Here is a 57,671-nt window from a genome sequence, read left to right as displayed (position 1 = left end):
ATCAGATAATTCGCGTTCAGTAAAAGGAGAATGATGTGTTGTGGCCTTCGTTTTGTCGCCTCTTCTGAAAAGCCCTATAAGAGTGCTTAGTATTTTCATGGCCATAAAGATAAACGTGTTCTACAATAAAGCTTAAAGTATAAGTTCTCTAAAATAATAAAGAATTCTGAAGAATAGCACTTCCGTTTTTGTTTGTTTATCAGGCTCTTTAATATTACGGATTAACGCAATTTAAAATTTTAAGAATTATATGTTTCTTAAATATTTTAATGAATCATATCGATAGAGGAATACATTCCCATATTTTATTAACCCATTTTTAAAGAAATGGGTTTCTCAAATCCTTTTTGTTACCTAAAGAAATGTTTACAGGTTTCAGAAAAGAATAGTTCATTCTCTGATTACATTGTTCCTCTAACTTTCACCAACCTGTTATAATACTTCTGTTTCTATTATTTAAAAGAAGCAAAAAAGCCAAATGATTAAATAGTAAGTTGTTTTCTAGCATTGGGGTAAATAAATTATGAAGAAATCCATATTGTTGATTGGGTATAATTATTACCCGGAACCTACTGGGATAGGGAAGTACAGTGGAGAGCAGATTAATTGGTTGGCAAAGAAGGGGTATGATTGTACTGTTATAACTTCTTACCCATATTATCCCTATTGGAAAGTACAGGAGCCTTACTTGCGAGATAGGTACAGGTATAAAAAAGAAATGCAGTATTATAATTCCGGAGGGAAAGTTACCATACACAGGTGCCCAATGTTTGTTCCCGCAAAACCTTCTGGCTTAAAGAGGATGCTGTTAGACCTGTCTTTTATTATTGCTGCTTTTATTCAAATTCTTCCTCTATTGTTTAAGAAAAAGTTCGATTTTATAATTGCTGTAAGTCCATCTTTTCTGATTGGTTTATTAGGACTACTCTGTAAACAGTTTACTAAAGCGAAGATTTTATATCATGTTCATGATCTGCAGATTGAAGCTGCCAGAGATTTGGGTATGTTAAAAGCTCCAGGTTTAATCAATAAGTTGTTTAAGATAGAAAGATATATTATTAATAGTTGTGACTTCATTACTTGTGTTGGTGAAGGTATGGCTCAAAAGACAAGGGAAAAGACCCATAAGGAAGTATCACTTTTCTTAAATGCAACAGATCTCACTCAATTCTATCCAATTAAAGATCGGGCACGACTTAAAGAAAGTTTCGGATTTAATCCTACAGATAAAATCATACTTTATTCAGGAGCCATAGGGGAGAAGCAAGGAATAGAAAACATTCTGCATGCTGCAAATAAATTTGTTCAAACCAGCAACATGAAATTTGTTATTTGTGGTTCAGGGCCTTATAAAGAGAAGCTGCAGCTTTTAGCTGAAGATTTAAAGCTCAACAACGTTATATTCTTTCCTTTACAGCCTATCGAGAAGTTTAACCAATTTCTTAACATGGCTGACTTGCACTTAGTGGTTCAAAAAGCAAATGCAGGAGATTTGGTAATGCCTTCTAAATTAACAACTGTATTAGCTATTGGAGGCTTAGCTTTGGTCACAGCCAATAAAGGTTCTAGTATGTACTCTTTAATAAAGCAATATAATATGGGTGTACTAGTAGAGGCTGAAAATAGGCAACAGCTATTTGATGGTATAGAAGTGGCCATAAACAAAGATCTAAGCTATATGTCAAGGAATGCCCGCCTCTATTCCGAAAAATACCTTTCAATTGATAAAATTATGTCAAATTTCGAAGAATCCTATATGTTACCAGGGCCTTATGAAGCAAGACCTGTGTTTGAGAATGAAAACACAACGATTCCACTACCTGCTTAAAGCAGTAAATTATCTACTGAAAACATAAAGATATAATAGCGCTTTTATTCTAGCGCTACACAACAATAAAAGTAAACTTTAAGATGAAGAGGAATGCTAAAATTTATGTAGCAGGCCACTAAGGTATGGTTGGATCGGCTATCGTATGATATTTATCTAAAGCAGGGTTCGAAAATATAGTCTTAAAAACAAAGCAAAAACTGGATTTAAGAAACCAGCAGAGGGTTCGTTCTTTTTTAGAGATGTAAAGCCTGAGTACATTTTTCTGGCAGCTGCTAAAGTAGGAGGTATTATTTTAAACAACACCTGCAGAGCCGATTTTATTTACGATGATTTACTGATGGCCAGCAATTTGGTTTATGCCAGCTATACTAATAGCGTTCAGAAGCTAATGGTATATACCCAAAGCTGGGCAAGCAATCGATATAAGAACTCTCCATAATCTAAATTCTCCAAATACACATAACCTACTTTAGAGAATAGCTTATCTATAATACTCCCTATGTTTAGGTCCACTATTTTAATTGACGTATAACATTTAACTTAGTGAAACAATGAAAGGGAAAAGAAGGAAATTCAGCGCGGCCTTCAAGGCCAAGGTAGCCCTGGAGGCTTTGAAAGAGCGGGAGAGCCTGGCGGAGCTGTCCAAACGCTTCGAGGTGCACCCGAACATGATCAGCAAATGGAAGCAGGAGTTTGTGGAGAACTCTTCTCTTGTCTTTGAAAAGGAGAAGGGTCCTGCACAGGAGCCTGACACCGAGACGCTCTATGCCCGCATCGGCAGTCTGGAGTTGGAGAAAGAGTTCTTAAAAAAAGCTTAGGGAAGCTCGGACTCTAACAGAGCTGAGAAAGCTGGTGGAGCCGACAGGCGGGCTCAGCGTCCGCTGCCAGTGTGATTTGCTGGGCATCCACCGCAGCGGCGTCTACTACTCTCCGGCAAAGGAGAGCGAGGAGAACCTGGCTATCATGCGCCTGCTGGACGAGCGTTACCTGGACAAGCCCACGCACGGGGTCTTGCAGATGCAGGACTACCTGCGGGATGAAGGGTATCGGGTGAATCACAAGCGGGTCAGAAGGCTCCTGAGGCTCATGGGCCTGGAGGCCATCTACCCTAAGCGGAACCTGAGCCAGCTGGGCCAGGCAGAGTATATCCACCCTTACCTGCTGAGGAACCTAAAGGTAGCGGATCCAAACCAGGTCTGGGAGGTGGACATCACCTACATCCCGCTGGAGAAGGGGTTTATGTACCTGACGGCCGTCATCGATGTGTATAGCCGCTATGTGGTCGGCTGGGGGCTGTCCAACAGCCTGGAGGCCGAGGCAAGCCTATCGGTGCTGCGGGAGGCGATTGCCCGCCACGGCAAACCGCAGATAGTGAACTCCGACCAGGGCAGTCAGTTCACCTGCAAAGAGTGGGTGGGACACCTGAAGGAGGAAGGCATCCGCATCAGCATGGATGGCAAGGGCAGGGCGCTGGACAATATTTACATCGAGCGGCTGTGGCGGACGCTGAAGCGGGACTATGTTTACTTAAACCCGGCAAAGGATGGATGGGAGCTGTATCAGGGAGTGAAGGGCTTCTTCAGTTTCTACAACCATGAGAAGCATCACCAGGGAATCGGCAGGTGTATTCCGGTAGAGGTCTATAAACAACAGGCTGCGTGAGTTGGGGAGAGTATAAGTAGGGAATCAACTTAGAAACAGTAACTCGTGGTCCTACAAAGAGGGAGCACTATAATCTATACAAGAGCTAGCCTTTAATGTAGGTTTTTGTTTCAAAAATTTTCTTTAGAAAAACTTTCCTTGTTCGGCGATATAACGGGTCGGCTCTGTTATCAGTTACGCCTAAATTCTAATACTTGTATTCATCAAGGAAAAGCTGGAATACTAGTTACATTAACTTGAGTATTACTTGCCCTTACCTTACAACAGCTGAAATGATAACTGAAGGACTGTTCATGCTATTTTTTAACATATCTCACCAACAGCTGTAACCTTTTCGGATATTGAAGTTTCCTATAGGGAGTAGCAACTATAAGCTGGCAATAGATTGGATTCATTTACGGACAATGCTTTGATGCTCAAGGTGAAATCCGGGGACCTTGACAAGCTAGGCCACCTCTTTAAGAGGTATGGCAGAAGCCTGTATGGCTTTTACTTCAGGTTTACCCGGGATCCGGAGCTGAGCGAAGACCTGGTGCAGGATGTGTTTGAGCGGGTGCTGAAGTATCGGCATACCTATCGGGGCGACGGGAAATTTATTACCTGGCTCTACCACCTTGCCCGAAATGTGCTTGTCGATTACCACAAGAGGGCAGCTCGGCTGGGCATCCGGGAAGATATTGGCAAAAAGGAAGAAGCACTGCCCGATACTGCTGCGTTAGGGGAGGCTACTGAGAAGGAAGCAGACCTGAAGCTGATGGAGCTGGCGCTGGACCATCTAAGTGAAGAGAAGAAGGAGCTCCTGTTGCTCACCAAGTTTCAGGGGCTCAAATACAAGGATATAGCTACCATATATAACTGCTCGGAAGCCAATGTAAAAGTTAAGGTTTTTAGAGCAGTGCAGGACTTACGGGAAGCATTTAGAAAGATACAGGCAAAGGGAATAAGCATATGAGCGAAGAGAAATATCAGGTAATGATACTGGAGTACCTGGAGGGAAACCTGACAGCGGAGCAGGTAACAACGTTTGAAGCTTTATTGGCCGATGGTAAAATACAAGCCAGCGAGGTAGAGGCAATGCGGGAAACATTATACCGTTTTTCATCACTACCTGAACCCGAACCCGGTGCTGGGCTTGAGCACAAGTTCTATCGTATGCTCTCGACTGAAATAGAGCGAACGGAGCTTGCTAAACCTCAGCTCACCTGGAGCATGCTCTGGAATAGCCTGGCAGAGATGCTTAGCCCGGTTAAGCTGGCTTATACGCTGCTTATGTTTGGGTTCGGTTTTTTTGCTGCCTGGCTGACTTTTTCTCCTGCACAGCAACCAGCACAACACCCGGACACCCAGATGCTGGCTATGGAGCTAAAGCAGGTAAAGGAAATGCTTTTCACTACTTTAATTGAACAACCAGCCGCAGTAGACAGACTGAAAGCTGTTAATATTTCCTACGAAATAGCTGACGCTGATGAGAAGGTAATTCAGGCCCTCTTCAACTCCCTGAACCACGACTCAAATGTGAATGTGCGGCTGGCTGCCGTCGAAGCTTTAAAATTACATGCTGCGAACCCTACCGTACGAGCACAACTGATCCAGTCGATTAACAAGCAGGACTCCCCGATGGTACAGATCGCATTGGCCGACCTGATGCAGGCGCTACAGGAGAAGAATGCGGTGCCCCAACTACGGCAGTTGCTGGATGATGAGAACACAAATGAATTTGTGAAAGATAAAATCAAAGAGAGTATAAACGTCTTAATCTGAAAGAAATGAGCATTGTAAAACAAATTATCTGGCTGATTATATTTCTTCTGAACGGAATAGGATTAATGGCTCAGCAACACACTGAGAAAATTGTAAGAGAATTTACTTTTAACCGAAAATCACCAGAAAATGTGCTTCGCATCGAAAATATAGATGGCTTTGTGCACGTGGTAACGCATAACAGCAACAAGGTAGTACTGGAAGTAGAGCGGGTAATTAAACCCATAAATCCGAACGGACTTCGGAAAGCACAGGAAGAACTGAAGCTGGAATTCGAGGTAAGCGGTGACAGTATCATCAGTTACCTGAAAGCTCCCTTTATCCATGCTAAAAGAAATAACCCAGGTAAGGGCAGAAATTTAAACATTGATCGGGAGCCGGATTATAGGTTTACACATAACTTTACAGTTAAAGTGCCTCAGAATACCAATGTTTCTGTGGAAACCATTAACAACGGCGACATTAGCATACAGAATTTAAATGCTAACTCCATCGTTGCCCGAATTATAAACGGACCTATTACCTTGGAAAATGTTTCCGGTGATCTGGATGCCAAAACGATCAATGGAAAACTCACGGTCACTTACCAGGAAAACCCAAAGTGGGAGGCAAACCTGGAAACCCTGAACGGAGATATTGAACTGTTCTATCAGAAGGCGCTGTCCGCCACGATCAACTTCAGTTCTTTTAATGGAGATTTATATACTGATCTGGCCGACCTGCAAAAGCTCTCCCCGAAGATAGAGAAAACAAACTCTTCCGACGGCGCCAAAACAACCTTTAAGGTCGATAAAGCAACTTCATTTAGAACAGGAGGAGGCACGGCTCAGTTGAATTTAAAAACCTTTAATGGGAAAGTGATTGTAAAATCTGGAAGCTAGACTTTTGCTAAGTCCGGATTTACAATTGAAAAATGTGCTTGCTCAAATTCTCTTTTCCGAATCGTAATCTGAATATAACACCTGGATCTGCTTTTAAAGATCACTAATTAAAATCAACTATTAACAAATGGCGACAATGCCTGCTGATTTTGAATATCTATATGAAACGTAACATCCTTATATTACTAATACTACTATGGTGTGCCAAGGCTTTTGCACAGGACAATGCAGTAGAAGAGATCGTAGTGCCTCTTACCAAACCTAACGAAAGCGGGACTTTAGATGCAGGCCTTATCTTTGGTTCTATTAAAGTTACTGGCACAAAAGGCAAAGAAGTTGTGGTCAGGGCAAGCCAGGGAGCTGCCAGAACCCGATCCAGGGCAAATAGCGGACAGGCAAATACACAGGCTGGTTTAAGAAAAATAACAGACTCAAGTTTAAATCTGACTGTAACGGAGCAAAACAATGCAGTTAAAGTCTCTACCGATGCAGTTACTAAACCTATCGACCTGGAGATACTGGTACCACAGAATTTTAACCTTAAAATATCAACAGTAAACAATGGCGACTTAACAGTAAGTAATGTAAACGGCAACCTGGAACTGGACAATGTAAATGGCAACATAATACTTGAAAATGTATCGGGTAATGCCGTTGCAAATACAACCAATGGGAAAGTACAGGCAAACTTCCTGCGTTGGGACAGTCAGAAGCCCATGGCGTTCTCTACTTTAAATGGGAATGTAGATATTACGGTGCCTGCCAACGCCAAATTTGATGTTAAGCTTAGCTCCGACAGAGGCGAAATTTTTACAGACTTTGATATTGCTGCACAAAAAGCATCGGCTAAAGCAGGTGGAAGGACCGATAGCGGAATTTATAAAGTTACTTTGGCTGAATTTATTACCGGCAAGGTAAATGGCGGTGGTTCCGAAATCATGATCAAGAACATGAACGGTAATATCTATCTTAGAAAGGGAAAGTAAGTATAATGTAAAAGAGAAGAGCCGCCCCTACAGGGGCGGCTCTTCTCTTTTACATTATACTATATTACTTCTCATTTCCCAGGTTCTCGTTGCTTTTCTGGCCTTTCAGTGTGCTGGCGTTTGGCTGATTGTTTCTGAACTCCTTATCAGTTGAGTCTGCCCCGCGGGTCGTTGTAGCTGAAACTTCCTGTGTATCTTTATCAGGGCTGGCTTTACCTGCTTTGGCGCCACCGCTGGTTCCCTCACTGCTTGGTTTATTTACGCCGCGTGTGTTGTCAGCCCCACCCGGTACTGGTCCTTCGTGTGAGCCGGATAGTTGCCCGCTTACACCCGAGTTAGCACTAGGGTTGCCTTGAGTTTTTAATTCATTGTCTATGTTTCTTTTATTATCTGACATTTTATCCTCCTTCACTTTTGTAAAACTTGAATTCATTTGCGCCGGAATTCGCCGCATAAAGAGTGTACGAGGGAAAGTGGAAATGAGGTTTATAGCAGAACTTTTTCTTATCCAAAGCGGAGCGTAAACGCTGTGCCTTCTCCCTCTGCAGATTGTACCTGTATAGTGCCACGATGCAGCATGATGATTTGTTTACACAGGCTGAGCCCTATGCCGCTTCCTTGTTTTTTGGTGCTGAAAAAAGGGATAAAGATTTTTTCCTGCACTTCTTTAGACATGCCGGTACCATTATCTCTAACACGGATAACTACTTTACCATCAGTAGCTAAAGAAGCAGATAAAGTAATGAGAGGATTTGTTTTAGCTTTAACCGCTTCTATGGCGTTTACCAGCAGGTTAATCAGTACCTGGTCCAGCAGGTTTGGGTCGGCCTGTAGCGAAATGTCAGGGTCGCTTACTATAATTTCAAGTGAAATATGCCTTTGCTCAAGTGTTGGCTGCATCAACCCTTTCAGGTTCGAGAAAAGCTCTTTCACCGCTATATGTTCCAGGTTAAGGGTCGTAATTTTGTTCAGGTTGCGATAAGTTTCTGCGAAGCGTAGCAATCCTTCGCTTCTTCGTTTAATCGTGCTGATACCGACTTCCAGGTCTTCTATGTCATCAGCTGTAATTTGTGTATAGTCTGTTTGGTGCAGGCGGTTTTTCAAAGTGTCAGCTAAAGATGAAATCGGTGCCACTGAGTTCATGATCTCGTGTGTCATAACGTTCAACAGCTTTTGCCACGCAAGCGATTCCGTTTCGTCCAATGCCTCATTTATATTTTGAAATGCCACAAGTTTGTAGGTATGATCATTATTTTGAAAAGAAGTGGCAGATAAAAGCACTTTAGAATATCGCTTCTCAATATAATCTGTCTGTGCAGTAGCTATAATGGTATGCCCGGGTAGCAGGCGTTGCACTGCCGCATATAAGGCTTCATCTCTTTTCTTTAAGGCATGGATACTTTTCAGGAAAGGCACATGCAGCAATTTTTTTAAAGATTCATTCATCAGTACCACCTCGCCGTTTTCCAGATTATAAGTTAAAATACCTGTGTTTACCAGCTCCATTATCTTTTGCAGGTTCTGGTATTGTGTTTCTCTTTCGCGGCTGATGGTTTTAAAGGTATAATTGATCTGGTTGAAGCTCTGGCGGAGTACCTGTAAATCTGTAGATGTATTTTTTGTATTGTAGTTCCTGGAGAAGTCCCGGTATTGAACGGCCTCGATAAACTGAGCGAGCTCATCCTGTGCCTGATGCAGAAATCGGATCAGTTCTATTACCTGGAACAAGAGCAGGGGTAAAATAAAAACCAGGAGTTCAGCACCATTATTTACAATAGCAATGCTGGGGGTGCTTAAGGTAATGCACAGCAGCAGAACCCGCAGAATAAGTTTTATTTTAAAACCTTTAAAGTTCATACTTGTTCAGGCGTCGGTAAAGCGCTGTTCTTGTTATGCCAAGTTCTTTGGCGGCTTTGCTCAGGTTACCGCCGTGTTTTTCAAGTACCCGCAGTATCGTTGCCTTTTCCAATTCTTCCAGATTCGTCTCTTCCTGCAGGAGTTTTGCTGCCGGAGCTGATTCGATGGGTGAAAAAAGAATATCGCCGGCTTCCAGCACTTCGGTATCAGCCATAATAACGGCTCGCTCTATCGCATACTGCAACTCCCGCACATTACCCGGAAAATGATAATGCAACAGCTTTTCCCGGGTCGATTTGCCCAACTCTGGCACAGGCTTCATATACTTTGAGGCGTATACCTTTATAAAATGATTAGCCAGAAGTATAATATCATGCCCGCGTTCCCGAAGAGGAGGAATTATAATTTCTACGGTATTGATGCGGTAAATCAAGTCTTTACGGAAACGCGCCTCGTTTGCCAGGTCAGCAAGAGGGAGATTGGTGGCACAGAGCAGACGCACGTTAATGTCTGTAGGTTCGTTAGAGCCTAACCTGATAACCTGCCTGTTCTGCAAAACGCTCAACAGCTTCGACTGCTGGTGCAGCGAAATATTCCCAATCTCGTCCAGGAAAATAGTGCCTTCTTTTGCAGCCTCAAAACGGCCAGCTCTATCTTCACGTGCATCTGTAAAGGCCCCTTTTTTATGGCCGAACAGTTCGCTTTCGAAAAGCGATTCTGTGAGCGCGCCCACATCAACTTTTACAAAAGGTTTATCAGCTCGTCGGGAGTATTGGTGAATGGCTTTGGCCACTAATTCTTTCCCTGTTCCATTTTCACCCAAGATAAGAATATTGGCATCTGTGGGCGCTACTTTCCTTATTTTGAGAAGGATATCCTGCATAGCCCCTGATTCGCCTAACAACTCCGTTTCTACTGTTGCCGTTGACTGCTTGGACAAGGTTATTTTAGGTCCGGCCTCTTTGCTGTGAAGGGCATCAGTTATGGTAGCTAGAAGCTTTTCGTTATGCCAGGGCTTTACCACAAAGTCAAACGCCCCATGTTTTAAAGATCGTATAGCAAGATCTATATCGGCATAGGCTGTAATCATAATGACTGCTGCCCTCGATTTCATCTGCCGGATCTGCTGCAGCCAGAACAATCCTTCATTTCCAGTATTTAGGGCGCTTTTAAAGTTCATGTCCAGCAGGATCACATCAAACGCTTGCTGCTGTAACAGCGAAGGCAGGCTTTCAGGGTTTTTCTCCGTGACTATTTCCTTTACCTGTGGCCTTAACAGCAGGCGCACTGCTGTCAGTACATCAGTATCATCGTCAACAACCAGTATGGAGGCCTTTTTTAACAGCATAAACAATACATATATAGCTGCGAAAGAAACTATAATTATGCCATTATTACAACAAGCTGACTATGAAGTAGAAGTGCTTTTTTGATGTGGCGTTAAGTGTGCGATTTTGCACACTTAACGCGCGCTTTTGCACAGAAATTTATCTGTGCAATTATATAGTTTACTGATAATTAATAAGATATGGTTGTGGCACTTGTTCTGATAGATGTCAGAAGAGCAGCTATGCTTTCCGATTTCAGACAGAACTATTGAAAAGAACCCTGTAAATTTACTATTATGTTTAGAAACTATTTCAAAACAGCCTACCGAAGCCTCTATCGCCACAAGGGATTTACCTTCATTAATATAGCAGGTCTTGCTTTGGGCTTAACAGCATGCCTGCTAATTGGCTTATTTGTGTATGACGAATTACAGTACGACAAATTTTTGCCGGAAGGAGACAGGGTATACCGGGTTTACAACGACATGTCAGCAAAAGATGCGGGAGAGGTGATGGTTTCGGTACCACCCATGTTTGGTACCACTTTAGAACAAAGTATACCGGAGGTGGAAACTGTTGTGCGTATATTAATGCTTCAGTTTGATGCGAATAACCTGGTAGAAGTGGGGGAGAAGAATATCTACGAAAAAGGCCGCTTTTTTTCTGACCCGGGATTTTTTGAAATCTTTCAGCTTCCGTTTATTTATGGCACACCAGATAAAGCTCTTGCTGACCCTTCATCTATAGTGATATCAGATAAGTTTGCCCTGAGAGCCTTCGGCGAGATCAATCCTGTTGGAAAGGAGGTAACCGTTAATAAACTTCCATACATCGTAAGAGGTGTTTTTAGTACTACGGAGCGCTTTCATTTGCCTGTGAATTTTGTGTTTTCGCTAAAAGCTGCAGAGTTGCCTGCCGAGCGTATGAAAAATTGGGGATGGCAGCAGTTTTACACCTATGTTAAACTTAAGAAGGGTGCAGATCCAGCACTGGCACAGGCAAAGTTCAGAGAGATTGTTAAACAACAGATCGATCCGGATCGGCATGAACCCTACAAGTACCTGCCATTCCTGCAGCCCCTGAACGAGGTATACCTGTACTCTGCTAATTTTAAGTTCGACCAGTCTATAAAAGGCAATATAACGTATGTGAGGGCACTTGGTATCATTGCCTTTTTCATTTTACTCATAGCCTGCTTCAATTTCGTGAATCTTGCCACTGCCAAGTCGATGCAGCGTGCAAAAGAGGTGGGCGTAAGAAAGGCGATAGGTGCTAGCCGAGGCCAGTTAATATTCCAGTTTATCGGAGAAACGGTTTTGCTTACCCTTATCAGTGTTATTTTCTCTGCGGCACTGACCTCTCTTATTCTCCCTTCACTCAATGCTTTTACCGGTAAAGAAATGCAGTTTAATGTGTTCACTACTCCTGCTATTCTTTTGCTGTTGCTTCTGCTTACACTGGTGGTGGGCATACTGGCCGGTTTTTATCCGGCTTTGGTTTTATCCGGTTTCAAGCCTGTAAAAGTTCTTAAAAGTTCGGTAGTTGTAGATGCTAAAGCAGGTAAGATACAGTGGCTTCGGCATGGGCTAATTGTGGTGCAGTTTGCTTTGTCAATTTTTCTGATCATTTGTGCCTCCATTGTACATAGACAGGTGTCTTACCTGCACAACAAAGACTTAGGCTTTAATAAGGAACAGATTATGTTCTTCACGATGAGGGGAGAGAATATGTTCGAAAACTATGAAACCTTTAAAGGTGAAATACTGAAAGGCACAGGAATTAAGGATGTATCCATCGGCTATGGTTTTCCCGGTGATGCTACGGCAGGTGATGGGGTTATTGTTCCGAAAGAAGGGGAGAAAGAGCATCAACCGGTCTCCATGCTCATGGTGGATTTTGATTATATCAACACACTTGATATTAAAGTAGTGGCAGGGAGGCCTTTTTCCAGAGAATTTAAAACGGATGCAGATCATGGGTTCATGCTGAACGAGACCGCTGTGAGAAAACTTGGTTACGGCACTCCGGAAAAGGCGCTTGGGCAGACCTTGTACTGGCCTACGTGGGATAACCCTGATTCGCTGAAAGAAGGAAAAGTAATTGGTGTAGTTAAAGACTTCCACTTTAAAAGCCTCTACGACGAAATGGATCCGACAGTACTACAGATTTACAGTGGCGCTAATATTAAAGTGGCAGTAAAAATGGAGCCTGTAAATATTAGTGGTGCTATAGACCATGTGAAAACGGTTTGGAGCAAATTCTCACCTGACTATCCGATAGAATACATCTTTATGGATGAGAACTTTGAAAAGATGTATAAGGCCGAAGATAAATTAAAGTCGCTGCTAACTATTTTTACAGCCATTGCCATTTTTGTAGCCTGCCTTGGCCTTTTCGGACTGGCAGCCTATTCAGCAGAACGCAGAAAAAAAGAAATCGGCATCCGCAAAGTATTAGGAGCCGAAACCTCTTCTATTGTTACGCTGCTCTCCAAAGACTTTCTGAAGCTGGTTTTGGTGGCAGCCCTTATAGCTTTTCCATTGGCCTGGTATGCGATGCAACAGTGGCTGCAGGATTTTGCTTATCGCATCGATATTCCTGTATGGATATTTGCTTTTGCAGCACTGGTGGCGGCTGTACTGGCTTTCATTACAATCAGCTACCAGGCTGTTAAAGCCGCAACAACTAATCCTGTTCTGAACCTGAGAATGGAGTAGCAGTTAAATATGCTATAGGCACATGATCTGCTTTGTCACGCTGGCAGTTCATGTGCCTATAGCATATCTTTACCTTAAAATAGTGGCATCTAAATACCTGAGGAATACTTTAAGATAACCGCTTTTCCTTTTTTGCTACCCTCGCTCGAAATAAACATTTCCCCTTTGCTGTTAAACGTTAAGCCTTCGGCTTGTCGTAACTGGGCTTTATCCAACACAACTTTCTTTTTAATGCTTCCATCATTGTCCAAGGTTATCAGGTAATAATTCTTAGCATCCAGAAGGTATAATTCTCCTGTTATAGGATGCACTTCCAGTGACGACGGCTGTAGCACATCATAAAGGTTCTTATGTTTTTTGGGGTTATGAGCGAGTTCTGGCTGCTCCAATGAAATTTTTAGCAGCGGAGAAGCTTGCATCTTTTTGCCTGATAAAGAAAAAGCATAGACCCCTTTATAGTGGCCCAGTTTCTCGTCGTACCCTTTGCAGGCTATCAGTAATCTATTGGCTTTTTTATCGTAGGCAAGGCCTTCTGTATCTTGTGTAGGAGCCAGAACAGAAGTATAGGATTTTGTTTTCGGGTTACCGTTTCTGAAATCTGACACTTCAAGAATAACTCCGTCGCTTCTCAATACATAAGCCGTCTGGCCTACAATTACAATCTCTTCATAGTCTCCGGGTTGTGCAAAGGGAATCTTTTGCGTTATGTTTTTCTTTTCAAGATCGTAAAGAAAAATAATCCCTTCTTCATCCTGGATGCAGGCCATTACATTATCCTGCACCAGCGCAATACCAGATACTTCCCGCAATTCAGGTGGCAGTTCCCAGTGTGCTACAGGTTGTGCTAGACTTCCTTTGGAGGTTTGCTGCAGCAAAGTCAAACCTTTAGCCGCCGGATAAATGCTCAGGTAAGTAACAGCAACGTTAGCCGACGTTTCAGGCTGTTGCATGCCTTTGCTGTTCGGTAAAAAACAGATGCAGGAGAAAAGAAGGAAAGCCAGTGATAACATCTTTAGTTTCATCAATTGAACACGTAAGGTTAAACAAAATATGAAGGACACTAAAGTAGAGGCTGAATCTGGAAAGAATTGGGAATGAAAACTTCTTGTGAAAAAGAACCTAACATCACTTCACCTTTAAATCCAGCCGCATGATATGTTTATCCTGGTAAGTATAGCTGATTTTAAAACCATACAAAGCTGTTATCGCCTTCACAATTGGTAAGCCCAAACCGGTTGAAGTAGGATTTTGCCCGTCTCGCTGGAAACGCTCAAACATCTTATTCGTGTCTAAAGAGCTTCCTTTACCGCTATTTTCTATCAGCAGTTGTAAAGGGCTAACCTTTACCAGCACATAGCCTCCTGTATGGTTATGAATAATAGCGTTTTTTAAGAGGTTGCTAAGCAGAATAGTAGCAAGATCCGGGTTCATGGCAACCTGGCAGACACCATTTTCTTCTACGGAGAGCGTAATGTTTTTAAAAGCAGCCTGATCCGAAAAGTCCTCTGCAAGAGATTGAAGTAGCTGGTTCAGGTTTATTTCTTCCTCCACGTGGAACTGCTTGTTTTCAATTTTAGAAATTAGCAGTAAAGATTTGTTTAACCTTGCCATGCGTTCCAGGTTGTGTATACTGCTGGCTAACAGCTGCACCTGATCTTCAGTAAGGTTGTTTTGCTCCAGCAGTAACTCCAACTTGTTTAGGCTAATGGCAAGAGGTGTTTGCAGTTCGTGTGAGGCATTCTCGATAAATTGTTTTTGGCTGAGGTAGGTGTTGGTTGTATTCTGAAGCAGCTTTGCTACCGCATGGTTCAGCTCCTTAAACTCAGCCACATTGGTTTCCTCAAACACAACGGTGTCCTGTTTTTCTAGGCGATAGTGCCTGAGCTGTTGTAGCAGGGAGTAGAAAGGCATCCAGATCCTTTTCAGAAGAAAATTGTTTAGTAAAAGAATGGTGGCAATCAAGCCTAGGTAGAGCCACAGAATAGAGTATAGCAGGTCTTCTATCAGATCGTCGGTCTCAATCATGGTGTTTACCACGCGCAGCTCATAAAACCGGTTGTGCTGTCGAAATACAGTGGTCAGCATGCGAACAGGTTCATAGTCCTGCTCGTTTTCCATAAACATGGTGGTATCGCTGTAAATGTCTCTGAAGCTGAGTGCGTGAGGGGCAGCTACCGGCTTAATAGAGTAGTTATCTTCATCAAAACCAGTTTTGTGCAGAATAGTGCTGTCTACTTCTGCTCTTTTTATGATGAGGATCTTATAGTTTTCCAGCCCATCGTCCAGGCTGTCGTAAATTTCGTCGAGCAGGTTATAGTAAAATAAACCGGCCCAGCCCGTGATAATAACAAACAGAGCTGCAGCAAAATAACGAAGGGTATGGTTGAGTAACTTCATAAGAGCAGCAGTTTATAACCAATGCCGTAAACTGCCTGTATTTCTAATTGGGCATCATGCTCCTTCAGTTTTTTCCGGAGGTTTTTTATCTGGGAATAAATAAAATCGAAGCTGTCTGCCTCATCTATCTGGTCGCCCCACACATGCTCGCCCAAAGCAGTTTTACTTACCAGGCGGTTTTTATTAGAAACAAAGTAGAGCAGAATATCATACTCTTTCCGGTTCAGCACCAGTTGCTCCTGGTTTACATATACTGTTCTTTCATCCGGGTCTATGCGTAAATTGCCCAGTTCAATAATCCGGTTTCCTTCAAACTTCCTTCTGCGTAGCACCGATTTTACCCTTGCGTGCAGCTCTGCCATGTGGAATGGCTTTGGCAGGTAATCATCGGCCCCTAAATCCAAACCGGCTACCTTATCGTCTACGGAGTTTTTTGCTGATACAATGATCACTCCCTGTGTAGCATCCAGCTTTTTGAGTTCTTCCAGAATCACTAAACCGTTTCCGTCAGGCAACGAAATATCCAGCAGGATGCAGTCGTATTGGTAGAGGTTTATTTTTTCAAGAGCAGCGTCAAAAGTGGTGGCCGTTTCTACTACATACTTTTCTTCCTCCAGCGACCAGACAATGTTGCCCAGCATGTCGGGTTCATCTTCTATAACAAGTATTTTCATAAGCCGCTAAAATGATCAGCAATTCTGAAAAGAATCTGGAACAGTAAAAATAGTTTATTACACTTTGCAGCCTTTGCTTTTCCCGCTTAGAGGAGAGCTTGCCAGTACCTGGTTGAATTACCTTTCCTCAGAAGACAGCCAGCTAAAAGCGGCATCCATCTCGAAATGTACTTTCGTTATACCCTTCAGATGTTCTGCGCTTGCCTGTGCCGGCTTTTCATACACTTTATCAGGGCTGGTCATAACAAAACATTCAGGCGCCATTACAATAGCAAACCTGCGGAGTTGAGACTGTAGTAATGGCTGCATTTCCTGCACCAGCCAACCCTGATTTTCGGGAAGCATTTCTTTTATTTGTCGCGCATCAGATAGCCAGTAGTGTGCTCCCTTTCTTAAGGCCACATCAATAGCTAGCTTATAAGCATTTCTGAACTGCTGCTTTTCAGGAGTTTTCAGAAAGGTAAGGTGCAGAAGCGAAGCACTTTTTGAGTATTGAATTTGTAAAACCGCATCCGCGTATAAACTCTCCAAATTTAATTCAACCATTCTTTATGCTGCTGCAGTTTCTTGATAAGGTAATAAACAACTAAGGTGTAAATCTAATTTGTTTTCATATAGCATGCAAAATGTTCCTGCCCCTGAAGCTTTGCCGGTAAGAGGCGCCCCTTTTTTATACCCAACTATTTTAATATGTGGAGTAGCTTGTCGGGAGCAGGAAATTTCAGCAGCTTTTCCAGCTTTTATATTAATTTTGCATCCCTCTATAAAAGCTAATGTTTTTGTGCTCTGTTAAAAGCTGAAAGGGAAGAAGGAGGTAATTGGCTTTTAAAAGAATAAATTCTTTATGGCGACTGTCGATACAAACGATTTCTTTAAAATTCAGCGGAGTTCTGCCGAAATAAAATCAGAATTGTTAAACGAGTTCTTCAAGTCCTGGTGCAGTACCATGCTACAGGGGCAGCGCTACAGGTCTTTGCCAACGCTTGCCTTTATCGACCTCTATGCCGGTGAGGGGAAGCCAGAGCACGGAAAGCCGGCTACACCTGTTAAAATTCTGAATAGTATTTTTGGCTCCATCGAGAAGTATAACCTTAACAAAACTGTCAGGACTTTTTTTAACGACGAAAAGCAGGCCGTTGTAGCAAAACTTAAAACCAATCTCGAACAATTGCCATACTACGATGAGTTGGTGCATAAGCCGGTTATGCTGCAGGAGGAAGCTAACTTTAGTTTGCTGGTTAAACTGCTTGGCACCGATACGCCCAGCCTGCTTTATCTAGACCCGTTCGGCTATAAATTTTCGCAGCAGCTCCTGTTGCAGAGTATCCGAAGATGGGGGCTTGATTTGTTTATGCTGTTTAATCCGGCCAAGGTGCGCACGGCTATTCTGCAGACAGAGCAAGGAGACCTGTTGCTGGATATCTTCGGTCCTGAGCGGGTTGAAAAGATCAGGGAGTTTTGTGAGCGTTACCAGGATGCTGCCCAGCGGGAGGATTTCATAATGGATAGCTTTGAAGATATTTTCCGGGAAAAAAGCTACAAGACATTCCGTTTTAAAATAAGCCTGCCTAAGAAACACCAAACGGGGCACTACATCTTTTTTGTATCGAAAACAGAAGATGCTTACATGAAAATGAAGGAGTTGCTGCTCATGTACAGCGATTACCAGGAGGACGGCGTGCCTTTATTTGGAGCCAATATCAAACATCAGCTTTCCCTGTTCCAGGAGCAGTACAGGTATTCTATAAAAAATCTTGTTACTGAGCTGGCTGCTAAGGCCGGTTATTATCACAACCTTCCCATCGAGAGTATCTACAGGCACCATAACATCGGCACCAATTATATCAGGGGGAATTACAAAGAAGCTTTTGAGCAGCTCAAAAAAGAAGGGGTAGTGGAAGCCATCAATCCTGTTTCAAGGCAGCCAATGAAGAAAGTTAGTTTTTCATCCATCATAGCATATAAGTAAGTACCTCATAAATTGTTTGTGAACTTGACTTGTTAAAGCAGTCTGGAACAGCAGGATTAAACTTGTTAAAGTATTATTTTTAATAAATCTAAATAATGATAAAGCCTGCAGTTTATTCCCTTGTTTTATGTTTGAAAATAGCTCTGTATTTAATTAAAGCCTGTTCTTTACTTCTTTATCTGGTTTGTTTACCCTGTTTTGCTAGCTGTGCATCCTGCTGTTTCGGTTAATAAAGTACAATATCTGAAACCTGAATGGCTTGGTTAGGAGTATAAGGTTCTATAACTGATGTAGAACTAAAATATTCGATATATGGAAGCTATTTGCAATAACTGTAATCACTGGGAACAGAAACCGGAACAGGTGAAAATAGAAAGCGACGCTTTTGGTGTATGTGATGAACTAAGTGGCAAGACTGGTATGAATCCGGAGTATGTACTGCCGCTGGTGCACGATGCTGTGATGGAAAACAACACACCGCAGCAATTCGAAATGATTACCGGTGCCCAATTCGGCTGTAATCACTTTAGCGAGCGTAGAAGCTGGATCTAAATACCTATTTTATACATGCCGGAGGCCCTGCTTTAGTATTGCAATACTAAAGCAGGGCCTCCGGCATGATGTGCATATGCTAGTTTCTGCGGCCTTTGCCTTTCTTCTTTTTCTCTTTGTTCCGTTCCGCCTTCATCTGCTTATATGCATCATTCGAAACAGTTACTGTATAATCAACAGATGTCAGAATGGTCAGATCGGCATCGAAATCATATGCGGTGGTTAAATAGAGCACTTTGAAAGAGTTCAGCTCATAGTCATCGCCGTTTTTGTCGTATACTTTAAAATCATATTCTCCTTCTGCAGCGTTTTTGTCAACTATCAGCGCCAGGCAGTCGCCTGTCAAAATAAGGGGAGTATCCAGTTCATCTATATAATTGAATTCCTGAAAATACTTCCCGTCTTTTTTTGAGGTAATGTATTCTACCTTATCAATGTGTACTTCAATATCCTGGTTTTGTGAATCTCTGGTGGCTTTGATCCGGCCTATATCTCCAATCAGTTTCATGTCTGCTCTTTTGTGCGAAGATAAGAAAGATACACGTAAGATAGGAAGTACACTTTTTCCTAAGCTAGCAGTTTCGCTTTACAGGCAAATATTGCCTTTGTTGAGGATGCGGATAACATCTACAATCTTGCTGGCCTGACCGGCTTCCAGATCAAGGGCAGAGTAAAGGTATTCTATCAGTTCTTTTTCCTGGTCAGCCACCACACAATCGGCTAAGACAAGCTGAATGGTTTGTGCAAAAAGTGTTGCTTTGTTTTCAGGAGATATCCTATCAACTGAAATATCGATCATCTGTTTACTGCCGATCTGGGCATGTGCATAAAATACCTTTTTGCTGTAAGCCAGCACATCGTGCCCTTCAAACAAGGACTTGCTTGCCAGTGTTTGTGCCAACGCTTCCAGTTCTTCGTCCGCTACGTTTTCATCCACGGCTATACAGGCGTGCATAATGGCAATCCAGGCTTCCTGTTCGTTCTGGGGTGTGTAGTGATACGTAGCAGGTGCTAAGTTTCCTGTTGTGTTAAAAATACCTTCCATTTTCAGATGCTAAGCTAGACCTCTTAAACGATACTTAATTCTGCTATATTTTGTTTTATACTTACATAAGTAGGTAGTAACAAGCAAGAGGTCAGGCTGCAGAAGGTGCAGGCCATTTAAATCAGGCTTTTATAAATGGTATAAGCAGAGATAAGTATAATAAGGTTACCCACCAGCAGCATGAGCGTTTTAGGCTTCACGCGTTTAGCCATAACCGCACCAATAGGAGCGGCCAGCACGCCTCCGATAATCAGCCCCAGTATGATAGGCCAGCTGTCTATCCCCACAAAAAACAAAAACACCCCGGTGCTGAAGAAAGCCACAAAGAACTCTGCTGTATTTACTGTTCCTATCGTTTCTTTTGGAGTTTTACCCTGAAAAATAAGATTAGTAGTTACAATCGGTCCCCAGCCGCCACCGCCGATGGCATCGCAGAATCCACCTACAAAGCCCAGAAGCGAAACCCTTTTTGCAGCTTCTTTTGGCTGAACAGGTTTAAAACTTTTCACAACCAATCGGATCCCCATAATTAACAGGTAAGCTGAGATATAAGGCTTGATAACGCCGCCATCAAAAAAATCAGAGATAAGCCAGGCTCCTATTACAGCACCAATCACACCTGGCACCACAATCTTGAGAAACAGCTTCATGTTTACATTTTTAAGGAACAGGTGCGAAAGGCCTGATACACCTGTAGTGAATACCTCTGCGGTATGCACACTCGCCGAGGCTACAGCTGGCGATATGCCGAAATTCAACAGCAGCGTAGAGCAGCTTACGCCATAAGCCATTCCCAGCGTACCATCCACCAGTTGGGCCAGAAAGCCGGCTACCACAAACATGAAGAAGCTGCTGTTAACCGGCAAACTGAAACTGCTGGCATCCCCATCAGTTAGTATCTTTATAACCAGAAAGGCCACCAATGCCAGCTTCAGCAAAATAATAAGCTTGCCTATGTGTCTAAGTGATAATTTATTTGTCATGGTTCTGGAGGTTTATCTTGTGAAAAATGCTGAGTCTGGTAATATCTCTGTTAAAGAAGTCTTTGCCGCTTGCCCGTTGCTGGTACCAGTTCATATAGCCCAACTCAACAGCCAGGGCGGGTGTTATGCCGTATTGCAGCCCTGCATATATCCGGTTCTGATCGAAAACATTTTGTGTAACAGATTTGCCTGCATTCAGCATTACCTCATCGTGAACAACCAACCGCAACTCGTGGCTTTCCGATTTCAGGACCGGTATTTCGCCCTGTAACCTGTAGCGCAGCCTGTAGTTGAAGTTGTAGCCATCTGCCAGTTTATTATCTTCTACTTTGCGTATGAATCTTTGCTCCACCATGTACCTGTGGTTCATTATTAATTTGCCAAAGGTTTGCTTCAAAGTAATATCCTGCTGCCCTCTTAGCTCTGGTATAACCAAATCAATTTCTGCCTGCGGGTCCTGTGGATGTTGCAAGGCATATGTTATTCCACCTCCTGCAGTTAAAAGAGGGCTTATGGTATACCTGATCTGTGAGCGCATCACCAGGTGATGTTCCTTAACCGGAAAGACAAACATGCGGTTATCAATCTCAGACTGCAGCAGCCATTTCGGGTTTAAGCTAAGCTGGTTTTGATAGCGCACCCAGAACAGGTCCTGGCGCACCACGTTTTTTTGTGCTTGTACTAAAGAGGAAAACACAAACATCACAACCACACAAATTATTAGTCCTCTGTACATCCTTTTTTTGCGCAATATATATTAAATCTACCAATTTAGTATAGATTAAAAATCTATTTTTTAAAAATATGTTTTTTAGCTTTATAAGCTATTGATGTTAAATTAGATAATGCTTTGTCTGAAGAAAAATTTTAAATATGCAGTACCTGGTTTATACGTTAAAAGTAAAAAAGTAGAGGTCGTGGGTTTATGCACATGAAAGAAATTATAAGGCCTTCTTTCCGGCTGATAATGCACTGAGGCTGCCGGGAAAAAGGCCCTATAATACTGGAATATTTCATGAATCAAATCGCACAGGCTAGGTGGCTGTTTGCCGAATAGGAGGTAAGCCTGTTACTGTAAGCTATAGTAAGCCGATCTATAGTTTATATCTGAAGGTAAGCCCGTATGTTCTGGGGTCGCCCAGTACTCCGGCATAATGCCCGACATTACCTGCCGCAGGTAACAGTTGCTCAAAGTAGTCTTTATCGAGGAGGTTTCTACTCCAGACAAAAACCGATAAACCGTCCATAGCTCTGAAACCCAGCCTTACGTTAACAAGATAATAAGCCGGGATGTTCAGGTATCTGGATGGGGAGGAGCTGGAAGAGAAGGATGAGCGGTAATACGTGTCGAAGGCAATGAAAAACCTGCCATTCTGCCCAAGTATTGTTCCGGTGTTTGACAATGCTTCTCCTGAAACGGAGCCTGCCCATTTGGAAATGCCAGGCAGTATACCTCCTGAGATGTCTTTAAAAGCTGTTGGACCGCCTGTTTCTTCAAGCGGAACCGGGGCATTGGTAAAAGTGAGGTACTTCCCATCTGTATAGGCCAGAGCGCCGTTCAATGTCAGGTTAGTGTTAACTTTGAGGCTGCCATCCAGCTCCACTCCCAATACCCGCACTCGCTCTGCATTTGCCAGGTAGCCCCGGTTAACACCTACTTCGGCCGTTTGTACCTGTGCCTGGTAATCTCTGATGTTGGTGTTATGGAATACTACATTTAAGGTTGAATAAGGAGTTGGTGTTGTCTTTATACCTGCTTCGATATGCTTTACATATTCTGGCTTAATGCGCGCCAGTTCCGTCATAATTCTACCGTTATCGGTGGGTAAGCCGCCTAAGTTAAGGCCAACAGGTTTGTAACTGGTGGAGTACGTAGCAAATGTATTAATAGCTGTTGAAGCTTTATAGGCCAAGGTCAGCTGTCCTGAAAAGTTCTTGTCATTTGCATCGGCGGCAAAGGCCTGGTCCGTATAAACAGCCCTTTTAAGGGCTATCAGGGCGGGATCGTCTGTTTGCAGCCCGCCATAGGTTTGTCTGTTAAAATCTACCTCTTTCTGGTCGTAATTGTAACGGAGGCCGGGCAACAGACGCAGTTTATCTGTAATGGCCCAGTCGAGCTGTCCGAAAATGGCGGCTCCGAAAGTCTTTAATCTGGAGGTTGTTCGGATGCCGTATCCGTCAAAGAGGCCCGGCGTTTGCCAAAGGGTGCTGGTAGAGCTTTGGGAGAAGCGCCATTGGGCGGCACCTGATTCTTCTGTATGTACTGGGTCTGTTTTTAGGTCCTGGGCAATGGCAAATACGCCTATTACGCCACTCAGGCTAGAAGAAATATTGCCTGCATAACGGACTTCCTGTGTCCACTGCTGGTGTTTGGAGGTGGCCGCCGATTTAGAAAGCACAGGCAAACCTGTAAAGTCTCTGTCGTTCGATGGGTCCCAGTTCCAGTAGCGCCAGGCCGTAGTAGAGGTAAGCGTGCCTGCGCCAAAATTGGCATCAATGTTCAGGGAGATACCGCCCAGGTCGTTGCCCGACCGCCAGGGAGAGTCGTGGTCTACAAGGCGGTCGAAAGGGTTCCGGCTCGGAAGATTGTAATCAAGGTCTTTAATAATTTGCTCAAACTGCCTGTATTCCGAGCGTAGAGTAGGGGCAACACCTGCAAATACCTGGGCATATCCGTCGGGGTTTTGGCTGGAGGCATCGCCTGCCAGCGTAACTTTAAAGTTATCGTTGGCTTTGAACAGCAACTGCCCCCTGAAACCAAGATTATTTAAATTATTAAGCGGTTTTTCTGTGGCTACATTGTAAAGCACGCCATCTCGCTGTGTGCCGGAAAAAGACAATCTGCCGGCTAGTTTGGAGCTGATGGGGCCCGTAACTGAGGTTTTCGACTGAATAAAGCCGTAGTTACCATAACTCACCTCAAAGTTGGCGCCAGGGGTAAAGCTAGGAGCACGTGTGGTGATGTTGAAAGCGCCAGCCGTAGTGTTTTTGCCGAAAAGGGTGCCCTGTGGCCCCCGTAGTACCTCTATCTGCTCAATATCTATAAAATCGAGGGTGGTTGCGGCAGGGCGTGCATAGTAAACACCGTCTACATAAAAGCCAACACCCGGATCTATACCATCGTTTGTCAGGCCGAATGTAGAGCCTAAACCCCTGATGTTTAGTGTTGTGTTGCGGGGGTTAGAAGAATACAGCTGCACGGTAGGCACAAGCTCTTTTACACGGTTTACGTTAAAAGCACCTGCATCCTCTACTGCCGCCCCACTAATAACTGAAATCGGTATCGAGACTTCCTGGGCTGTTTCACTTCTCCGCCGTGCTGTAACTACCACTTCACTCAGATTATTATCGAGTTCAAGTAATATGGTCAGGGGAGAAGCGGGAAGTTGTGTAATCTGTATTTCCCGGGCTTTGAATCCTACAGAACTGATACGGAGCACAAATGGAGGGTCTTTGCGGGCAGACAGGCCGAAATGACCGTTTTGATCAGCGTTGGTGTGAATGGTAGTGCCTTTAATAACTATAGTGGCTGCTACAACGGGGTTCCCGTCAGCATCCTTCACAGAGCCTTCAATAACTTGTTGGGCAAGCGCTAGGTTCGTCCATAGCCATAAAGGCAGGAAGAGTTGTAATACTTTTTTCATGGTTAACATTTACAGGTTTAAATAGATGTATCGGTTTAATGTGATACTACTGCCTGGGAAGATATTATGCAGGCCACTGAAGAGATTAATTATATTTTGTCTATAGAATAAGTAGACAAATGTAATTAACTTTTTAAATCCGTAAATAATTTTTTAATATTTTCTTTAGGAAATTTGTTTTGCGCTGGTTAAAAGCACTTTATGAGGGGTGCAATTACTCCTCTTGGTGCTCGACTATAACAAGTTGCGTATGCCATACTATAGCTGACGGCCTCACAAGTATATATACAGCTGTACCGTTACCGCAGTAAAAAACGACAAAACATCAGAGAAAACCTTTTTAACCTGTTATAATGAAGTGGATAACAAGCGAGCGACTAAAAATGACAGGTTAGCCTGCCCTTGGGTAATAAAAAATTTTATAGACCGGGAAGCTGAATTTTTCTTTGTTCCTGCAAATGATGTACTACAGAGAGGTTTGTAAATGGATGCTATTTCACTGGGGGCCTTCTGCAGTCATTTAATCTCTTTCTGTTCTACTGAAGGCTGGGTGGGTAACTATAAAAAGCGGTATTTCATTTTTCTGCCAGCTAAATGTAGCAACTCAGGCATTCTGAAGAATATGGTTTCGGTAGCTTCCAACTAAATCTGAAAGTCTAATTCTTCGTTTGAGCTGTCGTCAATTAATTCTGAAATTGCTTCGAGGTTAGTTAAAAAAGTATTATCCAGTATATCGGCAGTAGCATCTCTTACTTTTTTCATGACAATACGAATTTCGCACCTGGCTTCGTCTATACATTCATCGCATTTGCGATAGTAAAGCTGACTTACACAAGGGATCGGAGCCAATGGGCCGTCGATTGCTCTGATAATATTTCCCATGGAGATTTCTGAAGGTTGTTTAGCCAGGTAATAGCCTCCATTCTTGCCTCTTACACTATGTAAAATTCCATTGGTCTTAAGATCAACTAAAATTGCTTCAAGAAATTTACGAGGTATGCGCTCTTTCTCAGATATATCAGAAATAATTACTAATCCTTTTTCGTACTGTTTGGTGAGATATAAAAGTGCTTTAAGGGCGTATTTTGCTTTTTTAGAAAGCATAGAATATTTATCTGTTTTTTTCCAAAGTTACTCTTTTAAAAGATAAAGTTAAAGCATAAAGTTCCGTTGTGCTGGAGCTGCAAATTCAATGGCTACTAATAAACGGAAACTGTGATCATAAACCAGAGTCTTATCTATGCACGTACTTTCGCTTTTATGCAAGAAGTATATTAATTTTATAATTGAAGTGAGAAACAATTGGTATGAGAGATTAGCCCTGAACTCCTCATTCATATTTTCTGCTTAAAATGATGAATATTATCTTCACACATGGAAAATCTGTTACTTGTATTGCTGGTGCTTCTGGCGGCTTCTCTTACAGCTGCAATGGTGCTATGGCGCAAAAACAGGAAACTGGCAAAGGCCGCCAGTGAAACAGAGCTAAGATTTAAGCAGTTAGAGGAAAGTGTTAACCGGCTCCAGATGGAGAGCCTGCAGTTTAAGCTGAGTCCGCACCTGTTCAAAAACATCCTGAATTCTGTGCAGTCGCATGCGTATCAGACCTATTATGCGCTGGATAAGCTGGCCAATGTGCTCGATTATATCTTGTATGAAAGCGATAAGCAGTATGTTACTCTGAAAGAGGAACTGGAGTTTGCGGCAAGTTTAATCGAGATAAACCGGTTAAAAGTGAGCCCGCTAATGGACCTGAAGATAAAGAACCGCATAGATGAAAGCAGCAGATTGTATTTACAGCCTGTGCTGCCCCCGCTTATCACAGTCGACCTGATTGAAAATGCTTTCAAACATGCTGACTTAACCAGTTCTGATGCGTTTATAGCGGTCGTATTTGAATTGAAGGATACCACCTTCTCTCTTACAGTTTCAAATAAGATCAAAGCAAGGCCGGCACTCAGAAAAAACAAAAGCGGCTTTGGCAACGAGAGTTTGAGAACGCGCCTCGAAGCCTTCTATAAAGGCAACTATACTTTGGAGCAAGTATCTGAAAACAATGTTTTTATCGCTCACCTAAAAATTAACCTCCTTGGAAACAAAGTTAAAGTGCCTCTTGCTGGATGATGAATTGCCAGGGCTCACGTACCTGCGCATGCTTTGTGAGAAACTACCCCAGGTTGAGGTGGTGAAAGCATTCAACTCCCCCGAACGATTTCTGGAAGAATATCAGCAGCTGGATTTCGATTTTTCTATAGTAGATATCGAGATGCCCGGCTTCAGTGGTTTGGAGGTGGCCCAGCTCCTGAAAGAGAAGCCGGTCATTATTTGTACCGCTTACAAAGAATATGCAGCCGAAGCTTTTGAACTGGAAGCAATAGACTATATTGTTAAGCCTATCAGACAGGAGCGCTTGCTTCGGGCAATAGAGAAAGTTAGTCGCTACCTAAAGCCACTACAAACAAGCAAAGACTTTGTACAGCTGAACACCAACAAAGGGAAAGCATTGATTTTCTTTGAGAGGCTGCAGCGCATTACCTCCAGTGAGCAGGATAAGAGAGACAAAATTGCTTTTTTAAATAACGGGGAGGTGGTGGTGCTTAAAAATGTTTCGTTTGACTACCTGTTGTCTGTGCTTCCGTCAAAAGACTTTTGCCGCATCAGCAAGAAAGATATTATTGCCTTAAAAGCAGTACAGTTCTTTAACTTCGACGAGGTGACTCTAACCCTGAAGGACCATAACCAGGTATCTGTTGTGCTGAACATAGGGGACAGCTACCGCCATCATTTCATAGCACTGCTGCAAGCCTGACAAGCTGTTACAGAATAACAGCTGCTTGTTACATTTTTAGCATAATTGGGTACATCTCTTTCGCGCTAATAAGTTAATTCTGTAGCTTTAGTATTCACTAGATGAAGCGGAGGCTATGATACCAACCATAACAGGCAATTTACGGGAACATTCCATCACATTCCGGAACTAATAAAGACCTTATTATACCACCTACCACGGCAGAGCTCGTGAAGAACATCATGCAGACATATCCGAGGGAAAGTTAACTATTAAATTATGCAAGCGGTAGCAGTTAAACCACCAAAGAAGCGGGGCATTCGAAACACCTTGTTTTATGTGCTCGTGATAGGCTTTTTTTCAGTGCTGATGTACTGGATTGTACTACAGGGCAGCGCTTTAGAGGCTGCTAAAGGCGCAGCCGCTGCGGGTGCTGCCGAAGCCAGTACCTGGGAGCAGTTTCAGGATACCCTCAGCCATAACCTGAAGCACCCACTTGCTATCTTGTTGGTGCAGATTATTGTTATAATCTTAACAGCCAGGTTTTTCGGGTTTCTTTTTAGCAAAATCGGGCAGCCTACAGTCATAGGGGAGATAGTAGCAGGTATTTTCCTGGGACCATCGTTGCTGGGCTGGCTGTTTCCGGTATTTTCTCAAGCTCTCTTCCCGGAGCAGTCGCTGGGCAATCTGCAGTTCTTAAGCCAGATCGGCCTTATCCTGTTTATGTTTGTAGTCGGTATGGAGCTCGATTTAAAGGTGCTCAGAACCAAAGCTCACGATGCACTTGTGATCAGCCACGCCAGTATTATCATTCCGTTCGCCCTGGGCACTGGCTTAGCCTATTTCATCTATGTTTCCTATGCCCCAGCCCATATAGACTTTCTTTCTTTTACGCTGTTTATCGGAATAGCCATGAGTATAACGGCCTTTCCTGTACTTGCCCGCATTGTGCAGGAGCGTGGTATTTCCAAAACAAGGCTTGGAACGGTGGTAATTACCTGTGCAGCAGCCGACGACATCACCGCCTGGTGTATTCTGGCAGCAGTTATTGCCATTGTAAAAGCCGGATCATTTGAAAGCTCTATCTATACCATAGCTCTGGCTGTTAGCTATGTGTTTTTAATGCTAAAGCTGGTGCAGCCTTTCCTGAAACGGCTGGGCAACATCTACTCTAACAGAGAGACCCTGGGCAAACCCATTGTGGCCGTATTTTTCCTGGTGCTGCTACTGTCGGCCTATGCTACGGAAGTTATTGGTATACACGCGCTTTTTGGTGCTTTTATGGCAGGTGTGATGATGCCTGATAACATACGGTTTCGTAATATTTTCATTGAAAAAATAGAAGATATCGCCTTAGTGCTGCTGTTGCCCTTGTTCTTCGTTTTTACAGGACTCCGCACCCAGATAGGCCTGCTAAACAGCAGCGAGCTTTGGCTTACCTGCGGGTTAATAATACTGGTAGCCACCACCGGTAAATTAGCAGGAAGTGCCTTGGCGGCCCGTTTTATGGGGCAAAGCTGGCGCGAAAGCCTTATTATTGGTAGCCTGATGAACACCAGGGGGCTAATGGAACTGGTGGTGCTGAATATAGGCTACGACTTAGGAGTTTTGTCTCCTGAAATATTCGCGATGATGGTGATTATGGCCCTGGTTACTACTTTTCTGACAGGTCCGGCACTGGATCTGATAAACAAAGTCTTGCCCGCTGCCAAACCGCTTTCACCTTTCTCTGAGCAGGTAACCGTAAAAGGCAAGTTTAACATTTTACTTTCTTTCGGAAATCCCGAGAGTGGAAGAGTTATGCTGCAACTGGCGCATAGCCTCACCAGGAGAGCAACTGACAATGCCACCATTACTGCGCTGCATTTATCTCCGAGCGAAGAAGTGCATTTGTTTGAAGAGCGGGAAATGGAGCGGATAAGCTTTTCGCCTGTCTTATCCGAGGCGGAACGATTGAATATTGCTGTCAGCACGCTGTTTAAGCCTTCGCAGGATATCAGCAAAGAAATTATTGATACCGCCAACAGAGGCGATTTCGACCTGATGCTGATCGGAATGGGACAATCAGTGTTTCAGAATACGCTTTTGGGTAAAATATTGGGTGTTTCTACACGCATTATCAACCCAGAGAAGTTGCTGGAAACCTTAACCGGCCGGGAAAAATTATTTGCAGAGGCAGTACTCGACGATCGTGTGCGGCAGATTACCAAAGCAACCAAAATTCCGGTGGGCATCCTGATCGAGAAAAAACTGAAAAAGATAGATGCCGTTTTTATTCCTGTTTTTTCCAGAAAAGATATTTTCCTGCTGCAGTATGCCCAGAAACTGATCAAAAACAACGATTCTGGCGTGGTAATTCTGGATGCTATGGGTGAAATTGAGCAGTCGATTGATTTTAAAGAGGCAATACGTGCTATTGAGCTGGTTGCCCCGGGAAATATCGCCCTGTATAATGATAAGAATATACATCGCCAGTTTCTGTACCAGCAGGACCTGATGCTTATCAGCCTGTCGAGCTGGAAGCAACTGGTGAGAACACAGAGCAATTGGTTGCGCTATGCTCCATCTGTGCTGATTCTGAAAAGTTAGCGTTTGTGCATGGGCAGCGGGGCGAAAAAATGGTTTAGCGGCCCGTTGCCCTGCCCGGTTTTTACATCCTTCCCCTGATCGATGGCCTGATAAACATATTCTCTTGCTTTCCTGACAGCAAGCGGCAGTTCGTTCCCTAAAGCAATATAGGCTGCAATGGCGGAGGAGAGTGTGCAACCGGTGCCGTGGGTATTGCCCGATAAGATGGCTTCCGATTCAAATACTTCTTCATGGCCGTTCTGGTGCAGGTATACATCGTAAAGACGATGGCTCTTTAAGTGCCCGCCTTTCAATAATACAGCCCGGCAGCCGGTCTCCAGAAGCAGTCGGGCACCCTTTTTCATCGCTTCTAAGCTGAGGATAGAGGTTCCGGTTATAAGTTCAGCCTCATCCAGGTTCGGAGTTATTAGTTCGGCCAAAGGGAAAAGCCTGTTCTTTAATATACTAACAGTATTGTCGTTTGTTAAGTGATGGCCGCTGCTGGCTACCAGCACAGGATCGATTATAAGAGGTAAGTTGTATTGCTGCAGCTGGCTGGCTATTGTTTCTACCAGGCCGGCACCGGGCACCATCCCTATTTTTATAGCGGTGGGTTGCATATCATCGAGTACTGCAGCTATCTGAGCCTGCACAATAGCTGCGGGTACAGCATGTACAGCTGATACACCACAAGTGTTCTGCGCCGTGATGGCTGTAATAGCAGAGGTGCCAAAGCAACCCAAAGCCGAAAACGTTTTCAAGTCTGCCTGAATGCCGGCCCCACCGCCGCTATCAGATCCGGCAATGGAAAGTACAGTAGGGTATTGGAGCATTGTCATTTATTTCACCACCGACACAGGTTGTTTATTTTCGTCGATAGCCACGAGTGTAAACTCTCCGCTTATAGCTTTTTCTCTTTGCTCGGAGTACATCTGCTCTATAAAAATATCAACGTGCACTTTTATGCTGCTATTGCCAACTTTTGCCACTGTGCCCACTAACTCTATAATAGTGCCTGCCGGAATAGGCCTTGTGAAGTCGATTTTGTCGCTGCTGACAGTTACCATGCGCTGCCTGCTGAAACGCGTGGCCGCAATAAAGGCTACTTCATCCATCAGTTGCATGGCCGTGCCGCCAAACAGGGTGTCGTAGTGATTAGTTGTATTGGGAAATACCGCTTTAAAAATGCGTGTTTCCGAACGTTGGATTCTCTCTTCTATAGTCATTTCGTTTTCAGCTGCAGCTATGCAGAACCTTTACTTGTCTTAATAGAAACAGGCAGTCTGTCCCATGCGGCGAAAGTATAAAATATACTGCGTACATAAAACCAGGCAGCAGAAATAGGTTGGTACGCAGGCGGCTTCATGCTGAATAATGGTTCATGTATAAAAGTGAAACTAGCATCATTTATAAATCATTATTTCTTCTTTTTAAACTGAAGTAGCAGTAGCTGGTACACTGCTGATAGTCTGTTAAACATTGATATTGCTGCTCCGTAGTAATAAAGGCAGGTGCTGATTACCTAAAATTCTAGCTCCCTTATATAAAACTCTTACCAGGTATTTTATCAGTTTGTGCTGATGATGATAGCTTTATATCATTGAAATAAAAAAGCAGATGTATTAACTATTTATTAAGCCAAAGATTATCATACTATGAGCAGCATCTTGTATAACGGAAACGAAAAAGAAGGATCTTTTTGGGGGGGAAGTGGGGCAGACAAAAGAAATGAAACATTACTATTCATGAAAAAAGCAGGTTTATTACTGGTAGTAGCCCTTGTCTCTGCCATCATGGCCATTGCAGGGTACAGGTATGTAGATGAATTGCAATCCGGAAACCCAACCCCTCAGGGTAATACAGCATTAGGATTTACCGACGATAATAGAACCAGAAGCAGTGTGGCTGCCGAAAACCCGAGTTTTGTAAATGCCGCATCTGCAGTATCACCTGCTGTGGTGCACATCAAAACAGTTTACGCTTCCTCGGCAGGCCGGTCCCGGAATCCATTAGAAGAACTGTTCGGAACTCCTCAGTCCAATGCTCCGGCAAGAGGCTCCGGCTCCGGTGTCATTATCTCTTCGGATGGCTACATTGTCACCAATAACCACGTTATCGAAAATGCCTCTCAAATTGAAATCGTGCTTCCGGACAGGCGGTATTTTAATGCTAAACTGATAGGAAGGGACCCGAGCACAGACCTCGCTCTGGTAAAGGTAGAAGGGAATAACCTGCCGGTAGTTGAACTGGGGAACTCCGATAATGTGCAGATAGGGGAGTGGGTATTGGCTGTTGGTTATCCGCTGTCGCTCAACTCAACTGTTACAGCCGGTATTGTAAGTGCCAAAGGGCGAAGCATTGGCATTCTGAACCAGCCAAGCCAGCGCAACAGCATGGGCAACCAGGAGGTGGCGCCTGGTACAGCAATAGAATCCTTTATTCAGACGGATGCAGCTATAAACCCGGGCAACAGTGGAGGTGCGTTGGTAAATGCCAATGGGCAACTGATAGGTATAAATGCCGCCATAGCTTCACAAACCGGCAGTTATGCAGGCTATGGTTTTGCTATTCCGGCTAACCTGGTTCGAAAAGTGGTGGCAGACATAAGAGAGTTTGGTGAAGTGAAAAGAGGTTACCTGGGAATCAGCTTCCCGGCCCCGGCTGTGGAAGACGAAATACTAAGACAGCAGGGCATCGAGCCTTCATCGGTAAAAGGGGTGTATGTAACGGGTGTGCAGAGTGGCAGTGGTGCAGCCGCCGCAGGTTTAAAAACCGGGGACATTATTCAGCGTGTGGATGGGGCTGTGGTGAACTCTTCCGCCGAGTTCTCAGAAAGGGTTGCCAGGCATCGGCCTGGTGATAAGCTGGAGCTGACATACCTGCGCAACGGCCGTAAAAACAATACCAGTGTAACCCTGAAAGGAGCCGAGTCTGCTAACGCCATTGCAGGTGACAACAGTGGCGCCGGAGGTGGCTTGCACGCAAAGCTGGGAGCTACTTTTGCCCCTGTGCCTGAATCGTACAGAAGACGTTACGGCCTGAATGCCGGGGTGGTGGTAACAGAACTGCAAAGAGGCGGTTTTTTTGATGCGGCAGGTATACCTGAAGGTACTATTATTGTGAGCGTGAATGGCAGACGTGTAAACAGTGTGGCAGAACTGGATGCAGCCCTTGCGATCTCAAGAAGCGGCATGGCCCGCATAGATGGCGTAACGCCGGACGGAACTGGCTTTGTGTTTAATTTCCCGTTAGGAGCATAAAACGTACTTAAAACCAGTTAGCGAAGCAGTTAATAATAAAGGCGGGTTAATTTCCCGCCTTTATTATTAATTTTAGTGTGATAGGTAGTAGATGAACTCGCCCAGGCTTTTGCCGCTCCTGTAAATACAGTAAGCTGCCAGCACAAACAGTACTGTCCGGGTGTATTTATTCTGTAGGATGTAAGGTAGTAAATGCATAAGGATTTCTTCGCAGTGAAATTATCAGTTAGCGTATACTTCCTTTTTCTCTTCTTCTTTATCCCACTCTTCTGCATTTTTTATGTGGAGCTTTTTAGGGCTGAATACAGGATCTTTGCCAGCTTTTAACTGCGCGTGATAATCTTTTAAAGCCCGGATGGCGGGCTTATGCAGAAACAGGATAGCTACCACATTCAGCCATGCCATTACTCCCACGCCAATGTCTCCCAATACCCAGGCCGACTCGGCTGTTTTAACAGAGCCATAAAAGGTAGCAGCCAGGATCAGGAGCCTTAATGCCCAGAGGGCAATTTTATTGCCTTTATTGCTCAGGTAGCTCAGGTTTGTTTCGGCAATGTAGTAGTAGGCCATTATGGTGGTAAAGGCAAACAGCAGCAGCGAAATAGCAACAAACCCGCTCCCCAGGGTTGGGAAGTAGGTATTGACTGCCTGTTGGGTATAAGCTGGGCCAATGGCGATACCTGGTAGGTTCTCTACTATAAAACCGCCTTCGGGATTCTGCACATTGTATTGTCCTGTAAAAAGTATCATGAAGGCGGTAGCCGTACAAACTAGCAGTGTATCTACATAAACCGAAAACGCCTGCACAAGTCCCTGCTTCACCGGGTGGCTGACTTCTGCAGCGGCAGCGGCATGGGGTGCAGTACCCTGGCCAGCTTCGTTTGAATAAATACCGCGTTTTACACCCCAGGCAATAGCCATTCCGAAAACACCTGCAAAGGCTGGCTCGGCATCGAAAGCAGAACGGATAATCAGGCTTAGTACATCCGGAATCTCCGTAACATTAAGTGCTATGATAACCAGGGTCATCAGGATATAAGCGCCTGCCATAAACGGAACGGCAATTTCTGCAACTTTTCCGATACGTTTAACACCTCCAAAAATAATCAGGGCCAGCAAAACGGTAATGGCTCCGCCTGTTATTTCTACAGGCACATTAAATGCTGCATTTATACCGGAAGCTATACTGTTGCTCTGTACGCCAGGTAAAAATAAAGCCATACTCACGATGGTTGCCACTGCAAAAACAACGGCATACCATTTCATGCCTAAACCTTTTTCAATGTAATAGGCAGGGCCGCCGCGGTACTCCCCATCTTTTACCTGTTTATAAATCTGCCCTAAGGTGGCTTCTACAAAAGCAGATGCACTGCCCAGAAAAGCAATCACCCACATCCAGAAAACTGCTCCGGGACCGCCCATGGCAATAGCAGTGGCCACACCGGCAATGTTCCCAGTGCCAACCCGGCCTGCAATGGCAATGGAGAATGCCTGGAATGAACTTACACCCTTTTCTGATGCCTCGCCTTTGAAAAGCAGCCGGAGCATTTCGCGCAGGTAACGCAATTGTAAAAAACGTGTTATGATAGAAAAATAAATACCTGCGCCCAGGCAAAGAATAATAAGCGCATTGCTCCAGACAATGTCGTTGATCGAGTTAATAAAGTTCTCCATGTTATAAATTCAGACCGGGAAGGAAAGCCCTATGATGAAAAAAATTCTGCTTTTAATGATGAGACAGTTCTTTAGTCTTATAAAGAAAAGAAAATTTTAGCAGAAATGCGGCAAAAAGTGTCAGATAGTAACCAAGTAGCAAAGGCAGTTACTCTTTAAAAGCCTCTGCCTGTTAGTTTGGGCTTGTTTGTTTAAAGGTCTTATAAATATTCCACTATAAGGTTTTTAAATAGAAGCTGCTTGTACGATGTTATTCTGTTGTAGCTTTCTCTAACCTAAAAAACATTCTGGAGATAGGTATAAGCATCATTCCGGCTATGGCAAAAGCAACAAAGGAAACTTTTAAGCTAAAGGCATGGGCCAGGTAACCAATCATGGGTGGGCCAATAAGCATGCCTACAATACCAAAGGTAGTAACAAGTGAAATGGCTATACCAGGAGAGTAGGTTTTAGAGGAACCCGCCAGCAGGTAAGTCATGGGTATAACGGAGGCTGTGCCGAAACCTACCAACGAGAAACCGATCATAGCCGGCCAGAAGCTCGGAAAGAAAATAGCCAGGCTGATGCCTGAGAAGATGAGCGAAGCACTGATGATATAGGTGGTTTGCATCCCGATCTTATCAATAATGCGATCTGAAATGAAGCGGGAAAGGGCCATAAAGGTCATGAAAATAAAGTAGCCGGCAGTAAACACTTCTTCTTTTATCACCTGCTGAAAGTACACGCCACTCCAGTCGAACATGCCTCCTTCACAAACCGCTGCAAAAAATACTAGCAGGCCCAGGTACAGAATATAAGGGTCGGGCTTGCCGAATGCCAGTTTATTGCCTGTGCTGGACCGGTCGCCGCGGAGCATGTATCTGTAGGCCACTGTAACAGCTATCAACGAAATGGTAGAAACAGTTACCAGGTGTGGCACAATGGGAATGTTGAGAGAAATCAGAAGCGTAGAAAAGCCCACACCCACAATACCGCCTGTGCTCCAGAGCCCATGAAACGAACCGTTTATCTTTTGAGCAAACTGCTTTTGCAAGGTAATAGCCTGTGTGTTCATGGATATATTGAAAATGCGCATGGTTAAGGCAAACACAAACAATGCGGCCACCAGGGCAGCCGGGCTATTGGCCAGAGCTATAAAAGAAAGGCAGATGGAGTTACACAAAAAAGCAATCGTTAAAGGAATGCGGGTTTCCAGTTTAGTGACCAGCCAACCTGAAATAGGCAAGCCGATCATCGAACTGATGGGCATAGTGAGCAGGACAGTGCCTAACTCTGCTTCATTCAGCTCTAAAGCTGCTTTTATGGTAGGTATGCGGGATGCCCAGCTGGCAAAATTAAATCCTGATAAAAAGAAAAATGCACCAAGTGCAAAACGCTGCTTATTCTTTAGCTCCATTTTATATAAATGCTGGCGCAAATATGCATAAATTAAATTCCCTGGCTTTAATTAATTCCGGATGCTTTGTTTTAGTGGCTTTTACATTTGTTATCTTAAACTAAAGCACAACCAGGAGTTCAAAAGAGTAAATACATAAAAAATATTTTGGGGTATCTTCCATTGCTCCTGCACCAGTTTCAGGTTCTGTTTCATTTACTACTGTAACAGGGTATAGTTGCAGGGCTTAATACTGATTCTACAGGTGTTAATGCGGACATACCTGAGGGTGTTCATTAAAACTGTTATCCTTCAAGTTACCAGTTATGACAAGAATCATTTATTTAGTTGGCGTTGCTCATGTTTATTGGTTCTGAGTTGCAATACTTTTGTTTAAAGCAAAACGGTACTGCCGATTGCCTTAAAATAATTGTTCATTCCTAAACTTTCAGATCATGAAAACTTTACTGGTTCCTGTAGATTTTACTGATAATGCCTTACGTTCTCTTGAGTTTGCCATTGAAATAGCAAGAATTGCAAATGCAAGCGTGTTAACCTGCCACATTTATGAGTTATCTGCTGTTACACCTGGTCTGGCTGAAATAGTCAGAAAAGAGTTCAGGTTGGAAGAACAGGCTAAAATGAACAGCTTTCTGAATCGTGTCGATTATAAGGGAGTAGCTGTGAAGACACTGCTCAGAGAGGGCGACACTGTGAGCGAGATATGCAGCATAATAGCAGAAAAAGAGATTGCTTTGGTTGTGATGGGAACAGGTGGAGGAAAGAGCCTTGTGAAAAAGGTTTTTGGCACCACCGCTCAGGCCATTGCTAAAAAAGGACTCTGCCCTGTACTGGTTATTCCGGCCAAAGCAGAGATAAAAGCAATAGAAAGCATTGTGTATGCCGCAGACTTTGAGAATGGTGACGAAGTTAGCACCAGCCAACTGCTAAAACTAAAAGAGCTGTTTCAGGCATCTTTAATTTTTCTGCACATAGAAAGCGAGAAGCAGCCTAACTACATCGACAACGAGTACATTAAAGCAAACCTGCAGGCCAACTTCCCGAATGAGACCTTCGAGTTTGTAGAAATAAAAAATAGAAATGTTGCACAAGGCATTGCTGATTATGTGCAGCAGCATAACACCAGTCTGCTTGCTTTTACTGTACTGGGTAAGCAGTTGTGGGAGCGGGTATTGTATGGAAGCGTTACCAGTAAACTCCTGCAGAATCTGAATATCCCGATGCTGGCACTCCCTGAAAACGGCATCTTCCTGGATCTGAAAAAACAGAATACAGCAGAGCTGGAAGAAACTGTTTAAAGCGATGCAGGTTTATTTGGGTACAAACCAGAACACCAGCTCGTAAAGCTGATGTTCTGGTTTATGGGTTCTCACAGGCTGGTTTATATTTGTATGTCCTTCAGAAAAGCTACTATAGGCTGGTAGACATGCTGGGGGTAAGTGTAAAGGGCGAAATGATCACCGGGAACTTCCTGCACCTGCTGGTCCGGATATTTGACAATAGTGTCTGCCCTGGCATGAATGCGAAGGTCTGGCTCAACATATATTGTCTCGTGTATAGGGTTCAGGATAAGGCGAAGCTGGTTATTTACATTGTTTTTATTTCCCTTTATCAGTCGCTCAAAAACAGAAGCAAAAACAGGTGCTGAAGGTGTATTTTTATAGTTTTTCCTGAGCAGGTAGTTTTTGGTGAAACGGTTAAAAAGCAAGCCTTTTTTAGTGAGCCAGTAAGCTAACTCTTTGTTTGTGCCGTGCTTTACAACCTTTTGGCTTTCTGTCCAGGAAGATACCTGCACAACTGGGCAGTAAACAAGGTGCTTTATGTGTAAAGCTACCCAACCTCCGGTAGAGTGCCCTATAAGAACATCATCCGGCCGGATAGCGAACCATTTAACAAGCTCCTTTGCATACAGCAGGGCGTTTAACTCTGGGCGGGGCTGGTTCCCGAGTAATACCCACGGGTTCAGGTATATTTTTTTACCGGACAGGTGTGGGGCTATCTTATCAAAGATGGCTTCGTCTTCTCCGAAGCCTGGTATCAGAAATATACGCATATAATTAATTCTTTTGTCCGAACACTTTATACTATACTTTTACAGTTGCCTGAGTGCAGGCAATCAGCTAAAAACAGCTTTGCGTTTTATTTCTTTTCGTCGGAAAGCGCTTTAGCGGCATCCACTGCCGATTTCAAACTGCCGGAAGCATTCAAGTTTATTTTGCTGTTCTGCAGTATATCAGATTCAGAAATCAGCTCTGTGTTCAGTTGAAAATTATACTGCACATCATCGCCTTTACGGATAAGATCAATCAGGTTCTTGCCCATTTCCTTAAAGTTTACCTCGGCTGGTATGCTGATAGTTGTGGAACTCTTGGGCGGGATATTCACAGTGCCGGGTTTACTGCCATCCACCGATTCATTGTCTTCCAGCTGAACAGAATAAGACATATCCCGAAAGCCGAGGGCAAAGGCATTTTTGTTTCTGATCACAATATCTGTTTTTAAAGTGGCGCCTGAAAAGCTGAGGTTTTCCACGCCGATATCCGCCACTTCAAGTTTGAGAGGGTATATGAGGGGCAGGCGCTTTTCTATGTCTATGTTAAGTTTGTCTTTTGGAATAACCGCCATATCAGAAAAAATGGTTGCGTGTATTTTATAGTTGACGCTATCCCGGCCCTGCTCCTCGTAAGTGTTAAAAATACGCTGCAACTTGTTAAAGTAAAGTGTCAGGGGTAAAGAAAAGCTGGTGCTGTCGCTGGCCTCAATCTGCAGGGAGTCTGGATAGGTTGTTCGGGCTACCTCATTATCTTCTATATAGATGATGTAGTGCAGGCTGTCGATCCTGATGCCAACTGGAGCAGGATTGTCAATAATCATGCTCATCTGCATGTCTGCCTTTTCGCCTGTAAGGTTAGTAATCTGTATGTTGGCCACCCGCAACTCCGGTACCACATAGTCTGCTATACTTTTATCAGACTTTTTGAATCGAACAATTGCGTAGATAATACCCGCCAGCACAATTAGCCCTATCAGTAGGGATACAATTTTTTTGGTACTCATGTCTTTGTGAAATTAAGTGTGCGTCATGAATTGTATGTGCGGGTATACATACAGAACCATCTGCTCTTTCTGAAGCAGATGGTGAGGGAGTAGCTTCGGGAGTTGGCCCAACTATGATACGGTACTAACCTTATCTTAGCCGGATTGCTTTACCAATTGTATATGATAAGGCTTTTTGTTTGTTGCGTAGTAATTAGTATACAAGCGTAAAACACCTGTTAGGGCACGTTGGTGCAGGGTGTAGCGTCCCTTCAACTATAAAAGAATGTTTCTTGTAGCCGGGTTGTTATTGCTGCCAGCCTCCTCCCAGGGAACGATACAGGTCGATCAGGGCCAGGAAAATTTCTTTGCGGGTATTGGCTTTGCTTAACTCTGCTTCCAGCACACTGCCCTGGGCTGTAATTACCTCCAGGTAAGAAGCATAACCTGCCATAAACAGATCATTGGAAGTGCTTACGGCACTGGTCAGTACTTCTGCTTCCTCTTCGCGTAAGGCATACACGTTTTTATAGTTTTCTACCTTCTGCAGATTAGAGGCTACTTCCTGGTAGGCAGTCAGGATATGTTTCTGATAGTTGTAAAAGGCTTCTTTATTGATGGCAGAGCTGCGGGCAAAATCCGCTCTGATCTGTCCGTTCATGAAGATGGGGGCTGTAATGCCTCCTAAAAAACCGAGCACCAGCGATTCCGGTGTGTTGAAGATAGCAGGAAGGCTACGGGTATGTACGCCGGCATAAGGCGTAATCGTAAAGGAAGGGAGAAATGCGGCTCTGGCCGATTCAACGTCGGCATCTGCTGCCAATAGCTCCAGTTCAGCCTGTTGTATGTCTGGTCTCCGGAGCAATAAATCAGAAGGCACACCCGCACTGATCACCTTCGGCAGATGCTGCAGCAAAATAGACTCTCCTCTGGTAATAGGTTGCGGATACCTGCCGAGCACCAGGTTGAGCTGGTTTTCTACTTCTATGATCTGTTGCCGCTTTTCCAGACCAAGGCTCCTGGTACGCAAAAGCTGCGCATGAAACTGCTGCACAGCCAGCTCGGTGGCACGGCCGCCTATTTTCTGTATTTTAATAATTTCAAGAGCATTTTCCTGAAGCGCTATATTTTTTTCGATAGCCTCCAGCTCATTGTCGAGGCCCAGCAAATCGTAGTAGAGCTGAGCTACTTCGGCAACCAGGGTAGTGGTAAGAAGTTGCTGCCCTTTTTCAGAAGCCATAAAGCGTGCAAAGGCAGCCTTGCGCCGGTTCTTCAGTTTTCCCCAAAGGTCAATTTCCCAGGTGCTTTGCAATCCGAGAAAGTAGTTTTCGGTTTGGGTAACAGTATTCCGGTCGCCATTGATGGTACCGTTTAGCAGGTTGTTATAGATATTGCCCGATCTGGACCTGAAACGTGCGTCTACAGATGGTAGCATAGCGCCACGGGCAATGGCAAGGTCGGCACGGGCTACTTCGATGCGCTGTACCGCAGCCAGCAGGTCGGGGTTGTTCTTTAAAGCTGTATCGATCAGCGAGAGCAGGTGTTTATCCTCAAAAAAATCTTTCCAGTGAATATTGCCGATGCTGGTAGTATCTGTATTGCCGTTAAACGAAGCAGGCATCTGCGACAGTGACGGAAGTGGCGGCTTTTCCGCCACTTTGCAGCTGCTGATAAAGCAGAGGAAGGTTAGAAAACATGTTAATCTATAAATCAGTTTTTTGTTAGGTATCATTTTAATTATCGTATACAGACACTTCAATCTCTTCAGTAACAGGTGTTGATTCGGCCGGTTCTTGTAGCTTTTTCCCTTTTTTAGGAGCAAAAAGAACGTATAGGCCTGGTATAAGAAACAGGCCTATAATGGTGCCCAGCAACATTCCGCCTGCTGCAGCTGTGCCAATGGAACGGTTCCCCAAAGCGCCTGCGCCGGTAGCCATGCAAAGGGGAATAAGTCCGGCAATAAAGGCAAAGGAAGTCATCAGGATAGGGCGGAGCCTGGATGCTGCTCCCTCTATGGATGCTTCTAATACTGAGGACCCTTGCCGGCGGCGCTGGGCAGCAAACTCTACAATCAGGATAGCATTTTTCCCCAGCAGTCCGATCAGCATGATCAGCGACACCTGGGCGTAAATATTGTTTTGAAGCCCGAGCAGGTACAGGGCCAGAAAAGCCCCGAACACACCGGTTGGCAGCGACAGGATAACGGGCAGCGGCAACAGAAAGCTTTCGTACTGTGCGGCCAGCAGCAGGTACACGAACACCAGGCAGATAATGAAAATATAGATTGCCTGACTTCCGGATGAAACTTCCTGGCGCGTCATGCCATACCAGTCGTAGCTGTAGCCTCTCGGCAGTGTTTCGGCAGCTATACGTTCGATGGCAGCAATGGCGTCGCCACTACTATAGCCGGGTGCCGGGCCTCCTTTCACTTTGGCGGAAACATACATATTGTGGCGGGAGAGCTGCTCGGGTCCATACACTCTTTCCATGCTGATAAAAGTGGCGTAGGGTACCATTTCGCCGTCTTTGTTTTTTACCTGCAGCTTCAGCACATCATCCGGCCTGGCGCGGTACCTCGGATCTGCCTGCACCATTACATCATACATTTGCCCGAAGCGGATAAAGTCTGAAACATATAAACCGCCAATCAGTGTTTGAAGCGTATTCATGGCCTGCTTAATAGTTACACCTTTCTTGGCGGCCATATCCTGGTCTACATGAATCATGTACTGCGGAAAGTTTGGATCGTAATCTGTTGCGGCATGTCTGATTTCCGGGGCCTTTTCCAGCTCCTCTACAAACTGATTGGTAACCTGTGCCATCTTCTGCAGGTTTCCGCTACCCGTCTGGTCCAGCACTTTCATCTGAAAGCCACTGGAGTTACCAAAGCCCGGTACAGTAGGAGGCAGAAAAAACTCAATCTGGGCATCGGCAATATGGCGGGTTCTTTCTTCTAACTTTCGTATGGTTTCGTGTATGGGCTCTGTACGTTCGTTCCAGGATTTCAGGTTAACCATAGCCATGCCATAGGATGCACCGGAAAGTCCGGTTGAAAGGCTGTAGCCGGCCAGCGAAGTGAACGACTCTACCTCTGCGAGCCCTCCGGTTGCCTGGTTAATGTAGTCGAGCACACGCTCGGTGCGCTCTACGGTAGCCCCGGCCGGAGTGGTCACGTTCACATAAATCACGCTCTGGTCTTCTACGGGTATAAAGCCAGTCGGCAGAATGGTGGCAATGCCCCAGGTTGCCGCGAAAAAGAAAAGCAGCATGGCTGCCGTCACCATTTTTCGTCCCGCCAGAAATGAAACACTGCCTCTGTACTTCGATGCCAAGGCATTATAGCCATTGTTAAACTTGCCAAAGGCGCGTTGCAGCAGGTTCTTCTTTTTAGTATGATGCGTGTTGCGAAGCAGAATAGCACACAGAGCAGGTGTAAGTGTCAAGGCATTTATACCTGAAATAACAATGGCGATGGCCAGGGTAAGCGAGAATTGCCGGTAAAATATACCAACCGGACCCGACATAAAGGCAACAGGCACAAACACTGCCGACATAACCAATGTAATGGCCAGAATGGCGCCGCTGATTTCGTGCATGGCTTCGAACGTAGCTTGTCGTGGCGGCAAACCTTCTTCCATTTTTGCATGCACGGCCTCCACTACCACTATAGCGTTATCCACCACTATACCAATGGCCAGCACCAGGGCAAACAGGGTAAGCAGGTTAAGCGAAAAGCCCAGAAGCTCCATAAAGAACAACGTCCCGATCAAGGCTACTGGTACAGCCAGTGCCGGAATAAGGGTGGAACGGAAATCCTGCAGAAAGATAAATACTACGATAAATACCAGGATGAAAGCCTCCAGCAGGGTGTGCAATACATTTTCGATAGAGGCATCAAGGAAGCGGGATACATCGTAGGTGACCTTGTAATCCATGCCCGGCGGGAAAGACTGTGCTTTGATTTCGCTCATCCGTTCCTTTACCCTTTGTACAACGTCACGGGCATTGGAGCCGGGCCTTTGCACAATCATAATGGAAGCGGCTGGTCTGCCGTCTGTTTTGGATATCCTGCCATAGTTCAGGTTTCCCAGCTCTATGTCTGCCACATCCTTCAGGCGCAGAACCGAACCATCTTCGTTGGCCCGGATCACCAGCTTTTCGTATTGGTCTGTATCAAAGAACTTACCTGTATAGCGCAGCACGTACTGCAGCATCTGGGGTGTTTTACCCGAGCTTTCCCCTACCTGTCCCGGTGCCGCCTCCACGTTCTGGTTCTGGATAGCTTCTGTCACCTCATCGGTAGATACTTTGTAGGCAGTCATCCGGTCCGGTTTCAGCCATATCCGCATCGAATAGTCTTTCGTGCTCATGATCTCAGCAAAACCAACACCGTCAACCCGTCGAAGCTCCTGCAGGATGTTCAGGTCTGCAAAGTTGTAAATGAATTTCTCATCAAGCTCTGTGTCCTCGCTCATCACGTTGATGTAGAGCAGAAGGCCTTCTACCTCTTTCTCGGTCGTTACACCTGCTTTAATCACTTCTTCCGGCAAATTGCTGACAACCGTTGTAACACGGTTCTGCACTTCCACAGCTGCCTGGTCGGGATCGACACCGGCTTCAAAGTATACTTTTATACCAGCCGTACCCCTGTTGCTCGATACAGAAGACATGTACATCATGCCCGGCACTCCATTAATGGCTTTTTCGAGAGGTGTGGTAACCGTGTTGGCTACCACGCTGGCATTGGCACCACGATATTTAGCTCTGACAGAGACTGTAGGCGGTGCTATATCGGGAAAGAGGGCAACAGGTAAGGTAAAAAATGCCAGTGCTCCCAGCAAGGTAATAAAGAGGGAGATAACCAGGGAAAGTATAGGTCTTCGTATAAAAATATCAAACATTATCGGCTCATTCTAAACACATCAATTTATTTTAAAGGGTGATTGCCAGCAGGCTGTCCATGCCCACTGGTTTAGGCTTAATCTTCGTGCCTGTTTTTACGCTTTGTATTCCTTCCAGCAATATTCTGTCTCCGGCCTCTAAACCAGACTCTACAATGTAAAAGGATGAGAAACGGGTGCGGGGTATAAAGCTCTCCATCCTTACCTGGTTAGTAGAATCTACCAGGAAAACATAGTTTTTATCCTGCAGCTCAAATACTGCTTTTTGCGGCACCAGCAGGGCATCTTTTACAGCGTTGGATAAAATGATATTACCTGTAGCACCATGCTTCAGAGTTTTGTCGGGATTCGGGAAGCGGGCCCGGAAAGCAATGGAGCCTGTTCCGGACTTAAATTCACTTTCTACTGTTTCAATACTGCCTTCGTAGGGGTAGGGACTTCCGTCGGCAAGCACCAGTTTTACTTTGTTGTTTTTTCGCGGGCTTTCGTTTTTGGTTTTGATGTACTGCAGGTATTCGTTTTCTGACACATTAAAATAAACGAAAATAGCACTGATGTTGGAGGCGGTGGTCAGAAGGGTGCCGTGGTCGATCAGGCTGCCCGGGCGGTGTGGAATACGATCTATGATGCCGTTGAAGGGGGCTTTAATGCTGGTGTAAGACAAACGGATTGAGGCATTGGAAACAGAAGAACGGGCGGCGCCTATCCTGGAGTTGGCAGCATCTAACTTGGCTTTGGCGACATCTATTTCTGTTTTAGAGATAACGTTTTTTTCAACTAGTAATTTAAGCCTGTCTATTTCCAGTTGAACAGCCTTGGCTTCGGCGAGTGCGCTTTGCAGATTTGCCCTGGCCTTTGCCAATTCCTCTTTGTATTCTTCATCGTTGATCTTGAACAACAACTGCCCTTTTGTTACTTCCTGGCCTTCGTCTACATATACCTGCTCCAGAAAACCCGGCACCCTTGCCCGAAGCTCCACATTCTGTACGGCCTGAATGTCGGCTACGTATTCATGCTGCAGTACGGTGTCTTTAGAGATGATTTGTGTTACAGGCAGTTCCTGTTCTACTGTATTTTCGTTAACCACCTGATTATTGGCCGAACATCCTGCTGTATAAAATCCGATTAGTAAAATAAATGTTAAACGATAGGCCTTCATCTTGTTTTGCATGGTTAAACAATTGGGTTTGGACGGGGCACATCGAGGGTGTATCTCCGGCGAGGAGGCGGCAATCCGGCTATACTGATAACTCCCGGGTACCATACCCGAAGACATACCTGACTTTACCTGTAATTATACAAAACCAGGTAAAATATAAATTTGTGAAGGTGCGGATTGACGTCTCACCTTGGAAAGTCATCCTCTAAATACCACGAATATTAAAGAGATATTAAAATAAACGTCAGTTTTAGAGCAAATGTTTGCCTTAAATCCCCAATATAGGGATTATTTTTCAATTTTATTAAGATGAGATTAATATATTAAAATACTTACCTGGAACAGGTACGGGATATGCGGCGGAATTAGTGCAATTTTATTAAATTACTTAATATTGTTTTTTCAATACAACGTATGCTTTAGCAGGTAGGGGTAGAGTAACTGCTAAAGCATACGTGAGCTGGGTAAAATCAGTGATTGCTAGTGTGTTGCTCATTCAGTGCTTTCAGAAGGTCAGATTCCGGGTTCGATAGAGCATGTTGGAGGTCGTCGTCTTCTATCTGTAAATTCACTTCGCGGGCATGTTGTACCAGCGATCTGAAAAGGCGGCGGTGTATCCTGCTTTGCGGCAGGTACTCCGGATGCCACTGCACCCCAATCATATAAGGCTGTTCTGTATTTTCTATTCCCTGCACCACTTCATTGGATTCACGGGCTACAACTTCAATGGCATTGCCAGGGTCTTTCACTGCCTGGTTGTGCAGCGCATTTACCTCCAGCTGTTGTGTGCCTAAAACTTCTTCCAGCTTGCTGCCGGGTTTAATGTATACCTTTTTCACCGGGAAAACACTGGCCGGGTTGGGCTCTTCCATGTAAAAGGTATTGATGTCCTGGTAAAGCGAACCCCGGAAGTATACATTCAGCAACTGAGAGCCCCTGCAGATTCCCATCACAGGTATTTTTTTCTTTGCAGCCTGGTCGATGAGCTGCAGTTCCAGGTGATCACGGGCACGATCCAGCCCGAATTGTAGTTTTCCACGGTTCCTGCTCATTATTTTCCTGATAAAGAAAACGGCAGGGTAGTATATCCACTTAACAAAGCGGCCAACCCGTTGAAAAATATTTTTATGGGGATGCTGTATAGTTCTTTGCAGGTACTCGTCTATAACATTATCCTGCTCGTAAGTGCTGGGGTCTACATCGGCACCACCGCCTATGATCAGGGCCTGCAAACCATCGGCGGTACGCGGCCGGGATGGCGTAATGCGAACTGGTTTGCCACCGGCCAGCAACACCGACAAAGCAGTAAAAAACCAGGCTGCCCCTCCGCCTTTGTCGGGTCCTGTAATGCCGATGGTTGGTCTATTGCGGTTTATTTTCTGCTTCAGTTTCAGGTTAGCCATTGTGTTGTTCTTTTAATCCATTTACTGTCGAAGCCGATGAGCGTATCTTCTCTCAGGGCGATGTATTCCTGGCTCATCTTTTCCAGCTTTTCCGGATCGCTTGCCAGTACCTCTATTTCAATCCAGTTGTTCCACTCTTCCGCCAGGGTCCAGTTGGGGAGGGCAATGGAACTGTTCGGCAGGCGGTAGTGGAATGTGTTTCGGGCCTTCACTTTACCCAACCCTTTATACTGCTGCAGCTGCTCGTTGTTCAGTGCTGCCAGAATAGGGTACATGTCGAGCGGGCGATTCCGGTCAGGGTTATATGTATGGTAATCTTGGGTAAAAGTTTGCAGGTCCGGCTGATAGGAAGGTGCCAATACTTTTGCAACGTAAGCAGCCGGGTAAGGGTCTATAAACGGGCTGATCCGACGGGCCAGGTCGGTTTTGCCAATCTGCAATAGCCAGGGGTAGAGCAATAGAAAACCTCTCAGATAACGCAGCAGGGTTTCCGTATCCAGCCTTGGCGCCTCCATGTTGATATGCGTGCCGAAAGCGTTTGTCAGGAAAGCCTGTGTGCCTTCTGCATGATGCTGGTACAAAGCTTCCCGCAGCTTTTCCAGTTCATGCAGCTGCGTACAAGGAATAGGCGGGCAGGCAATTTCAAATGGAAATACTTTCCCGACAATACTTTCCAGGGCGCTCTCTACTTCTATCTCCAATGTACTTTCGCCCAATTTTACATTTTCCAGGTGGATGTTTAAAGGGTCCAGAAATTTTTTGTAACTCTGCTCAGTAAGCAAGGTGAGGTCAAACTCCACAGTGAAATCTCCCAGATAGGTTTCCTTTACTTTCTTTTTATACCTGCTGTTGTGTTCTACAGTACCTCCATATAGCTCCTGGATTACCTGAACAGATTCTTCGATTCCTACATTGGAATACTCCAACTCAAAGCCCACAGTACGCAGGCTGCCTTTCTCATTATACAGTACAGGAGGTTGTTTAAATGTCATTGTAAAACTTTCTGATTTGTAGTAGAAACGGCAATTGTTTAAATCAGTTATCAGGCAGTGCCGGAAACAGGAGAGGGGTGTAGCGGGCAGCAAATAAAAACCTGTTTCTGTTCTTTCAGGTAAACAGCTAAGGTTAATTGTTTTTCACGTAAACAACAGGTTTTGATTATCAGGAGGATTACGTTTCTATTCTTTTTTTTGCAGCTGCTCGGATGTACTGGCGGCAATGTAACCGAAGAAGGGCTCGTTACTGAAAAGGCAATGGTGGTTTCGGCACATCCGCTTGCCTCCGACGTGGGGGCGGAGATAATCAGGCGTGGCGGGAATGCAATAGACGCGGCCGTGGCGGTACAGTTTGCCCTGGCAGTGGTTTACCCGGATGCCGGTAACATAGGCGGTGGAGGTTTCCTGGTACTCAGGCAGCACGATGGAAAAGTGGATGCCCTTGATTATCGCGAAGAAGCTCCTGCAGCCGCTCACCGCGATATGTACCTGGATGAAAATGGAAAAGTAGTGGAGGGATTAAGCGTAAAGGGGCACTTGGCGGCAGGCGTTCCCGGTACGGTAGACGGTATGGTACAGGCCCACGAAAGGTATGGCAGCATGCCCTGGGTAGAACTGGTGCAACCTGCCATAGATCTGGCTGCAAAAGGCTTTCCTTTAACAAAAAAGGAAGCTGTAAAGCTCAACGAGCAAAGAGGCGACTTTATCCGTTACAATACCCGGAAACCTGAATTCATGTTTAAAGATAACTGGCGCGAAGGTGATACTTTATACCTGAAAGACCTGGCCCGAACGCTGGAGCGAATCCGGGATAATGGCCGTGCCGGATTTTACGAAGGCCTTACGGCAGACCTGTTGGCAGCTGAAATGGAAAGGGGAGACGGCATGATTTCCAAACGTGATTTGGCTTCCTATAAAGCAGTCTGGCGCACACCGCTCGAAGCTGAAATCGGGGCTTGCAAAGTTATTTCCATGCCGCCGCCTTCAAGTGGTGGTATTGCACTTATTCAGCTGTTAACTATTGCGGAGGATTACCCGCTGCCGCAGTGGGGCTATCGCACCAGCCAGACAACGCACCTGATGATCGAGGCAGAAAGAAGGATATATGCCGACAGGGCAAAACACCTGGGCGATCCTGACTTTTACAGGGTGCCGGTAGCAGGGCTGCTGGATAAAGCCTATATCAGGAGTCGCATGAAGGACTTCTCACCCGGGCGAGCTACTGCCAGCAAAAAGGTTTCTGCCGGTGCGCCTGCTCCGCCGGAAGGACCGAACACAACCCATTACGCTATTGTAGATGCGCAGGGGAATGCCGTATCTGTAACAACTACCCTAAACAGCAGTTTCGGCTCCAAGGTGTTTGTGAGCGGAGCAGGGTTTTTACTCAACAATGAAATGGACGACTTTAGTATTCTGCCGGGTTACCCCAACACGTACGGCCTGATAGGTGGTGAGGCCAATGCGATAGAACCCGGTAAACGCATGCTCAGTTCTATGACGCCTACTATTCTTGAAAAGGACGGCAGGTTGTTGATGGTGGTAGGCAGTATGGGGGGCTCTACTATTATCACCACGGTTTACCAGATCATCCTGAACGTAATCAAGCATGGCTTCACCATGCAGGGCGCTGTTAATGCCAGGCGCTTTCATCACCAGTGGGAGCCGGACTGGGTGCTTTCTGAGTGGGGTGCACTGGGGCCAGGTACAGGTTTAAAGCTGTGGCTGAAAGGGCATAAGATAGCGCCCAAACCAGGAGGTATAGGCAGGGCAGCTGGAATACTGGTCAGGCCAGACGGGAAGCTAGAAGGGGGTGCCGATCCGAGAGGCGATGATGCTTCGGCAGGATTTTGAGCAAGGGTTCGGCCACCACGCATCCTGCCCCGGCAGCTATACAAGCCGTGATAGAAGCACGTGTCGATAACGGACCAACCCAATAAACTTTAAACCGTCCAACAGGAAAGGCTGATCCGTTAAGGTCAGCCTTTCCTGTTTTATTGCCTGACAATTGCTGCGTCTTTACCTATTATCGCTTTCACCGGCCACGTCTATTCATCATGCATTATAGAACGAGGTGTAGGTGTGAGAGGTAATGGTTTAGCCGGGTTAGGTGATAATATGCTCTTTTGTATCAGCCGGAACATCATCTTTACCAAGTATAAAGCCATAGGGGCTTAAGCGCGGTATCCGGTCAAAGATAATTTTCAGGCTGGCAAACAGTGGTACAAACAGGATCATGCCGGCCACTCCCCATAGCAGGTTTCCAAGCAGAATAACCATAATGGTTGCCAGAGGGTTTAGCTTAACCCTTGAACCTGTAATGTAAGGCGTAAGCAGGTTGGCTTCCAGCAACTGTGTGATCATGAAAAAAACAAGCACCAGCACCGGGTACCAGAATGAGTCTTTGGTAAGCAGGGCAAAGGCTATCGGAAAGGCAATGCCCAGAAAAGAGCCGAAGTACGGAACAACTCGAAGCAGTGCCGTAATAATGGCAAAAAGTATGGCATGCTCTATACCTATGGCCCAGAAGCCCAAGGCGTATACTATCGCTAGAGTGGAGATAACCGTTAAGGTGCCTTTGAGGTAATCGTGTATGATGCGCGTAATTCTGGCCAGGATTACCATGGCATGTTTGCGGCTGTCGAATAAACTGAGCCTGACCAGGAAGTACTGGATGCGTTGCTGGTAAATCAGGAAAAAGAAGGTATAGGTAAGCACTATAAACACGAACAGCAAAATGAAAAGTCCCTGCAGTACAAAGTCCCTCACACTTTTAAAAACAGCTTTGGCAATGTCTGGTTTCTTTTCCTCTATAATCTGGTCCTGTTCGGCATGCGACAAATCTGTTGTTTCATATAACAGCCATTGCAGCTGCTTCGTCTTTTCCTCTACTTTTCCTTCTAGCCTGGGCAAGTCGTCTTCCAGAATGCTTACCTGGTAGTAAACGAGTGTGCTCAAGGCCACCAGGCATACCAGTAGGATCAGGATAGAAACCAGGGCAGCAGTGGCTTCTTTTAAGTTAAAACGTTGCAGTTGCTGCATCATAGGAAAAAGCAGCATGGCAAAGAAAGCGGCAATAGCTATCGGGATCAGGAAAGGCTTACCCAGGTATAGCAGCAGGCAAACCAGCAATACCGAGAGCAATGTTTTGTTAAAGCGGCCGAGACTAATTGATTTTGTATTCATCTTCGATGTGAGAACGCAAAAGCATGGCTGATGTTTGGGGAATTTGCCCGCTGTTCCGAAATGTTTTTACCCTGTAGCTGTTTACCTGCGCTTGCACCATAACTACTGGCTATGTCAGGCGTAGAACCCTAGAAATGGAATAAGATACTGGCTCAGGGCACCTCTTTAAAAAGTCCACCTGAATTAAATTATTTTATACCTTGGCAGGTATTGTAGAGAACAGCTTACAGTATAACAAAATGAGCACAACTTATAAACCTATAGATGCCGGTTTCCACGAGGAACTGAAAGAACTGGTTGCGAAAAGAGCACCGGCCCGAATCCAGTTTTTCAGCGATATACGAGAGTTTTTTACGCGCCACGCTACTTTAAAAGAGCTCTTAATACGAGACGAAGAAGAGTACCTGGTGCTTACTTCGGGGGAGGAAATCCGGCTGGACAGGATTGTGAGATTAGACGACAGACCTGCTCCGGGATATGACGAAGCCTTTTTTAAGTGCGACATAGGCCGCTGAAAAACAAGCTTGACACAGCAATAACAAAGAAGCCGCCCGGGAATAGGCGGCTTCTTTGTTACTGCATCAACAGCTATTTTATAAGTTGAGTAGTTCTCTGAAAAACGGGGTCAGTTCTTCTGCCAGCACCTGGTGATCTTCTACACTAGGGTGTCCCGTGCAGCCCCTTGCCTGCATAGACCTGAAAAAGTGTACAGCAACAGGTTTGTCGGAGGGATAAGCCGCGTCAATTTCTTTTTTTACGGCTGAGAGGCAGTTCTGAAGTATAGTTCGGTTGTTGCCATTCACCATCGCGCTGCTCAGTAAGGCAATCTGTGCTTCCGGATATTTTGATTTAACCAGCCTTACAAACTTTACATAGTTGTTCACAAAGCTGGTGCTATCGAAAGGCAGCCTTTCCGTTTTGCCATCGCCGTTGCTGAAGTCGTTGGTGCCCAGGACAATGCTCACCACCTGCGGCGTGTAAGTGCTAAAATTCCAGCGCTGGCTTGTGTTATGCTGGAAATCTAGTTTCTCATACACCTGGGGCATGGTGGGGCCATTGCTGTTCCAGTTACGGTATATGCCGATGCCGCTCACACTGCTCAAGATAAAATTAGCATTTAAGGCTCTGGCTACTACCGGCCCATAAGCGGCATAGGCGTTGTGCTGGTCCTGGTAAACACCGGTGCCACAAGGCACTTCCGATGAATCTGCTGCAGCGCCACAGGTAATACTGTTGCCTATAAACTCAATAAGGGGAGCAGCTGGTTTGGATAATGAGTTTAGGTTTTGGCCGGTTATTTTTTCGATGGCAATAGGGCCGGTGTGTGCCTCGGTAGCCTTGTAAACCCAGACGGTATGTTTGCCTGCCTTCGGGACATTTATAAGAATAGGCACTGCTGCGCTTCCGGCTACCTTAACTCTTTTCTGGTACACGCCATCCAGCTCGTATTGCAGGTAACCATGGCCTCCGCCTCCGGGAACGCTGGCATACACCTGGCATTCTGTTCCTTCGAAGCTAAAACCGAAGTGCACGGCCGAACTGATCAGTTCCAGCTGTTGTGATTCATTTACCTTAAACCGGCCAAAAGGCTCCAGCGCTGTGGCAGGTAAGGTATCTGTTTTGCCCGGACTATTTGCACTGGAGGCACAACCCAGGCAAAACAGACACCATACAACTGCAAAGAGTGAGTTTCTGAATTTCATAAGCATTTACAAGTAAACAGCATCAACGGCAAGATGAGCAAAATCTCTGTCAGAACAAAAAGCAGCTCCTCCTATACCGGCAGTAAATGCGGATGAATTCCTGATAGCTATTTTACCAGCACTACTTTCCTGGTCAGGCTTTCTTTGCCGGAGTAAAGTTTTACGAAATACATTCCCGCCGGCAGGTGCTCCAGGTTAAAACGTATTGCCTTGGTGTTGATGGCACGGGAGAAAACAAGAATCCCCAGGTTATTGTAAAACTCCATTCTGTCTATCACAGCTTTCGATTCAATGTTCATTTCCCGGTCTGTAGGATTCGGGTAGATCATTGCAAAGCCGTTCCCCAGTGGAGTGCCTTCCACCAGAAGCCGTACCGTTACAGGCTCTGAATGATGAGTGCCGGCAATGACGCTATAGGAGAAGGTTACTTCTCCGGTCTTTCCTTCTTCGGGCACATATACAAAGCTTCCGTCTCTGTTCAGTACCAGCTGGCCATGTTTAGGATTTTTGTCAATGACGGCTTCCATCAGGCTTCCGTCCAGAGAAAGGTCGTTCTGCAGTAGCCCTTCATTCGCCTTCACCTCATTCAGAAGCCCTGCCTGTACTGTATAGCTATCCTGCCTGGCGATGGGGTTGCCTGGCAATGTGGCAGTGTATTGTTTTGCAATATCGTAAGAGGTTTTGGTATACTCCACAGCGTTGCTGGTGTTGTTCCAGCCCTGCCATTTAAACCGGGTATTGGTGGCATAGCTGTTTCCTTTATACAGAACAGTGGCAGCAATACCATCAGAAGTTCTTTCTTCTCTACCTGGCGTAGCTCTCTCGTCGTGCATCACGGCTAGTGAACTTGGGTCGGTAAAGTTGAGAAGCGTCCAGGGTAATTTAATTTCGATGGCGTTTTCCCGAAGAGTAACAGCATCCATGGAGGTAGGAGGCAGGCCCAGGCGATTAACTCGCATACTGCCGATATACTGTACCTCCTGGTCGTTGTTGTTGTTTCGCCACCTTACCAGGTACCAGGGCGCACCGTTAGAGGCAACAGAACGATACAACTGTCTGGCGGAAGAGGTGCCGTGCCAGATGCCGTAAAGATCATACGCTTCAGTTACATATAATTCAGCTTTGTAATTGGTAATCATCAGAGCAAATTCAGCCCTGTTGTTTACCGCTTTCCCGTTTGGTAGTACACTTTCACCCAGGTCGGCGGCATAGGTATCAAGGGCAACCCAGATCGTGTCGTTTACATCAAGTGGTTGCTGTATCTGCAGCTTCATGTTCAGGTAAGCAAAGTCGGCTCCGGCTTCGATGGCTTTTACCGGGCAATTGCCGCAAAACTGCTCCCAGGGCTGCACAGCAGCACCGGCCTTTTTGAACCCGATCAGGCCGAAGTTCTGTTCTGCAGCGGTTACATTGTGCCATAAAATGCGCCTGTCCAAGTTAAAGTCCATCTGGTCGGTTACCCAGGTGCGCTTAAACCACTCATCCATCAGCGCAAACTGAATACCGCCGCCTCCTCCGGCAGTTTCAATGTTGCGGAGCATGCGCAGGTTGTTTTTTCCCTGCGTTTCTTCGTCCATTCCGCCATGATGGATGCCACTTTGAGCATAGTGCGCTACCCCCCAACTAGAAGGTGCTCCATATTCACCTATAATCAGCGGAATGTTTTTATAGTGCTCTTTTAAAGCTGTCAGATAGCCCAGGTAGCTGTTCTGGCCCAGGTAATCGGAGTAGCCGGCATAGGCAGGGTCGTGGCTCACAAAATCCGGGTAGTACGGATATGCATGGTAGCTGGCAAAATAACCGGCTTCGGCCTTTGTCCTGTCCATGCCGGTGATATCGATGGTAGCCATATCCTCATACCTGTTCGGCTCGGTTGGGTGAGACAGAGGGTCCAGGGTAGGCCAGCTGGAGAAACTTACCGGGCGCTGAGTTTTATAGCTGTCCATCTCTTTTGAAACCAGGTAGTCCAGGTGCCGGGTAGTCCAGGCTTCTGCCGGACTTGCATTGGCTATAGAAAAGTACCTGCCCTGGTGTGAGGTGTTGGCGGCATGCTGTTCGTTGGTGTGTATGACTTCGGGAGGGTGTACTTCCCGGCCAATAATGTAGCCGATCAGCCATTTGGAAGCGTCTACGCGGTAAGTGCCGTAAGCTTTTCCCAGTCTGCTTTCAATCACTTTGTTGCCGTGCACGCAATCCACATTGTCGGCTATTTCCTTTTCGAAATAAGGGGTTAGCGTATACAGGTCTTCGTCGTAATCAGGCACCTCTTCCTCGAGCCATACCCCCTGAAAAAACAGGAGAGGCGATGTAGGATTAGCCACATTAAAAGAATCCAGCACTTCATAAAAATGAGGATAATGCAGTGTGTAGAGCCTTATTGTGTTAAAGCCTGCATCGCGGATGAGTTGAAACCATCTGCCGTAGTCGGCTCTGCTGGCAGCCAGCTCACTTGGATAAGTGCCTGGTTTGGCTATACCCATGTTCACGCCTTTAATAAAAAGAGGAACATACTTTTCACCGTTCCAGACGGTAATGTGGGTGCTGTTTGTAGAGAAAGGTAAAGGCTCTGCCTGTGAAATTGCCTGCTGTGCCTTGGCGCAAAAGCTAAAAAACGTTACAACGAAGCAGATTGTAAACCGGAGGTGGTAAAAGTACTTCAAATGAATTAATGGCTAAAAATTTAAAAAGTGCTAAAGTGTAAAGGCTTCCTGTTTAGAAGAACTTATTCATTTATATTTGGTTATATATATTCTGATGGTGCTATTGTGTGCTTTTATAGCACAAATATAGAGAGTTAAGTTTAAAAAAAAGCTTCTTGATAAAATTTTATAGCACCAATAAGTACAAATTTATTTTTTTAGATTTAGAAGCGTGCTGTAGTACTGTAACTGTAAAATTCCATCCTGAAAAAGTGGAAAGCTGTTGCACATTCAGCTGGGAAATAAGAACAGATAACAAAGGGTGATTGGGTTTAAAATAGAATAATTGACTTCTATATAGTGAAGGCAGAGTATTGTATCCTTTCCAGTTAACATTGGCTTAATCTATTGTAAATATTCTTAATGTTTGATTTATTTTATTTGTAGTTTAAACTTTCTTCGTTATTTTAGGATCGCAAACCATATTCATTATTCTAGCTTATGAAATTTAACAACTACAGAACAGCCTTGTTATGCTGTGCCCTTGGTTTTATCACTCTTTCCTGCGATAAAGATAAAGACCTGTTAGAGGCTAACCCTGCAGCTACCCTTAAAGCACAAACTTCTAAAGATGCGCAAAGCGGAAATAATTTGTACGCTTTTAACGCCAATGCCTTGCCGGGAGATCTTTTAGGCTGCTCCTATAAAGAACTGAAAGGACAGTTGCAGGCTGCCATTGCCAAAAACGCAGTTGAACCAAGTGAATGTGGACCAACCCCATTTGATTATGCCATTAATCCGTATGCACTTCAGTTTGGTGCGCTGGAGTGGGAGTGGTATGACCTGATGGCCACCATTAATCAGTTGTATACATACCTGGATACTTCGAAGCAGTATTTCGGAGCGAATGGCCAGTTAACAAACTTTGCAGCAAAGCATAAGCGCAACCTGGAGTCTTTCTGGAACATGCCGGATGAAGTAAGCCTGATCGGGCAGCATACCAGCACCCTGCAGAACAGAGATGCCATTGCTGCGGTGTATATAAACTTTGCTGGCTTAACGCCTGCACAGGCCTATGCCAATGCCGATTTTATCATCGAAAATATCATCATGCCAAGCCAAGTGTTCCAGGCAACACCTTTACTGTCTCTTGATGGCTTTGCCACTTCCGGCGATATGATTGTGATTGGCGACGGTATTGTAAAAATTATGACTGATGCCGGAGTAGACGAGCAGGTTACTTTTGCCGGTATTTTAGGACACGAATGGGGCCACCAGGTGCAGTTTAACAACTATAGCAGATGGTATGCCGGCATGGCGCAAAATACTCCTGAAGCTACCCGCCTGACAGAGTTAGAAGCAGATTTCTTTACAGGTTATTACCTGACTCATAAGCGTGGTGCAACCTACAACTGGAAAAAAACTGCTGAGTTCCTGCAGCTGTTCTACAACATAGGAGATTGCAGCTTTACTTCTTCCGGCCACCATGGCACACCTAACCAGCGCCTGGCTGCTGCCCGTCTGGGAAATATTATTGCCGACCAGACTATGCCGAAAGGTCATATCTTAACGGCGGACCAGATGCATGCGTTGTTTATGGCTGCTTATAACGACATTATAGCCAACAACATCGGTGCTGCCGAAGCGAAAGCAAGCCTGGCTACTCCTGAGTTGAAAGCTATTTATGATGATATACTGAAATTCCAGACTGAACTGGAGCAGATCATTATGTATGGCAGAAACTGGGCTTAACCTTAAGTCCGGTATAAGCTAGTACAAGGCCTTTACCAGAACAATAGTAGAAATAGGTTTCATTGCATTCAGGAGCTTATATTTACTAATCGAAGTGGTAGAGTATAGTTTATCAGACACATTTTGTAGTTGAAGGAGCCCGGCCTATGCCGGGCTTTTTTTATGATATGTGGTTTATAAATGGCTATAGGAGGCATAACAGTGGCACGCGAAAATCTCTGCTGATGTTTGAACTGGCTGGCAGGAAAGTATTCCGGTATTGAAAGTTTCTGATTGTAAAAACTGTTAAATGTTTATACATCGTATATAGCAGACACGAAAAATAAAAACTATGAAAACCATCATTTTTGTACACGGGATGTTCCAGAACCCGAAAAGCTGGCTCAATTGGATAGAATTTTTTAGTAAAAAAGGATATAACTGTATTGCTCCTGCCTGGCCCCTGCACGAGGGAGAACCTGCTGATTTAAGACAAAATCCGCCAGCCGGATTAGGAAAGCTTGCCCTGGATGAGGTAGTTACTTCTATTGAGAGGCTGGTGCTGGATATGGACGAGAAGCCTGTTATGATAGGTCATTCCGTTGGGGGCCTGGTAGTGCAGTTGCTAGCTAACAGAGGGTACCTGGATATGGGGGTAGCCATAGATTCAGTAGCGCCGAATGCTATGCTTGATTTTGACTGGGGATTCTTTAAAAACAGTGCCATTATAACCAATCCTTTAAAAGGTGATGATCCTATTTTTATGGATGCAGAGACTTTTCATGGGGCATTTGCCAATACCTTGAGCGAAGAACAGGCCCGCATGGCGTTTGAAATGTTTGCTACGCACGATAGCCGGAACGTACTGCGCGATTGTATGGGGTCTGCCGGTAGAATAGACCTGGACCTGGCGCACCCGCCTCTGCTTTTAATTGCAGGAGAAAAAGA

48 protein-coding genes and 1 pseudogene (2 of these 49 cut by a window edge) are annotated in these 57,671 nt (G+C 45.0%); 21 read left to right on the top strand and 28 right to left on the bottom strand.

What is annotated here, in order from left to right; all coding sequences use genetic code 11:
- On the bottom strand, positions 1–99 hold the start of the coding sequence (locus tag C1N53_RS09590) for a hypothetical protein (protein ID WP_137759095.1). The gene continues 177 nt to the left of window position 1, outside the view; only the first 99 of its 276 coding nucleotides appear in the window; it begins with the start codon at positions 97–99; its stop codon lies beyond the left edge, outside the window.
- Between the two features lie 424 nt (positions 100–523).
- Here C1N53_RS09590 and C1N53_RS09585 point away from each other — a divergent pair, with 424 nt between their 5' ends.
- From C1N53_RS09585 to C1N53_RS09550, 8 genes and pseudogenes are all read left to right on the top strand, one after another.
- Positions 524–1,828 carry a WcaI family glycosyltransferase gene (locus C1N53_RS09585; protein WP_137759094.1) on the top strand — a complete coding sequence of 435 codons (1,305 nt, stop codon included), beginning with the start codon at positions 524–526 and terminating at the stop codon, positions 1,826–1,828.
- Positions 1,829–2,063: 235 nt separating this feature from the next.
- A pseudogene (locus C1N53_RS22995) lies at positions 2,064–2,270 on the top strand (NAD-dependent epimerase/dehydratase family protein); the annotation flags it as partial.
- Between the two features lie 112 nt (positions 2,271–2,382).
- Entirely contained in the window at positions 2,383–2,649 is a 267-nt protein-coding gene (locus C1N53_RS09575) for a transposase (RefSeq protein ID WP_137759093.1), read from the top strand.
- 34 nt (positions 2,650–2,683) lie between these two features.
- Entirely contained in the window at positions 2,684–3,493 is an 810-nt protein-coding gene (locus tag C1N53_RS09570) for an IS3 family transposase (RefSeq protein ID WP_168193999.1), read from the top strand.
- Between the two features lie 385 nt (positions 3,494–3,878).
- Positions 3,879–4,445: an RNA polymerase sigma factor gene (locus tag C1N53_RS09565; protein WP_137759091.1), complete on the top strand. Its 567-nt coding sequence runs from the start codon at positions 3,879–3,881 to the stop codon at positions 4,443–4,445.
- On the top strand, positions 4,442–5,254 hold the full coding sequence (locus C1N53_RS09560) for a HEAT repeat domain-containing protein (RefSeq protein WP_137759090.1): 813 nt from the start codon (positions 4,442–4,444) through the stop codon (positions 5,252–5,254). Before C1N53_RS09565 ends, C1N53_RS09560 begins: the two co-directional genes overlap by 4 nt.
- A 5-nt stretch (positions 5,255–5,259) precedes the next feature.
- Positions 5,260–6,135, top strand: a complete 876-nt coding sequence (locus tag C1N53_RS09555) for a DUF4097 family beta strand repeat-containing protein (RefSeq protein WP_137759089.1) — start codon at positions 5,260–5,262, stop codon at positions 6,133–6,135.
- Positions 6,136–6,296: 161 nt separating this feature from the next.
- The gene (locus tag C1N53_RS09550; RefSeq protein ID WP_137759088.1) at positions 6,297–7,121 is read left to right on the top strand and encodes a DUF4097 family beta strand repeat-containing protein; all 825 of its coding nucleotides are present in this window, start codon (positions 6,297–6,299) and stop codon (positions 7,119–7,121) included.
- Positions 7,122–7,185: 64 nt separating this feature from the next.
- Here the strand turns inward: C1N53_RS09550 and C1N53_RS09545 are convergent, their stop codons facing one another.
- From C1N53_RS09545 to C1N53_RS09535, 3 genes are all read right to left on the bottom strand, one after another.
- Complete coding sequence (locus C1N53_RS09545; protein WP_240773445.1) at positions 7,186–7,554, bottom strand: hypothetical protein; 369 nt, start codon at positions 7,552–7,554, stop codon at positions 7,186–7,188.
- 71 nt (positions 7,555–7,625) lie between these two features.
- Positions 7,626–8,978: a PAS domain-containing sensor histidine kinase gene (locus C1N53_RS09540; RefSeq protein WP_137759087.1), complete on the bottom strand. Its 1,353-nt coding sequence runs from the start codon at positions 8,976–8,978 to the stop codon at positions 7,626–7,628.
- The gene (locus tag C1N53_RS09535; protein WP_137759086.1) at positions 8,968–10,326 is read right to left on the bottom strand and encodes a sigma-54 dependent transcriptional regulator; all 1,359 of its coding nucleotides are present in this window, start codon (positions 10,324–10,326) and stop codon (positions 8,968–8,970) included. The genes C1N53_RS09540 and C1N53_RS09535 overlap by 11 nt, the downstream gene beginning before the upstream one ends.
- Positions 10,327–10,602: 276 nt before the next feature.
- On the opposite strand from C1N53_RS09535, the gene C1N53_RS09530 reads away from it, so the two are divergent.
- Positions 10,603–13,023 carry an ABC transporter permease gene (locus C1N53_RS09530; protein WP_137759085.1) on the top strand — a complete coding sequence of 807 codons (2,421 nt, stop codon included), beginning with the start codon at positions 10,603–10,605 and terminating at the stop codon, positions 13,021–13,023.
- A gap of 89 nt (positions 13,024–13,112) precedes the next feature.
- Here C1N53_RS09530 and C1N53_RS09525 read toward each other — a convergent pair whose 3' ends face one another.
- The 4 genes from C1N53_RS09525 to C1N53_RS09510 form a co-directional block, all read right to left on the bottom strand.
- Complete coding sequence (locus tag C1N53_RS09525; protein ID WP_240773444.1) at positions 13,113–13,973, bottom strand: SdiA-regulated domain-containing protein; 861 nt, start codon at positions 13,971–13,973, stop codon at positions 13,113–13,115.
- A gap of 175 nt (positions 13,974–14,148) precedes the next feature.
- Positions 14,149–15,420 carry a HAMP domain-containing sensor histidine kinase gene (locus tag C1N53_RS09520; protein WP_137759083.1) on the bottom strand — a complete coding sequence of 424 codons (1,272 nt, stop codon included), beginning with the start codon at positions 15,418–15,420 and terminating at the stop codon, positions 14,149–14,151.
- Positions 15,417–16,094 carry a response regulator transcription factor gene (locus tag C1N53_RS09515; RefSeq protein WP_137759082.1) on the bottom strand — a complete coding sequence of 226 codons (678 nt, stop codon included), beginning with the start codon at positions 16,092–16,094 and terminating at the stop codon, positions 15,417–15,419. The genes C1N53_RS09520 and C1N53_RS09515 overlap by 4 nt, the downstream gene beginning before the upstream one ends.
- Before the next feature lie 117 nt (positions 16,095–16,211).
- Complete coding sequence (locus tag C1N53_RS09510; protein WP_137759081.1) at positions 16,212–16,640, bottom strand: hypothetical protein; 429 nt, start codon at positions 16,638–16,640, stop codon at positions 16,212–16,214.
- Positions 16,641–16,938: 298 nt separating this feature from the next.
- On the opposite strand from C1N53_RS09510, the gene tcmP reads away from it, so the two are divergent.
- Both tcmP and C1N53_RS09500 read left to right on the top strand, forming a co-directional pair.
- Positions 16,939–18,063, top strand: coding sequence for a three-Cys-motif partner protein TcmP (gene tcmP, locus C1N53_RS09505; RefSeq protein ID WP_137759080.1), 1,125 nt, complete (start codon positions 16,939–16,941; stop codon positions 18,061–18,063).
- A gap of 312 nt (positions 18,064–18,375) precedes the next feature.
- Positions 18,376–18,615 (top strand): hypothetical protein, encoded by a 240-nt coding sequence (locus C1N53_RS09500; protein ID WP_137759079.1) that lies wholly within the window; start codon positions 18,376–18,378, stop codon positions 18,613–18,615.
- A gap of 79 nt (positions 18,616–18,694) precedes the next feature.
- On the opposite strand, the gene C1N53_RS09495 is transcribed toward C1N53_RS09500, so the two are convergent.
- From C1N53_RS09495 to C1N53_RS09475, 5 genes are all read right to left on the bottom strand, one after another.
- A complete protein-coding gene (locus tag C1N53_RS09495; protein WP_137759078.1) occupies positions 18,695–19,123 on the bottom strand; it encodes a hypothetical protein in 429 nt (142 codons plus the stop codon).
- Positions 19,124–19,201: 78 nt separating this feature from the next.
- Entirely contained in the window at positions 19,202–19,660 is a 459-nt protein-coding gene (locus tag C1N53_RS09490) for a TerB family tellurite resistance protein (RefSeq protein ID WP_137759077.1), read from the bottom strand.
- A gap of 116 nt (positions 19,661–19,776) precedes the next feature.
- The gene (locus tag C1N53_RS09485) at positions 19,777–20,643 is read right to left on the bottom strand and encodes a sulfite exporter TauE/SafE family protein (RefSeq protein WP_137759076.1); all 867 of its coding nucleotides are present in this window, start codon (positions 20,641–20,643) and stop codon (positions 19,777–19,779) included.
- Entirely contained in the window at positions 20,633–21,379 is a 747-nt protein-coding gene (locus tag C1N53_RS09480; RefSeq protein WP_137759075.1) for a DUF2490 domain-containing protein, read from the bottom strand. Before C1N53_RS09480 ends, C1N53_RS09485 begins: the two co-directional genes overlap by 11 nt.
- A 358-nt stretch (positions 21,380–21,737) precedes the next feature.
- The gene (locus C1N53_RS09475) at positions 21,738–24,287 is read right to left on the bottom strand and encodes a TonB-dependent receptor (RefSeq protein WP_137759074.1); all 2,550 of its coding nucleotides are present in this window, start codon (positions 24,285–24,287) and stop codon (positions 21,738–21,740) included.
- A 358-nt stretch (positions 24,288–24,645) separates the two neighbouring features.
- Here C1N53_RS09475 and C1N53_RS09470 point away from each other — a divergent pair, with 358 nt between their 5' ends.
- Positions 24,646–24,771 carry a chromate resistance protein ChrB domain-containing protein gene (locus tag C1N53_RS09470; RefSeq protein ID WP_240773443.1) on the top strand — a complete coding sequence of 42 codons (126 nt, stop codon included), beginning with the start codon at positions 24,646–24,648 and terminating at the stop codon, positions 24,769–24,771.
- A gap of 158 nt (positions 24,772–24,929) precedes the next feature.
- Here the strand turns inward: C1N53_RS09470 and C1N53_RS09465 are convergent, their stop codons facing one another.
- On the bottom strand, positions 24,930–25,391 hold the full coding sequence (locus C1N53_RS09465; protein ID WP_137759073.1) for an Rrf2 family transcriptional regulator: 462 nt from the start codon (positions 25,389–25,391) through the stop codon (positions 24,930–24,932).
- Between the two features lie 270 nt (positions 25,392–25,661).
- Here C1N53_RS09465 and C1N53_RS09460 point away from each other — a divergent pair, with 270 nt between their 5' ends.
- The 3 genes from C1N53_RS09460 to C1N53_RS09450 all read left to right on the top strand — a co-directional run bounded on the left by C1N53_RS09460 (position 25,662) and on the right by C1N53_RS09450 (position 29,664).
- Positions 25,662–26,411, top strand: coding sequence for a sensor histidine kinase (locus C1N53_RS09460; protein ID WP_137759072.1), 750 nt, complete (start codon positions 25,662–25,664; stop codon positions 26,409–26,411).
- Positions 26,377–27,096, top strand: a complete 720-nt coding sequence (locus C1N53_RS09455; protein WP_137759071.1) for a LytTR family DNA-binding domain-containing protein — start codon at positions 26,377–26,379, stop codon at positions 27,094–27,096. The genes C1N53_RS09460 and C1N53_RS09455 overlap by 35 nt, the downstream gene beginning before the upstream one ends.
- Before the next feature lie 258 nt (positions 27,097–27,354).
- Positions 27,355–29,664, top strand: a complete 2,310-nt coding sequence (locus C1N53_RS09450; RefSeq protein ID WP_137759070.1) for a cation:proton antiporter — start codon at positions 27,355–27,357, stop codon at positions 29,662–29,664.
- Here C1N53_RS09450 and thiD read toward each other — a convergent pair.
- Together thiD and C1N53_RS09440 are read right to left on the bottom strand one after the other, a co-directional pair.
- Positions 29,661–30,482: a bifunctional hydroxymethylpyrimidine kinase/phosphomethylpyrimidine kinase gene (thiD, locus tag C1N53_RS09445; protein ID WP_137759069.1), complete on the bottom strand. Its 822-nt coding sequence runs from the start codon at positions 30,480–30,482 to the stop codon at positions 29,661–29,663. The two genes, C1N53_RS09450 and thiD, sit on opposite strands and share 4 nt — an antisense overlap.
- Positions 30,483–30,869, bottom strand: coding sequence for an acyl-CoA thioesterase (locus C1N53_RS09440; protein WP_137759068.1), 387 nt, complete (start codon positions 30,867–30,869; stop codon positions 30,483–30,485). It lies immediately after the preceding gene.
- Between the two features lie 429 nt (positions 30,870–31,298).
- Between C1N53_RS09440 and C1N53_RS09435 the strand changes: the two genes are divergently transcribed.
- Positions 31,299–32,903: a trypsin-like peptidase domain-containing protein gene (locus C1N53_RS09435; protein WP_240773442.1), complete on the top strand. Its 1,605-nt coding sequence runs from the start codon at positions 31,299–31,301 to the stop codon at positions 32,901–32,903.
- Between the two features lie 222 nt (positions 32,904–33,125).
- On the opposite strand, the gene C1N53_RS09430 is transcribed toward C1N53_RS09435, so the two are convergent.
- Positions 33,126–34,577, bottom strand: a complete 1,452-nt coding sequence (locus tag C1N53_RS09430) for a sodium:alanine symporter family protein (RefSeq protein WP_137759067.1) — start codon at positions 34,575–34,577, stop codon at positions 33,126–33,128.
- Between the two features lie 250 nt (positions 34,578–34,827).
- Positions 34,828–35,973 (bottom strand): MFS transporter, encoded by a 1,146-nt coding sequence (locus C1N53_RS09425; protein WP_137759066.1) that lies wholly within the window; start codon positions 35,971–35,973, stop codon positions 34,828–34,830.
- A 434-nt stretch (positions 35,974–36,407) separates the two neighbouring features.
- Between C1N53_RS09425 and C1N53_RS09420 the strand changes: the two genes are divergently transcribed.
- Positions 36,408–37,271 carry a universal stress protein gene (locus tag C1N53_RS09420; RefSeq protein ID WP_137759065.1) on the top strand — a complete coding sequence of 288 codons (864 nt, stop codon included), beginning with the start codon at positions 36,408–36,410 and terminating at the stop codon, positions 37,269–37,271.
- 83 nt (positions 37,272–37,354) lie between these two features.
- On the opposite strand, the gene C1N53_RS09415 is transcribed toward C1N53_RS09420, so the two are convergent.
- The 7 genes from C1N53_RS09415 to C1N53_RS09385 all read right to left on the bottom strand — a co-directional run bounded on the left by C1N53_RS09415 (position 37,355) and on the right by C1N53_RS09385 (position 47,464).
- A complete protein-coding gene (locus C1N53_RS09415) occupies positions 37,355–38,026 on the bottom strand; it encodes an alpha/beta hydrolase (protein ID WP_137759064.1) in 672 nt (223 codons plus the stop codon).
- Positions 38,027–38,112: 86 nt separating this feature from the next.
- Complete coding sequence (locus tag C1N53_RS09410) at positions 38,113–39,030, bottom strand: LEA type 2 family protein (protein ID WP_137759063.1); 918 nt, start codon at positions 39,028–39,030, stop codon at positions 38,113–38,115.
- 286 nt (positions 39,031–39,316) lie between these two features.
- A complete protein-coding gene (locus tag C1N53_RS09405) occupies positions 39,317–40,666 on the bottom strand; it encodes a TolC family protein (protein ID WP_240773441.1) in 1,350 nt (449 codons plus the stop codon).
- Between the two features lie 76 nt (positions 40,667–40,742).
- Positions 40,743–43,910 (bottom strand): efflux RND transporter permease subunit, encoded by a 3,168-nt coding sequence (locus C1N53_RS09400; protein WP_137759061.1) that lies wholly within the window; start codon positions 43,908–43,910, stop codon positions 40,743–40,745.
- 31 nt (positions 43,911–43,941) lie between these two features.
- Positions 43,942–45,081, bottom strand: a complete 1,140-nt coding sequence (locus tag C1N53_RS09395) for an efflux RND transporter periplasmic adaptor subunit (protein WP_240773440.1) — start codon at positions 45,079–45,081, stop codon at positions 43,942–43,944.
- A gap of 458 nt (positions 45,082–45,539) precedes the next feature.
- A complete protein-coding gene (locus tag C1N53_RS09390; RefSeq protein ID WP_137759060.1) occupies positions 45,540–46,472 on the bottom strand; it encodes a gamma-glutamyl-gamma-aminobutyrate hydrolase family protein in 933 nt (310 codons plus the stop codon).
- Positions 46,460–47,464, bottom strand: a complete 1,005-nt coding sequence (locus C1N53_RS09385; RefSeq protein WP_137759059.1) for an amidoligase family protein — start codon at positions 47,462–47,464, stop codon at positions 46,460–46,462. Before C1N53_RS09385 ends, C1N53_RS09390 begins: the two co-directional genes overlap by 13 nt.
- 162 nt (positions 47,465–47,626) lie before the next feature.
- On the opposite strand from C1N53_RS09385, the gene ggt reads away from it, so the two are divergent.
- Positions 47,627–49,318 (top strand): gamma-glutamyltransferase, encoded by a 1,692-nt coding sequence (gene ggt / locus C1N53_RS09380; RefSeq protein ID WP_137759058.1) that lies wholly within the window; start codon positions 47,627–47,629, stop codon positions 49,316–49,318.
- 252 nt (positions 49,319–49,570) lie between these two features.
- On the opposite strand, the gene C1N53_RS09375 is transcribed toward ggt, so the two are convergent.
- A complete protein-coding gene (locus C1N53_RS09375) occupies positions 49,571–50,650 on the bottom strand; it encodes an AI-2E family transporter (protein WP_137759057.1) in 1,080 nt (359 codons plus the stop codon).
- Between the two features lie 239 nt (positions 50,651–50,889).
- On the opposite strand from C1N53_RS09375, the gene C1N53_RS09370 reads away from it, so the two are divergent.
- Positions 50,890–51,165 (top strand): hypothetical protein, encoded by a 276-nt coding sequence (locus C1N53_RS09370; protein ID WP_137759056.1) that lies wholly within the window; start codon positions 50,890–50,892, stop codon positions 51,163–51,165.
- 78 nt (positions 51,166–51,243) lie between these two features.
- Here the strand turns inward: C1N53_RS09370 and C1N53_RS09365 are convergent, their stop codons facing one another.
- Together C1N53_RS09365 and C1N53_RS09360 are read right to left on the bottom strand one after the other, a co-directional pair.
- The gene (locus tag C1N53_RS09365) at positions 51,244–52,353 is read right to left on the bottom strand and encodes an SGNH/GDSL hydrolase family protein (protein WP_168193998.1); all 1,110 of its coding nucleotides are present in this window, start codon (positions 52,351–52,353) and stop codon (positions 51,244–51,246) included.
- A 107-nt stretch (positions 52,354–52,460) separates the two neighbouring features.
- On the bottom strand, positions 52,461–55,013 hold the full coding sequence (locus C1N53_RS09360; protein ID WP_137759054.1) for a T9SS type A sorting domain-containing protein: 2,553 nt from the start codon (positions 55,011–55,013) through the stop codon (positions 52,461–52,463).
- A 480-nt stretch (positions 55,014–55,493) separates the two neighbouring features.
- Here C1N53_RS09360 and C1N53_RS09355 point away from each other — a divergent pair, with 480 nt between their 5' ends.
- Positions 55,494–56,744: a hypothetical protein gene (locus C1N53_RS09355; RefSeq protein WP_137759053.1), complete on the top strand. Its 1,251-nt coding sequence runs from the start codon at positions 55,494–55,496 to the stop codon at positions 56,742–56,744.
- Between the two features lie 331 nt (positions 56,745–57,075).
- Positions 57,076–57,671, top strand: partial view of an alpha/beta hydrolase gene (locus C1N53_RS09350; protein WP_137759052.1) — the 5' portion only. It continues 199 nt past the right edge of the window; the window shows 596 of its 795 coding nt (coding positions 1–596); the start codon lies at positions 57,076–57,078; the stop codon falls past the right edge of the window.

This window comes from Pontibacter sp. SGAir0037, assembly GCF_005491705.1.
In the GTDB taxonomy this organism is placed as follows: domain Bacteria; phylum Bacteroidota; class Bacteroidia; order Cytophagales; family Hymenobacteraceae; genus Pontibacter.
This window is presented reverse-complemented; position numbering and strand designations above follow the sequence as displayed.

Bases quoted from the DNA above. Each gene is read 5' to 3' on its own strand.
- C1N53_RS09435 (WP_240773442.1), top strand. From the start codon at position 31,299: ATGAGCAGCATCTTGTATAACGGAAACGAAAAAGAAGGATCTTTTTGG.
- C1N53_RS09490 (WP_137759077.1), bottom strand. From the start codon at position 19,660: ATGGAAGGTATTTTTAACACAACAGGAAACTTAGCACCTGCTACGTAT.
- C1N53_RS09500 (WP_137759079.1), top strand. From the start codon at position 18,376: ATGGAAGCTATTTGCAATAACTGTAATCACTGGGAACAGAAACCGGAA.
- C1N53_RS09465 (WP_137759073.1), bottom strand. From the start codon at position 25,391: ATGCTTTCTAAAAAAGCAAAATACGCCCTTAAAGCACTTTTATATCTC.
- C1N53_RS09460 (WP_137759072.1), top strand. From the start codon at position 25,662: ATGGAAAATCTGTTACTTGTATTGCTGGTGCTTCTGGCGGCTTCTCTT.
- C1N53_RS09545 (WP_240773445.1), bottom strand. From the start codon at position 7,554: ATGAATTCAAGTTTTACAAAAGTGAAGGAGGATAAAATGTCAGATAAT.
- C1N53_RS09535 (WP_137759086.1), bottom strand. From the start codon at position 10,326: ATGCTGTTAAAAAAGGCCTCCATACTGGTTGTTGACGATGATACTGAT.
- C1N53_RS09395 (WP_240773440.1), bottom strand. From the start codon at position 45,081: ATGCAAAACAAGATGAAGGCCTATCGTTTAACATTTATTTTACTAATC.
- C1N53_RS09540 (WP_137759087.1), bottom strand. From the start codon at position 8,978: ATGAACTTTAAAGGTTTTAAAATAAAACTTATTCTGCGGGTTCTGCTG.
- C1N53_RS09495 (WP_137759078.1), bottom strand. From the start codon at position 19,123: ATGAAACTGATTGGAGATATAGGCCGGATCAAAGCCACCAGAGATTCA.
- tcmP (WP_137759080.1), top strand. From the start codon at position 16,939: ATGGCGACTGTCGATACAAACGATTTCTTTAAAATTCAGCGGAGTTCT.
- C1N53_RS09585 (WP_137759094.1), top strand. From the start codon at position 524: ATGAAGAAATCCATATTGTTGATTGGGTATAATTATTACCCGGAACCT.
- C1N53_RS09525 (WP_240773444.1), bottom strand. From the start codon at position 13,973: ATGCAACAGCCTGAAACGTCGGCTAACGTTGCTGTTACTTACCTGAGC.
- C1N53_RS09385 (WP_137759059.1), bottom strand. From the start codon at position 47,464: ATGACATTTAAACAACCTCCTGTACTGTATAATGAGAAAGGCAGCCTG.
- C1N53_RS09450 (WP_137759070.1), top strand. From the start codon at position 27,355: ATGCAAGCGGTAGCAGTTAAACCACCAAAGAAGCGGGGCATTCGAAAC.
- C1N53_RS09370 (WP_137759056.1), top strand. From the start codon at position 50,890: ATGAGCACAACTTATAAACCTATAGATGCCGGTTTCCACGAGGAACTG.
- C1N53_RS09420 (WP_137759065.1), top strand. From the start codon at position 36,408: ATGAAAACTTTACTGGTTCCTGTAGATTTTACTGATAATGCCTTACGT.
- C1N53_RS09410 (WP_137759063.1), bottom strand. From the start codon at position 39,030: ATGAGTACCAAAAAAATTGTATCCCTACTGATAGGGCTAATTGTGCTG.
- C1N53_RS09425 (WP_137759066.1), bottom strand. From the start codon at position 35,973: ATGGAGCTAAAGAATAAGCAGCGTTTTGCACTTGGTGCATTTTTCTTT.
- C1N53_RS09480 (WP_137759075.1), bottom strand. From the start codon at position 21,379: ATGTACAGAGGACTAATAATTTGTGTGGTTGTGATGTTTGTGTTTTCC.
- C1N53_RS09515 (WP_137759082.1), bottom strand. From the start codon at position 16,094: ATGAAAATACTTGTTATAGAAGATGAACCCGACATGCTGGGCAACATT.
- C1N53_RS09400 (WP_137759061.1), bottom strand. From the start codon at position 43,910: ATGTTTGATATTTTTATACGAAGACCTATACTTTCCCTGGTTATCTCC.
- C1N53_RS09530 (WP_137759085.1), top strand. From the start codon at position 10,603: ATGTTTAGAAACTATTTCAAAACAGCCTACCGAAGCCTCTATCGCCAC.
- C1N53_RS09560 (WP_137759090.1), top strand. From the start codon at position 4,442: ATGAGCGAAGAGAAATATCAGGTAATGATACTGGAGTACCTGGAGGGA.
- C1N53_RS09355 (WP_137759053.1), top strand. From the start codon at position 55,494: ATGAAATTTAACAACTACAGAACAGCCTTGTTATGCTGTGCCCTTGGT.
- thiD (WP_137759069.1), bottom strand. From the start codon at position 30,482: ATGACAATGCTCCAATACCCTACTGTACTTTCCATTGCCGGATCTGAT.
- C1N53_RS09485 (WP_137759076.1), bottom strand. From the start codon at position 20,643: ATGACAAATAAATTATCACTTAGACACATAGGCAAGCTTATTATTTTG.
- C1N53_RS09430 (WP_137759067.1), bottom strand. From the start codon at position 34,577: ATGGAGAACTTTATTAACTCGATCAACGACATTGTCTGGAGCAATGCG.
- C1N53_RS09375 (WP_137759057.1), bottom strand. From the start codon at position 50,650: ATGAATACAAAATCAATTAGTCTCGGCCGCTTTAACAAAACATTGCTC.
- C1N53_RS09475 (WP_137759074.1), bottom strand. From the start codon at position 24,287: ATGAAAAAAGTATTACAACTCTTCCTGCCTTTATGGCTATGGACGAAC.
- C1N53_RS09555 (WP_137759089.1), top strand. From the start codon at position 5,260: ATGAGCATTGTAAAACAAATTATCTGGCTGATTATATTTCTTCTGAAC.
- C1N53_RS09390 (WP_137759060.1), bottom strand. From the start codon at position 46,472: ATGGCTAACCTGAAACTGAAGCAGAAAATAAACCGCAATAGACCAACC.
- C1N53_RS09415 (WP_137759064.1), bottom strand. From the start codon at position 38,026: ATGCGTATATTTCTGATACCAGGCTTCGGAGAAGACGAAGCCATCTTT.
- C1N53_RS09365 (WP_168193998.1), bottom strand. From the start codon at position 52,353: ATGAAATTCAGAAACTCACTCTTTGCAGTTGTATGGTGTCTGTTTTGC.
- C1N53_RS09520 (WP_137759083.1), bottom strand. From the start codon at position 15,420: ATGAAGTTACTCAACCATACCCTTCGTTATTTTGCTGCAGCTCTGTTT.
- C1N53_RS09440 (WP_137759068.1), bottom strand. From the start codon at position 30,869: ATGACTATAGAAGAGAGAATCCAACGTTCGGAAACACGCATTTTTAAA.
- C1N53_RS09510 (WP_137759081.1), bottom strand. From the start codon at position 16,640: ATGGTTGAATTAAATTTGGAGAGTTTATACGCGGATGCGGTTTTACAA.
- C1N53_RS09575 (WP_137759093.1), top strand. From the start codon at position 2,383: ATGAAAGGGAAAAGAAGGAAATTCAGCGCGGCCTTCAAGGCCAAGGTA.
- C1N53_RS09550 (WP_137759088.1), top strand. From the start codon at position 6,297: ATGAAACGTAACATCCTTATATTACTAATACTACTATGGTGTGCCAAG.